This is a genomic window from Streptomyces sp. NPDC012827, assembly GCF_042900905.1.
Classification (GTDB): Bacteria; Actinomycetota; Actinomycetes; order Streptomycetales; family Streptomycetaceae; genus Streptomyces; species Streptomyces gulbargensis.
Window position 1 is genome coordinate 1 of record NZ_JBIBBY010000001.1, and the last position, 57671, is coordinate 57671.

The 57671-nt window shown below is 72.6% G+C and carries 47 protein-coding genes (1 of these 47 running past the window's edge); 17 read left to right on the forward strand and 30 right to left on the reverse strand.

Annotated features, from left to right (window positions below):
- Positions 1-522: 522 nt before the first annotated feature.
- The 3 genes from ACFY60_RS00005 to thyX all read right to left on the reverse strand — a co-directional run bounded on the left by ACFY60_RS00005 (position 523) and on the right by thyX (position 4177).
- Positions 523-2208, reverse strand: a complete 1686-nt coding sequence (locus tag ACFY60_RS00005; protein ID WP_388608141.1) for a ribonuclease J — start codon at positions 2206-2208, stop codon at positions 523-525.
- A 150-nt stretch (positions 2209-2358) separates the two neighbouring features.
- Positions 2359-3258 (reverse strand): 4-hydroxy-tetrahydrodipicolinate synthase, encoded by a 900-nt coding sequence (gene dapA / locus ACFY60_RS00010; protein ID WP_309054803.1) that lies wholly within the window; start codon positions 3256-3258, stop codon positions 2359-2361.
- Positions 3259-3436: 178 nt separating this feature from the next.
- Complete coding sequence (gene thyX, locus ACFY60_RS00015; RefSeq protein ID WP_388608139.1) at positions 3437-4177, reverse strand: FAD-dependent thymidylate synthase; 741 nt, start codon at positions 4175-4177, stop codon at positions 3437-3439.
- 154 nt (positions 4178-4331) lie between these two features.
- On the opposite strand from thyX, the gene ACFY60_RS00020 reads away from it, so the two are divergent.
- Both ACFY60_RS00020 and ACFY60_RS00025 read left to right on the forward strand, forming a co-directional pair.
- A complete protein-coding gene (locus ACFY60_RS00020; RefSeq protein WP_388608138.1) occupies positions 4332-4568 on the forward strand; it encodes a hypothetical protein in 237 nt (78 codons plus the stop codon).
- Positions 4569-4622: 54 nt separating this feature from the next.
- A complete protein-coding gene (locus tag ACFY60_RS00025; RefSeq protein ID WP_388608136.1) occupies positions 4623-5183 on the forward strand; it encodes a hypothetical protein in 561 nt (186 codons plus the stop codon).
- On the opposite strand, the gene ACFY60_RS00030 is transcribed toward ACFY60_RS00025, so the two are convergent.
- The 6 genes from ACFY60_RS00030 to eccD form a co-directional block, all read right to left on the reverse strand.
- Positions 5173-5625, reverse strand: coding sequence for a hypothetical protein (locus ACFY60_RS00030; protein WP_309055358.1), 453 nt, complete (start codon positions 5623-5625; stop codon positions 5173-5175). The genes ACFY60_RS00025 and ACFY60_RS00030 overlap by 11 nt on opposite strands.
- A gap of 5 nt (positions 5626-5630) precedes the next feature.
- Positions 5631-6383 carry a 4-hydroxy-tetrahydrodipicolinate reductase gene (dapB, locus tag ACFY60_RS00035; protein WP_388608135.1) on the reverse strand — a complete coding sequence of 251 codons (753 nt, stop codon included), beginning with the start codon at positions 6381-6383 and terminating at the stop codon, positions 5631-5633.
- A gap of 23 nt (positions 6384-6406) precedes the next feature.
- The gene (locus ACFY60_RS00040; protein ID WP_388608134.1) at positions 6407-7786 is read right to left on the reverse strand and encodes a M16 family metallopeptidase; all 1380 of its coding nucleotides are present in this window, start codon (positions 7784-7786) and stop codon (positions 6407-6409) included.
- Positions 7783-9993: a polyribonucleotide nucleotidyltransferase gene (locus tag ACFY60_RS00045; protein WP_309056187.1), complete on the reverse strand. Its 2211-nt coding sequence runs from the start codon at positions 9991-9993 to the stop codon at positions 7783-7785. The genes ACFY60_RS00040 and ACFY60_RS00045 overlap by 4 nt, the downstream gene beginning before the upstream one ends.
- Before the next feature lie 282 nt (positions 9994-10275).
- Positions 10276-10566 (reverse strand): 30S ribosomal protein S15, encoded by a 291-nt coding sequence (gene rpsO, locus ACFY60_RS00050; RefSeq protein ID WP_128976159.1) that lies wholly within the window; start codon positions 10564-10566, stop codon positions 10276-10278.
- A gap of 219 nt (positions 10567-10785) precedes the next feature.
- The gene (eccD, locus tag ACFY60_RS00055) at positions 10786-12261 is read right to left on the reverse strand and encodes a type VII secretion integral membrane protein EccD (RefSeq protein ID WP_309054258.1); all 1476 of its coding nucleotides are present in this window, start codon (positions 12259-12261) and stop codon (positions 10786-10788) included.
- Positions 12262-12444: 183 nt separating this feature from the next.
- On the opposite strand from eccD, the gene eccCa reads away from it, so the two are divergent.
- Together eccCa and ACFY60_RS00065 are read left to right on the forward strand one after the other, a co-directional pair.
- Positions 12445-16407 (forward strand): type VII secretion protein EccCa, encoded by a 3963-nt coding sequence (eccCa, locus tag ACFY60_RS00060; protein ID WP_388608132.1) that lies wholly within the window; start codon positions 12445-12447, stop codon positions 16405-16407.
- A 177-nt stretch (positions 16408-16584) separates the two neighbouring features.
- Complete coding sequence (locus ACFY60_RS00065; RefSeq protein WP_388608130.1) at positions 16585-16878, forward strand: DUF397 domain-containing protein; 294 nt, start codon at positions 16585-16587, stop codon at positions 16876-16878.
- Positions 16879-16951: 73 nt separating this feature from the next.
- On the opposite strand, the gene ACFY60_RS00070 is transcribed toward ACFY60_RS00065, so the two are convergent.
- The 4 genes from ACFY60_RS00070 to eccB form a co-directional block, all read right to left on the reverse strand.
- Entirely contained in the window at positions 16952-17242 is a 291-nt protein-coding gene (locus ACFY60_RS00070) for a WXG100 family type VII secretion target (protein ID WP_309032668.1), read from the reverse strand.
- 53 nt (positions 17243-17295) lie between these two features.
- Positions 17296-17646 carry a WXG100 family type VII secretion target gene (locus ACFY60_RS00075; protein WP_309032669.1) on the reverse strand — a complete coding sequence of 117 codons (351 nt, stop codon included), beginning with the start codon at positions 17644-17646 and terminating at the stop codon, positions 17296-17298.
- 192 nt (positions 17647-17838) lie between these two features.
- The gene (gene mycP, locus ACFY60_RS00080; protein WP_388608127.1) at positions 17839-19119 is read right to left on the reverse strand and encodes a type VII secretion-associated serine protease mycosin; all 1281 of its coding nucleotides are present in this window, start codon (positions 19117-19119) and stop codon (positions 17839-17841) included.
- Positions 19120-19132: 13 nt separating this feature from the next.
- The gene (eccB, locus tag ACFY60_RS00085) at positions 19133-20680 is read right to left on the reverse strand and encodes a type VII secretion protein EccB (protein ID WP_388608125.1); all 1548 of its coding nucleotides are present in this window, start codon (positions 20678-20680) and stop codon (positions 19133-19135) included.
- A 190-nt stretch (positions 20681-20870) separates the two neighbouring features.
- Between eccB and eccE the strand changes: the two genes are divergently transcribed.
- The 8 genes from eccE (at position 20871) to ACFY60_RS00125 (ending at position 31969) form a co-directional block, all read left to right on the forward strand.
- Positions 20871-22175, forward strand: coding sequence for a type VII secretion protein EccE (gene eccE / locus ACFY60_RS00090; protein ID WP_388608123.1), 1305 nt, complete (start codon positions 20871-20873; stop codon positions 22173-22175).
- Positions 22175-22987, forward strand: a complete 813-nt coding sequence (locus ACFY60_RS00095; protein ID WP_388608121.1) for a hypothetical protein — start codon at positions 22175-22177, stop codon at positions 22985-22987. Before eccE ends, ACFY60_RS00095 begins: the two co-directional genes overlap by 1 nt.
- 216 nt (positions 22988-23203) lie before the next feature.
- Positions 23204-26032 (forward strand): SCO5717 family growth-regulating ATPase, encoded by a 2829-nt coding sequence (locus ACFY60_RS00100; RefSeq protein WP_388608119.1) that lies wholly within the window; start codon positions 23204-23206, stop codon positions 26030-26032.
- 201 nt (positions 26033-26233) lie between these two features.
- Positions 26234-28075, forward strand: coding sequence for an ABC transporter substrate-binding protein (locus ACFY60_RS00105; protein ID WP_388608194.1), 1842 nt, complete (start codon positions 26234-26236; stop codon positions 28073-28075).
- A 3-nt stretch (positions 28076-28078) separates the two neighbouring features.
- Positions 28079-29140 carry an ABC transporter permease gene (locus tag ACFY60_RS00110; RefSeq protein WP_388608116.1) on the forward strand — a complete coding sequence of 354 codons (1062 nt, stop codon included), beginning with the start codon at positions 28079-28081 and terminating at the stop codon, positions 29138-29140.
- Positions 29137-30021 (forward strand): ABC transporter permease, encoded by an 885-nt coding sequence (locus tag ACFY60_RS00115; protein WP_388608114.1) that lies wholly within the window; start codon positions 29137-29139, stop codon positions 30019-30021. The genes ACFY60_RS00110 and ACFY60_RS00115 overlap by 4 nt, the downstream gene beginning before the upstream one ends.
- Positions 30018-30983 carry an ABC transporter ATP-binding protein gene (locus tag ACFY60_RS00120; protein WP_388608112.1) on the forward strand — a complete coding sequence of 322 codons (966 nt, stop codon included), beginning with the start codon at positions 30018-30020 and terminating at the stop codon, positions 30981-30983. Before ACFY60_RS00115 ends, ACFY60_RS00120 begins: the two co-directional genes overlap by 4 nt.
- Positions 30980-31969: an ABC transporter ATP-binding protein gene (locus ACFY60_RS00125; RefSeq protein ID WP_388608110.1), complete on the forward strand. Its 990-nt coding sequence runs from the start codon at positions 30980-30982 to the stop codon at positions 31967-31969. Before ACFY60_RS00120 ends, ACFY60_RS00125 begins: the two co-directional genes overlap by 4 nt.
- Before the next feature lie 26 nt (positions 31970-31995).
- Here the strand turns inward: ACFY60_RS00125 and ACFY60_RS00130 are convergent, their stop codons facing one another.
- Positions 31996-32925, reverse strand: a complete 930-nt coding sequence (locus tag ACFY60_RS00130; RefSeq protein ID WP_388608108.1) for a hypothetical protein — start codon at positions 32923-32925, stop codon at positions 31996-31998.
- A gap of 178 nt (positions 32926-33103) precedes the next feature.
- A complete protein-coding gene (locus ACFY60_RS00135) occupies positions 33104-34237 on the reverse strand; it encodes a type III polyketide synthase (RefSeq protein WP_388608107.1) in 1134 nt (377 codons plus the stop codon).
- A 188-nt stretch (positions 34238-34425) separates the two neighbouring features.
- Between ACFY60_RS00135 and ACFY60_RS00140 the strand changes: the two genes are divergently transcribed.
- Positions 34426-35643 (forward strand): cytochrome P450, encoded by a 1218-nt coding sequence (locus tag ACFY60_RS00140; RefSeq protein WP_388608106.1) that lies wholly within the window; start codon positions 34426-34428, stop codon positions 35641-35643.
- A 39-nt stretch (positions 35644-35682) separates the two neighbouring features.
- On the opposite strand, the gene ACFY60_RS00145 is transcribed toward ACFY60_RS00140, so the two are convergent.
- The 9 genes from ACFY60_RS00145 to rimP all read right to left on the reverse strand — a co-directional run bounded on the left by ACFY60_RS00145 (position 35683) and on the right by rimP (position 47224).
- Positions 35683-36645 (reverse strand): bifunctional riboflavin kinase/FAD synthetase, encoded by a 963-nt coding sequence (locus ACFY60_RS00145; protein ID WP_388608104.1) that lies wholly within the window; start codon positions 36643-36645, stop codon positions 35683-35685.
- Between the two features lie 40 nt (positions 36646-36685).
- Entirely contained in the window at positions 36686-40108 is a 3423-nt protein-coding gene (locus ACFY60_RS00150) for a trypsin-like peptidase domain-containing protein (RefSeq protein ID WP_388608102.1), read from the reverse strand.
- Between the two features lie 224 nt (positions 40109-40332).
- Positions 40333-41232 carry a tRNA pseudouridine(55) synthase TruB gene (truB, locus tag ACFY60_RS00155; protein WP_388608100.1) on the reverse strand — a complete coding sequence of 300 codons (900 nt, stop codon included), beginning with the start codon at positions 41230-41232 and terminating at the stop codon, positions 40333-40335.
- Positions 41229-41669: a 30S ribosome-binding factor RbfA gene (gene rbfA, locus ACFY60_RS00160; RefSeq protein WP_388608098.1), complete on the reverse strand. Its 441-nt coding sequence runs from the start codon at positions 41667-41669 to the stop codon at positions 41229-41231. Before rbfA ends, truB begins: the two co-directional genes overlap by 4 nt.
- A 29-nt stretch (positions 41670-41698) precedes the next feature.
- Entirely contained in the window at positions 41699-41992 is a 294-nt protein-coding gene (locus tag ACFY60_RS00165) for a DUF503 domain-containing protein (protein WP_309052113.1), read from the reverse strand.
- Between the two features lie 140 nt (positions 41993-42132).
- Positions 42133-45213 carry a translation initiation factor IF-2 gene (infB, locus tag ACFY60_RS00170; RefSeq protein ID WP_388608096.1) on the reverse strand — a complete coding sequence of 1027 codons (3081 nt, stop codon included), beginning with the start codon at positions 45211-45213 and terminating at the stop codon, positions 42133-42135.
- 148 nt (positions 45214-45361) lie between these two features.
- Complete coding sequence (locus ACFY60_RS00175; RefSeq protein ID WP_345286896.1) at positions 45362-45643, reverse strand: YlxR family protein; 282 nt, start codon at positions 45641-45643, stop codon at positions 45362-45364.
- An 85-nt stretch (positions 45644-45728) separates the two neighbouring features.
- Positions 45729-46724: a transcription termination factor NusA gene (gene nusA / locus ACFY60_RS00180; protein WP_388608094.1), complete on the reverse strand. Its 996-nt coding sequence runs from the start codon at positions 46722-46724 to the stop codon at positions 45729-45731.
- 2 nt (positions 46725-46726) lie between these two features.
- The gene (gene rimP / locus ACFY60_RS00185) at positions 46727-47224 is read right to left on the reverse strand and encodes a ribosome maturation factor RimP (protein ID WP_309052109.1); all 498 of its coding nucleotides are present in this window, start codon (positions 47222-47224) and stop codon (positions 46727-46729) included.
- A gap of 157 nt (positions 47225-47381) precedes the next feature.
- On the opposite strand from rimP, the gene ACFY60_RS00190 reads away from it, so the two are divergent.
- From ACFY60_RS00190 to ACFY60_RS00205, 4 genes are all read left to right on the forward strand, one after another.
- Positions 47382-47945 carry a hypothetical protein gene (locus ACFY60_RS00190; RefSeq protein ID WP_388608092.1) on the forward strand — a complete coding sequence of 188 codons (564 nt, stop codon included), beginning with the start codon at positions 47382-47384 and terminating at the stop codon, positions 47943-47945.
- Positions 47942-48358 carry a ferritin-like domain-containing protein gene (locus tag ACFY60_RS00195; RefSeq protein ID WP_388608090.1) on the forward strand — a complete coding sequence of 139 codons (417 nt, stop codon included), beginning with the start codon at positions 47942-47944 and terminating at the stop codon, positions 48356-48358. Before ACFY60_RS00190 ends, ACFY60_RS00195 begins: the two co-directional genes overlap by 4 nt.
- Positions 48359-48390: 32 nt before the next feature.
- Entirely contained in the window at positions 48391-49287 is an 897-nt protein-coding gene (locus tag ACFY60_RS00200; RefSeq protein ID WP_388608088.1) for an aminoglycoside phosphotransferase family protein, read from the forward strand.
- An 86-nt stretch (positions 49288-49373) separates the two neighbouring features.
- Positions 49374-50357 (forward strand): slipin family protein, encoded by a 984-nt coding sequence (locus tag ACFY60_RS00205; RefSeq protein ID WP_388608087.1) that lies wholly within the window; start codon positions 49374-49376, stop codon positions 50355-50357.
- A gap of 76 nt (positions 50358-50433) precedes the next feature.
- Here the strand turns inward: ACFY60_RS00205 and ACFY60_RS00210 are convergent, their stop codons facing one another.
- The 6 genes from ACFY60_RS00210 to dxr form a co-directional block, all read right to left on the reverse strand.
- Entirely contained in the window at positions 50434-52134 is a 1701-nt protein-coding gene (locus ACFY60_RS00210; RefSeq protein WP_388608085.1) for a proline--tRNA ligase, read from the reverse strand.
- Between the two features lie 70 nt (positions 52135-52204).
- Positions 52205-52768, reverse strand: a complete 564-nt coding sequence (locus tag ACFY60_RS00215) for a GNAT family N-acetyltransferase (protein ID WP_388608083.1) — start codon at positions 52766-52768, stop codon at positions 52205-52207.
- Positions 52769-52850: 82 nt separating this feature from the next.
- The gene (locus ACFY60_RS00220; protein ID WP_388608081.1) at positions 52851-53696 is read right to left on the reverse strand and encodes a GNAT family N-acetyltransferase; all 846 of its coding nucleotides are present in this window, start codon (positions 53694-53696) and stop codon (positions 52851-52853) included.
- A 180-nt stretch (positions 53697-53876) separates the two neighbouring features.
- Entirely contained in the window at positions 53877-55034 is a 1158-nt protein-coding gene (gene ispG / locus ACFY60_RS00225) for a flavodoxin-dependent (E)-4-hydroxy-3-methylbut-2-enyl-diphosphate synthase (RefSeq protein WP_309055970.1), read from the reverse strand.
- A 108-nt stretch (positions 55035-55142) separates the two neighbouring features.
- Positions 55143-56450 carry a M50 family metallopeptidase gene (locus tag ACFY60_RS00230; RefSeq protein WP_388608080.1) on the reverse strand — a complete coding sequence of 436 codons (1308 nt, stop codon included), beginning with the start codon at positions 56448-56450 and terminating at the stop codon, positions 55143-55145.
- A protein-coding gene (dxr, locus tag ACFY60_RS00235) for a 1-deoxy-D-xylulose-5-phosphate reductoisomerase (RefSeq protein ID WP_388608078.1) crosses the window boundary here: on the reverse strand, positions 56447-57671 show its 3' portion. 26 nt of this gene lie beyond the right edge of the window; the window shows 1225 of its 1251 coding nt (coding positions 27-1251); its start codon lies off the right edge, out of view; its stop codon occupies positions 56447-56449. The genes ACFY60_RS00230 and dxr overlap by 4 nt, the downstream gene beginning before the upstream one ends.

The following is a 57671-nucleotide window of genomic DNA, read 5'->3' on the forward strand; positions in this document are numbered from 1 at the left end:
TTCGTCCTGAGCCAGGATCAAACTCTCCGTGAATGTTTACCCGTGATCGGGTCGAACACCACGAGAGCGGAACGATCGAGTCGGAATAGGACCGATCGTTCTCAGCGTCCTCGCTGTGCGCCACCCCAAGGGGTGGACTTTTTCAAAGGAACCTCGACCATCCGAAGATGGACGGGGTATCAACTAATCTGGCGTTGATTTTTGGCACGCTGTTGAGTTCTCAAGGTGCGGACGCTTCCTTCGTTCCTGTTTCCAGGCCCTCCGGGCGCTTCCTTCGTTTCCGACTCTATCAGATCTTTCCGATCCGATTTCCTCGGTGCTTTCCGGTCCCGATTTCTTTCTTTCGGGGCCTTCCGGCGCGTTCCGACTTTATCAGAAGTTCTGAGTCGGATTTCCCGCCTCCTGGTCGGCCGGCCCGGCGCACAGCGGCGCGGGGGGCTTCCCGTTCTGGCGGAGCCGTAAACGTACTGGAGCGGGGCGCCCCGATGCAAATCGAGGCGCCCCGCTCCGGAACCGCGCTGGTCAGACCTCCACGACGACCGGAAGGATCATCGGGCGGCGGCGGTAGGTGTCGGACACCCACTTGCCGACGGTGCGGCGGATCAGCTGCTGGAGCTGGTGGGGTTCGACGACGCCGTCCTGGGCCGACTTGTTCAGGACCTGGTCGATCTTCGGGACCACCGCGTCGAAGGCGGAGTCCTCGATGCCGGAGCCGCGGGCGTGGATGTTCGGGCCGCCCACGATCTTGCCGGTGGAGGAGTCCACCACCAGGAAGACGGAGATGATGCCCTCCTCGCCGAGGATGCGGCGGTCCTTCAGGGAGGACTCGGTGACATCGCCGACCGAGAGGCCGTCGACGTACACGTACCCGGCCTGGACCTTGCCCGTGATGCGGGCACGGCCGTCGACCAGGTCGACGACGACACCGTCCTCGGCGATGACGATGTGGTCCTTCGGGATACCCGTCATCGCGCCGAGCTCGGCGTTGGCACGCAGGTGGCGCCATTCGCCGTGGACCGGCATGAGGTTCTTCGGCCGGCAGATGTTGTAGAAGTACAGCAGCTCGCCGGCCGAGGCGTGACCCGAGACGTGGACCTTGGCGTTGCCCTTGTGGACGACGTGGGCGCCCCAGCGGGTCAGGCCGTTGATCACGCGGTAGACCGCGTTCTCGTTGCCCGGGATGAGCGAGGACGCCAGGATCACGGTGTCGCCGGGGACGATCCGGATCTGGTGGTCGCGGTTGGCCATCCGGGAGAGGGCGGCCATCGGCTCGCCCTGCGAGCCCGTGCAGACGAGCACGACCTCGTCGTCCGGCAGGTCGTCCAGCGTCTTCACGTCGACGACGAGGCCGGCCGGGACACGGAGGTATCCGAGGTCCCGGGCGATGCCCATGTTGCGGACCATCGAGCGGCCGACGAAGGCGACCCGGCGGCCGTACTCGTGGGCGGCGTCGAGGATCTGCTGGATGCGGTGCACGTGGCTGGCGAAGCTGGCCACGATGATCCGCTTCTGGGCGTTCGCGAAGACGTTCCGCAGGACGTTCGAGATGTCCTTCTCCGGCGGGACGAAGCCGGGGACCTCGGCGTTCGTCGAGTCGGTCAGCAGGAGGTCGATGCCCTCCTCGCTGAGCCGCGCGAACGCGTGCAGGTCGGTCAGGCGCCCGTCCATCGGGAGCTGGTCCATCTTGAAGTCGCCGGTGTGGACCACCATGCCCGCGGGGGTGCGGATCGCGACGGCCAGAGCGTCGGGGATGGAGTGGTTGACGGCGATGAACTCGCAGTCGAAGGGGCCGAGCCGCTCACGGTGCCCCTCCGCCACCTCAAGGGTGTACGGACGGATGCGGTGCTCCTGGAGCTTGGCCTCGATCAGGGCGAGGGTCAGCTTGGAGCCGATGAGCGGGATGTCCTGCTTCATGCGGAGCAGGAACGGCACACCACCGATGTGGTCCTCGTGGCCGTGGGTCAGGACGATGCCCTCGATGTCGTCGAGGCGGTCCTGGAGGGTGGTGAAGTCCGGCAGGATCAGGTCGACGCCGGGCTGCTCCTCCTCGGGGAAGAGGACGCCGCAGTCGACGATCAGCAGACGGCCGTCGTACTCGAAGACCGTCATGTTCCGGCCGATCTCACCGAGACCGCCGAGCGGGGTGACGCGGAGGCCACCCTGGGGCAGCTTCGGCGGGGCGCCGAGTTCAGGATGCGGATGGCTCAAAAGACTCTCCTCACCACACGCGCCACGTACCGGTTCGGCACGTGGCGCGCATGACAATCGTGCACTTGCTGTTGTCGGTATTTCGCTTGTCCGTTTTCGGTTTTTCTTCAGTTATGTGTGCGGTTGTCTGTTCAGTTGTGAAGTCCGTTGTCAGAGTTCTACCCCGCCCGCGGCCAGATCGACCTTGAGCTGCTCGGTCTCCTGGGCGGAAAGTTCCACGAGCGGCAGGCGCAGCGGGCCGGCCGGGAGCCCCTGGAGGGCGAGGGCGGCCTTCGTGGTCATGACGCCCTGGGTGCGGAACATCCCGGTGTAGACGGGGAGCAGCTTCTGGTGGATCTCCGTGGCCTTCTGGACCTCGCCGCCCAGGTGGGCGTCGAGGAGGGCGCGGAGTTCCGGGGTCGCGACGTGGCCGACCACGGAGACGAAGCCGACGGCGCCCACGGAGAGCAGCGGCAGGTTCAGCATGTCGTCGCCGGAGTACCAGGCGAGACCGGAGCGGGCGATGGCCCAGCTGGCGCGGCCGAGGTCGCCCTTGGCGTCCTTGTTGGCCACGACCCGCGGGTGCTCGGCCAGGCGGACGATCGTCTCGGTGTCGATCGGGACGCCGCTGCGGCCGGGGATGTCGTAGAGCATCACCGGGAGCTCGGTGGCGTCGGCGATGGCCGAGAAGTGCCGATACAGGCCCTCCTGCGGGGGCTTGTTGTAGTACGGCGTGACGGCGAGGAGGCCGTGGGCGCCGTCGCGCTCGGCGGTGCGGGCCAGCTCGATCGAGTGGTGGGTGTCGTTGGTGCCGATGCCGGCCACGACGTGGGCTCGGTCTCCGACGGCCTCCAGGACCGCTCGTACCAGCTCCGATTTCTCCGCGTCGCTGGTGGTGGGGGACTCGCCGGTGGTGCCGTTGACGACGAGGCCGTCGTTGCCCGCGTCCACCAGGTGGGTGGCGAGTCGCTGGGCACCGTCGAGGTCGAGTGCGCCGTCCGCCGTGAAGGGCGTGACCATGGCGGTGAGGACCCGCCCGAAGGGGGTCTGCGGAGTGGAGATCGGAGCCATGGGTAACACGCTACTCGCTGCTCAGCGCCGGGGGTCCCCTCGGGGGGACGTGAGAAAGGAGCCCGGCACTGCCTGCTCGGGGGTTCAAGCAGTGCCGGGTCCGTTTGATCAGCCTAGATGAACTTCACGAAACGTCGCAATACGGACACTTCGCCCGGGTGATTCGGACGTACGTGCGTTACGGAGCGACACGGCCGTTCTTGTTGAAGGCGGCGTACGTGAGCGGCATGAGCCGGGCCCAGTGCGCTTCCATCTTCTCGCCGACCATCTCGATCTCCCGCTGCGGGAACGAGGGGACGGCCGCCAGCTCGTGCTGGGTGCGCAGGCCGAGGAAGTGCATGAGGGAGCGCGCATTGCACGTGGCGTACATGGAGGAGTACAGGCCGACGGGCAGGACCGCGCGGGCCACCTCGCGGGCGACGCCGGCGGCCAGCATCTCCTGGTACGTCTCGTACGCCCGGCGGTAGGAGTCCTCCATCGCGCGGCCCGTCAGCTCGTGCTGCTCCGGGGTGCCCTCGACGAAGACGTACTTGCCCGGGCGGCCCTCCTGGACCAGCTTGCGGGAGGTGTCGGGGACGTAGAAGACGGGCTGGAGCTCCCTGTAGCGGCCGGACTCCTCGTTGTACGACCAGCCCACCCGGTGGCGCATGAACTCGCGGAAGACGAAGATCGGCGCGCTGATGAAGAAGGTCATCGAGTTGTGCTCGAACGGGCTGCCGTGGCGGTCCCGCATGAGGTAGTTGATCAGGCCCTTCGAGCGCTCGGGGTCCTTCTGGAGCTCGTCGAGGGACTGCTCGCCCGCCGTCGAGACCCGGGCCGCCCAGAGGACGTCGGAGTCGGCGGCCGCGCTCTTGACCAGTTCGACGGTGACGTCGCTCCGGAAGTCGATCTTCACGGGCTCGGTGGGGGTGTCGGTCACCAGCGGTCCTTCCATGTCGTCTGTAGCCCGCCCACTGTAGCGACGTCATCCTCGAGGAGGAGATTCGGCCGCTTCGGTGAAATACGGCACCGAATGCGGGATTCGATCGTCTGTACCGGTGAGACGCACGACGACGATCGAGGAGAGTGACCTGATGTTCAGGCGGAAAGAGGCCGTACCGTTCGCGTTCGTCGCGGAGGCCGACCACTTCCGCAGTAACGTCACTCCGCCGCCGAGGGAACGGCCCAGCGCCTCACAGATCGTCGGCCGTACGCTGATCGGCCTCACCGTCGTGGCCGGGCTCGTCGGCTCGCTGGTCTTCGGGATGCCCTCCCTCCGGGCGGGGGACGCGGCCGTCCGGCAGCAGTCCGAGGCGTCCGTCAACCGCTGAGGTAGCCTCACCGGGCACTGCCCCTTCGAGCGTGCTTGTGAGTGAGGACCTGTCGTGCCCCTGCCCTTCCTGACGGCCGACCGTGCTTTTGACACGAACGACGACATCGCGCTGCCGTTCGACGACCACGACCAGTGGCGCCGTCCGTACCGGCCGGGGCCGTACCGGGTCGGCGCGGCGGCGCTCGCCCTGCTGCTGGCGTCCTTCGTGCTGCTCGCGTCGGTCATCATCGCCGCGGCCGGAGCCGTCGGCGGCGCGGTCGTGACCTTCTCCGTCGCCGCGCTGATCATCCTGGCGGCCCTGCGCATGCTGCGCGTGGGCACCTGGGTGAGCCGGGCGGGGGTGCGGAAGGTCGGTTTCCTCAGGACCACGACCACGCCGTGGGCCGGGGTGACCTCGCTGCGGACCGTGCAGCAGCCCGTGCGCTGGCTGGGGCTTCCGCGGACCGTGCAGGGACAGGCGCTGGTGCTCGGCCGGCAGGCCGGTGAGCAGCTGCTGCTGCTCACCGACCACAACGCCGACTTCCTCTCCCGGGTCGAGGCCTTCGACCGGGCGGCCGACACCGTCGAGGCGTGGAGCGCCGAGTACGGCCCCGTCCCGGCCGCTACGCGCTGACCGAACGGCCCTCGTGCAGGGCGATGGCCCGCTGCATGGCCTTGCGGGCCCGCGGGGTGTCGCGGGCGTCGTGATAGGCGACCGCCAGCCGGAACCAGCAGCGCCAGTCGTCCGGGGACTCCTCCGTCTCGGCTTTGCGCCGGGCGAAGACCTCGTCGGCCGAGTCCCGGTCGATCCGGCCGCCCGCCGTACGCCTCAGCTCGTCGGCGGGCAGGCCGCCCTCCGCCTCCAGCTCCGCGGCCAGGCGGTTGGCCCGGCGCGCGAAGCGGGTGTTCTTCCAGAGGAACCAGGCGCCGACGCAGGGCAGCAGGAACGCCACCGCGCCCATGCCCATGGCCGCCGGCTCGCCGGTCAGGAGGAGCAGGACGCCCTCCATCGCCACCACGCCGAAGACGAGCACCAGCACGGTGGAGAGGAAGACGTACGTGATCTTTCCGCCCATGACGCTCAGCCCAGGTCCAGGAAGTGCTCCAGGCCGAAGGTGAGGCCCGGGGCGGTCGTCACGCGGCGGGCGCCCAGGAGGATGCCCGGCATGAAGCTGGAGTGGTGCAGCGAGTCGTGGCGGACCGTGAGGGTCTCGCCCTCGCCGCCGAGCAGCACCTCCTGGTGGGCCAGCAGGCCCCGGAGGCGTACCGCGTGGACCGGCACGCCGTCCACGTCGGCGCCGCGCGCCCCGTCGACGGCGGTGGTCGTGGCGTCGGGCTGCGGGGCGCAGCCTGCCTTCGACCGGGCCTCGGCGATCAGCTGAGCGGTGCGGGTGGCGGTGCCCGAGGGGGCGTCCACCTTGTTCGGGTGGTGCAGTTCGACGACCTCGACCGACTCGAAGTACGGGGCCGCGATCTGCGCGAACTTCATGGTGAGCACGGCGCCGATGGAGAAGTTCGGCGCGATGAGCACGCCGGTCCCCGGGGAGGCGGCGAGCCAGGCCCTGAGCTGCGCGAGGCGCTCCTCGGTCCAGCCGGTGGTGCCGACGACGGCGTGGATGCCGTGGCCCACGCAGAAGTCGAGGTTGGCCATGACCGAGTCGGGGGTGGTCAGCTCGACGACGACCTGGGCGCCCGCCTCGGCGACGGTCTCCAGCTTGTCGCCGCGGCCGAGGGCCGCGACCAGTTCCATGTCCTCGGCGGCCTCGACGGCCTTGACGGCCTCGGAGCCGATGCGGCCCCGGGCACCGAGGACCGCCACGCGCAGCTTGCTCATTGGGCTTCTTCCTTAGGGATGGTTCAGGCGACCGCGTGGTGGAGCCGGTCCGCCTGCTTGTCCTTCAGCGGGCCTATCACGGCGAGCGAGGGCCGCTGGTTCAGTACGTCACGGGCGACGGCCCTGACGTCGTCCGGGGTGACGGCCGCGATGCGGGCGAGCATGTCGTCCACCGACATCTGGGAACCCCAGCACAGCTCGCTCTTGCCGATGCGGTTCATCAGGGCGCCGGTGTCCTCCAGGCCGAGGACGGTGGAGCCGGAGAGCTGGCCGATCGCCCGCCGGATCTCCTCGTCGCCGAGGCCGTCGGAGGCGACCTTGTCGAGCTCGTCCCGGCAGATCTTCAGCACGTCGTGGACCTGGCCGGGGCGGCAGCCCGCGTACACCCCGAAGAGGCCGCAGTCGGCGAAGCCGGAGGTGTACGAGTACACGCTGTAGGCGAGGCCGCGCTTCTCCCGGACCTCCTGGAAGAGGCGGGAGGACATGCCGCCGCCGAGGGCGGTGTTCAGGACGCCGAGGGCCCAGCGGCGCTCGTCGGTGCGGGCCAGGCCCGGCATGCCGAGGACCACGTGGGCCTGCTCGGTCCTGCGGTTCAGGTGCTCGACGCGGCCCGCCGTGCGCAGGGTGCGGGAGCCCTGGCGCGGGGCGACCGGGACCGCGTCGGTACGGGTCAGGGCGCCGGCCTTCTCGAAGGCGCGGCGGACCTGGCGTACCACCGTGGCGTGGTCGACGTTGCCGGCGGCTGCCACCACCAGGTGGGTCGGGTCGTAGTGCTTCTTGTAGAAGCGGGCGATCTGGCCGCGGGTGAGGGCGTTGACGGTGTCGACGGTGCCGAGGACCGGGCGGCCCAGCGGGGTGTCGCCGAACATGGTCTTCGCGAACAGGTCGTGCACGATGTCGCCGGGGTCGTCCTCGGTCATCGCGATCTCCTCGAGGATCGCGCCGCGTTCGACGTCGACGTCCTCCTCCAGGATCAGCGAGCCGGTCAGCATGTCGCACACCACGTCGATCGCCAGCGGCAGATCGGTGTCGAGGACCCGCGCGTAGTAGCAGGTGTACTCCTTCGCCGTGAAGGCGTTCATCTCGCCGCCGACCGCGTCGATCGCGGCGGAGATGTCGAGGGCGGACCGCTTGGCGGTGCCCTTGAAGAGGAGGTGCTCCAGGTAGTGGGTGGCGCCGTTGAGGGACGGGGTCTCGTCCCGGGAGCCGACGTGCGCCCAGATGCCGAAGGTGGCGGAGCGCACGGAGGGGAGCGTCTCGGTGACGATGCGGAGGCCGCCGGGGAGGGTGGTGCGGCGTACGGTGCCGATGCCGTTGCTGCCCGGGAGAAGCGTTTGGGTACGGGCGACGGCCCGCCCCTCCGTGGAGGGGCGGGCCGTCGTCGCGGAACTGCGGGACGTCACTGGTCGGCGTCGTCCTTCTCGGTCTCTTCGCCCTCGATCACGGGGATGAGGGAGAGCTTGCCGCGCTGGTCGATCTCGGCGATCTCGACCTGGACCTTGGAGCCGATCGCGAGCACGTCCTCGACGTTCTCCACACGCTTGCCGCCGGCGAGCTTGCGGATCTGCGAGATGTGCAGCAGGCCGTCCTTGCCCGGGAGCAGGGAGACGAAGGCACCGAAGGTCGTGGTCTTGACGACCGTGCCCAGGTAGCGCTCGCCGACCTCCGGCATGGTCGGGTTGGCGATGCTGTTGATCGTGGCGCGGGCGGCCTCGGCCTGCGAGCCGACCTGGGCGCCGATGTAGATGGTGCCGTCGTCCTCGATCGTGATCTCGGCGCCGGTGTCCTCCTGGATCTGGTTGATCATCTTGCCCTTGGGGCCGATGACCTCGCCGATCTTGTCCACGGGGATCTTGACGGTGATGATCCGCGGGGCGTTGGGGGACATCTCGTCCGGGGTGTCGATCGCTTCCATCATCACGTCGAGGATGTGGAGGCGGGCGTCACGGGCCTGCTTGAGGGCCGCGGCCAGGACGGAGGCCGGGATGCCGTCCAGCTTGGTGTCGAGCTGGAGGGCGGTGACGAACTCCTTGGTGCCGGCGACCTTGAAGTCCATGTCGCCGAAGGCGTCCTCCGCACCGAGGATGTCGGTGAGGGCGACGTAGTGCGTCTGGCCGTCGATCTCCTCGGAGATCAGACCCATGGCGATGCCGGCGACGGGGGCCTTCAGCGGCACACCGGCGTTCAGCAGCGACATGGTGGAGGCGCAGACCGAGCCCATGGACGTCGAACCGTTGGAGCCGAGGGCCTCGGACACCTGGCGGATCGCGTACGGGAACTCCTCGCGCGTCGGAAGGACCGGCACGATGGCGCGCTCGGCGAGCGCGCCGTGGCCGATCTCGCGGCGCTTGGGCGAACCCACGCGGCCGGTCTCACCGACGGAGTACGGCGGGAAGTTGTAGTTGTGCATGTAGCGCTTGCGGGTCACCGGGGAGAGGGTGTCCAGCTGCTGCTCCATGCGGAGCATGTTGAGGGTGGTGACGCCCAGGATCTGGGTCTCGCCACGCTCGAACAGGGCGGAGCCGTGCACGCGCGGGATGGCCTCGACCTCGGCGGCGAGCGTACGGATGTCCGTGATGCCGCGGCCGTCGATGCGGACCTTGTCCTTGATGATCCGCTCGCGGACCAGCTTCTTGGTCAGCGCGCGGTAGGCGCCCGAGATCTCCTTCTCGCGGCCCTCGAAGGCCGGGAGGAGCTTCTCGGCGGCGAGCTCCTTGATGCGGTCGAGCTCTGCCTCGCGCTCCTGCTTGCCGGCGATGGTGAGCGCCTGCGCGAGCTCGCTCCGGACCGCGGCGGTGAGCGCCTCCAGGACGTCGTCCTGGTAGTCGAGGAAGACCGGGAACTCGCCGGTGGGCTTGGCGGCCTTGGCGGCGAGGTCCGACTGGGCCTTGCAGAGGACCTTGATGAAGGGCTTCGCGGCCTCGAGACCGGCGGCGACGACCTCCTCGGTCGGCGCCTCGGCGCCGCCCTTGACGAGCTCGATGGTCTTCTCGGTGGCCTCGGCCTCGACCATCATGATCGCGACGTCGCCGTCCTCCAGGACGCGCCCGGCGACGACCATGTCGAAGACGGCGTCCTCGAGCTCGGTGTGCGTCGGGAAGGCGACCCACTGGCCCTTGATCAGGGCGACGCGGGTGCCGCCGATGGGGCCGGAGAAGGGCAGGCCGGCCAGCTGCGTGGAGCAGGAGGCGGCGTTGATGGCGACCACGTCGTAGAGGTGGTCGGGGTTGAGCGCCATGATCGTCTCGACGATCTGGATCTCGTTGCGCAGGCCCTTCTTGAAGGAGGGGCGCAGCGGGCGGTCGATCAGGCGGCAGGTGAGGACCGCGTCCTCGGAGGGCCGGCCCTCGCGGCGGAAGAAGGAGCCGGGGATCTTGCCGGCCGCGTACATCCGCTCCTCGACGTCGACCGTCAGGGGGAAGAAGTCCAGCTGGTCCTTCGGCTTCTTCGAAGCGGTGGTGGCCGAGAGGACCATCGTGTCGTCGTCCAGGTAGGCGACGGCGGAACCGGCGGCCTGCTTGGCGAGGCGGCCGGTCTCGAAGCGGATGGTGCGGGTGCCGAAGGCGCCGTTGTCGATGACGGCCTCGGCGTAGTGGGTCTCGTTCTCCACTATGGGTTTCTCCTACGTGTTCGTCTTTGCGCCCGCCGGCCCGTGTGGCCGGTGGACGGTGGCGACGAGGCCGGAGAGGCACGCCTCTGTTGCGGGCCGGTCTTCGATCGAAGCACCCGGGTACGTGTCCGGGGGCCACTACCGAGGACCGGCGGTGCGCGCAGGCGGCTCGGCGCTCGTCGTATGGGGTTGTGCGTCCAGCCTAAGCGCCGGTGCGCACTTTGCGCACGTACAGCAAAGGGAGCGGCCCCCTGAAAGTGGGAACCGCTCCCTTCACGCGACTTACTTGGCGCCGCCGGCCGCGCCGCGGCGGATGCCGAGGCGGTCGACCAGCGTACGGAAGCGCTGGATGTCCTTCTTGGCCAGGTACTGCAGCAGGCGGCGGCGCTGGCCGACCAGGATCAGCAGACCACGGCGGGAGTGGTGGTCGTGCTTGTGGGTCTTGAGGTGCTCGGTCAGGTCCGAGATGCGGCGGGACAGCATGGCGACCTGGACCTCGGGGGAGCCGGTGTCGCCCTCCTTGGTGCCGAACTCGGCCATGATCTGCTTCTTGACGGCGGCGTCGAGAGCCACGCGGATCTCCTCTTGGTTCGCGCGCCCGCGAGTGCCCCTGGTCTAGGTCTCAGGGGAAGCTTCCGTGACTCGACGGGCGAAGGTCCGATGGGCGCAGCTTCCAGGGCCTGGGAAGGCTTCCGGGAGCGCGTACACAAACGGCCGTCACACAGCGTACCAGTTCGGCGGAGCGGTCCGGGACGGGGCGGCGGCCGGGGCCCCCGCCCTCCTTCCCGCCGGCTACTTGCTGGTCAGGGAGCGGACCGCGCTGTAGACGTCCAGGACGGCGAGGCAGAGCGGGACCAGGGAGAGCAGGACGAAGCCCTCGGCGAGGTCGAGGAGGCGGCCCCAGAAGGGCGAGAGGCCCTTCTTCGGGATGATCAGGCCGATCGCGGTGATCAGGGCGGCGCCGGCGGCGACGGAGGCGGCGAGCCAGATCGTACGGATGTCGAGGCCGCCGCGGTCCCCGTACATAAGGAACTCCTTGACGAGGTCGGCCGGCGGGTTCAGGGAGAGGCCGAGGACGAGCAGCGCGATGGCGGCGATGCCGGCGACGAGGACGCAGGCGACCTGCGAGGTGTAGCGGAAGAGACGGGCGCGCAGCAGCATCGCGAGACCGGCGGCGAGGGCGAGGAGCTGGCCCCAGACGTTCCCGGCGAAGCCGAGGACGGCGGCGGAGCCGACGACGACGGCCGCGCAGCCGCCGACGAGGCCGAGGAGCATCTCGTGGCCGCGGCGGGCCTGGAGCGCGATGCGCTCGCCGTCCACGGCCCGGTCCTCCTCGTCGTTCGCCCGGGTCTCGCCGAGGAACTCCTCGTCGGCGGCGCTGCGCGGGGAGGCGTAGCCGATGGGGAGGCGGGCGAAGCGGGCGGAGAGACCGGGCAGGAAGGCGACGAGGCCGATGGCGACGGGGGCGCAGACGGCGGCGGTCTCGGTGGCGGTGGCCTCGGTGACGATCATGAGGAAGGTCGCGAGGGTGCCGACGGTGGCGAGGAAGGTCGCGGCGACGAAGGGGGCGTCACCGCTGGGGGTGAGCGCGACCAGGGCCACGGAGGCGACCAGGACGGTGACGCAGCCGAGGAGGAACTGGAGGCGGCCGGGGCCCTGGCCGGGGTCGGGGCCGATGATGCCCGAGCCGGCGATGAGCAGCAGGGGCAGGGCGCCGAGGCCGAGGGCGACGGCGGTGGTCCGGTCGCCGTAGACGCGGGCGCGGACCCCGGCGAAGGCGGTGAGCAGGAGGCCGGCGGCGCCCGCGATGACGCCGGGGAGGCTGTGCATGTCGTGGCGGACGGGGTCGGCGAACCAGAGGACGAAGCCCATGAGGACCAGCAGGAGCACGCCGCCGAGGAGTCCGGCGCCGCGCAGCAGGTCGTCGCTCCACAGGTGCCGGTCGCGGGTGACGGCGGAGGCGACGGCGTCGGAGACGTCGTCGAATACGGCGGGCGGCAGGGACTGGGCGAAGGGGCGCAGCGAGAGCACCTCGCCGTCGAGGACCTGCTGGGCGGCGAGGGTGCGGGCGCCGTCGAGGACCGAGCCGTCCCGGCGGACGAGGTGGTAGCCGGTGGGGTCGCCGGCGGCCTGCGTCTGCCCGGTGAGCCGGAGGATCTCGGGGTAGACGTCGGCGACGGCGATGTCCTCCGGGAGCGCGACGTCGATGCGGCTGTCCGGCGCCACGACGGTGACTCGGCAGAAGCCGGTCGCTGCGGTCGTACTCACGTGTGTGGACCCCCTGATTCGCGGTTGCGCACGATGCGCGCGCCACCCTACCGGGGACGGCCGGTGGGGGCTGCACGTAGGATCTCCGTCCCATGGGGGAAGTCCGCGCGCCCGGTCGCCGACGGGTCGACGGCGCGGCAGCTCCCGCCACGAGCCCGCCTCCAACGAGGGATTGATGCGCCGGTGAGCCAGATCGTCGTCAAACGCCCGCCGAGGTCCCTTCCTCCGGAAGTGCCCAGCGAGGAACTGGTCCTGGAGCCTCCGCCGGAACTCCCGCGGGGGCAGCAGGAGTCGGCGCTGATGCAGCTGCTGCCGATGCTCGGCATGGGCTCGTCGGTCGTCTTCTTCTTCATGACGCCGTCGCCGATCATGCGGATCATGGGCGTGCTGATGCTGGCGTCGACGGTCGCGATGGCCATCGCCCAGTTCGTCAGATTCCGTCGCGGTACGCAGGGGCAAATGGCCGATGTCCGCCGCGATTACCTCAAATACCTCGCGCAGACCCGGCGTACGGTGCGGCGGACGGCGCGCCGGCAGCGGGACGCGCAGCTGTATCTGCACCCGGCTCCGGAGCAGTTGTGGTCGGTGGTGGCCGAGGGGTCGCGGCTGTGGGAGCGCAGGGTCGGCGACCATGACTTCGGACAGGCGCGGATCGGGCTCGGGGCGCAGCAGCTCGCGACGCCGCTGGTGGCACCGGACACGGCTCCGGTGGACGAGCTGGAGCCGCTGTGCGCGGGTGCGATGCAGCAGTTCCTGGCGGTGCACGGGACGCTGGACGGGCTGCCGATGGCGGTGTCGATGCGCGCCTTCTACCACGTGACGGTGTCGGGTGAGCCGGAGTCGGCGCAGGCCGCCGCCCGGGCGCTGGTGGCCCAGCTGGTGACGCTGCACTCCCCCGAGGACCTGATGCTGATGGTGGTGGCCTCGCGGGCGGTGCAGGACCGGTGGGACTGGACGAAGTGGCTGCCGCACACGCAGGTGTCGGGGCACCCCGACGGCTACGACGGGGCGGGCACGAAGCGGTTGTTCGGTGACGACCTCGGGGAGCTGGAGCACCTGGTCCGGTCGAAGCTGGACGGGCGGCCGCGGTTCTCGCGGGAGAGCCAGCCGGTGCTCGACCAGCCGCACGTGGTGGTGGTCCTGGACGGGGGCATGGTGCCGCCGGACTCGCTGCTCGCGGCGGCGGAGGGCCTGCAGGGCGTGACGATCGTGGAGGTGGTCTCCGGCGACCTGGACGAGCCGCGCGGTGGTCTGTCCGTGGTGGTACGGCCGGGGCGGCTGCGCCTGGAGTCGGGCGGCGGCTTCGCGTACGAGGGGCTGCCGGACGGGATCTCGCTGCCGGCGGCCGAGGCGCTGGCCCGGCAGCTGGCGCCGCTGCGGGTGGGCGGCGGGGACGACGACGAACCGCTGCTCGCCAACCTGGACTTCACGGATCTGCTGAACCTGGGGGACGCGGCGTCGGTGGACGTGGCGCGGACCTGGCGGCCGCGGTCGGTCGCGGAGCGGCTGCGCGTGCCGATCGGTGTCGGCGAGGACGGGCAGCCGGTCATGCTGGACCTGAAGGAGGCCGCGCAGGAGGGCATGGGCCCGCACGGGCTGTGCGTGGGCGCCACCGGTTCCGGCAAGTCGGAGCTGCTGCGGACGCTGGTGCTCGGTCTGGCGGTGACGCACTCCTCGGAGACGCTGAACTTCGTCCTGGCGGACTTCAAGGGCGGCGCCACCTTCGCGGGCATGTCGCAGATGCCGCACGTGGCGGCCGTCATCACCAACCTGGCGGACGACCTGACGCTGGTCGACCGCATGGGCGACGCGATCCGCGGTGAGCTCCAGCGGCGGCAGGAGCTGCTGCGTTCGGCGGGCAACTACGCCAACATCCACGACTACGAGAAGGCGCGGGCGGCGGGTGCCCCGCTGGAGCCGCTGGCCTCGCTGGTGCTCGTCATCGACGAGTTCTCCGAGCTGCTGACCGCCAAGCCGGACTTCATCGACATGTTCATCCAGATCGGCCGCATCGGCCGTTCGCTGGGTGTGCACCTGCTGCTCGCCTCGCAGCGCTTGGAGGAGGGCAAGCTGCGCGGCCTGGACACGTACCTGTCGTACCGGATCGGTCTGCGGACGTTCTCGGCGGCGGAGTCGCGGACCGCGATCGGCGTGCCGGACGCGTACCACCTGCCGTCGGTGCCGGGTTCGGGCTACCTGAAGTTCGGTACGGACGAGATGACCCGCTTCAAGGCGGCGTACGTGTCGGGGACGTACCGGACGGGCGGGCCGCGTCTGGAGGCGGGGCAGCTGCCGGTGGAGCGGCGGCCCGCGCTGTTCACGGCGGCGCCGGTGCCGGTGGTGTACGCGGCGCCGGACCCGGCGTACCTGTCGGCGCAGCGCGCCGAGGAGGACGACGCGCTCGCGGACACGGTGCTCGACGTGATCGTGCGCCGGCTGGAGGGCCAGGGTGTGCCGGCCCACCAGGTGTGGCTGCCGCCGCTGGACCAGGCGCCCTCGCTGGACCAGTTGCTGCCGGGGCTCGCGCAGACGCCGGACCGGGGGCTGACGGCGACGGAGTACACGCGGCAGGGCGCGCTGACGGTGCCGCTGGGTCTCATCGACAAGCCGTTCGAGCAGCGGCGGGAGGTGCTGTACCGGGACTTCTCGGGTGCGGCGGGCCACATGATGGTGGTCGGCGGCCCGCAGTCGGGCAAGTCGACGCTGATGCGGACGCTGATCTCCTCGTTCGCGCTCACCCACACCCCGGCCGAGGTGCAGTTCTACTGCCTGGACTTCGGTGGTGGCGGTATGGCCTCGCTGGCCGATCTGCCGCACGTCGGCGGGGTGGCCTCCCGGCTCGACCCGGAGCGGGTGCGGCGGACGGTGGCCGAGGTGATGGGCGTGCTGAACCGGCGGGAGGAGTTCTTCCGCTCGAACGGCATCGACTCCATCGCCACGTACCGGCGCAGGCGTGCGGCGGGCGATCTGCCCGGCGAGGCCTGGGGCGACGTCTTCCTCGTCGTGGACGGCTGGGGCGGTTTCCGCAACGACTACGACATGCTGGAGCCGATCGTCTCGGACATCGCGGCGCGCGGTCTGGGCTACGGCATCCACGTGGTGATCACCGCCTCCCGGTACATGGAGGTGCGGGCGGCCCTGAAGGACCAGATGCTGGGGCGTCTGGAGCTGCGGCTCGGTGACGTCATGGACTCCGAGTTCGACCGGAAGGTCGCGGCCAACGTGCCGACGGGCGTGCCGGGGCGCGGCCAGGTGCCGGAGAAGCTGCACTTCATGGGCGCGCTGCCGCGGATCGACGGATCGAGTTCGGCGGGCGACCTGTCGGAGGGCACGGCGGCGTTCGTGCAGGCGGTGAAGGCGAGCTGGACCGGGGCCCCGGCGCCGGCGGTACGGCTGCTGCCGCGCCGGCTTCCGGCGGAGCAGCTGCCGAAGGGCTTCGAGTACCCGCAGCACGGCATCGCGATCGGCATCGACGAGGTGAACCTGGAGCCGGTCTTCGTCGACTTCGAGTCCGACCCGTTCTTCCTGGTGTTCGGCGAGAGCGAGTCGGGCAAGACGGCGCTGCTGCGGCTGATCGCCAAGCAGCTGTGCGAGCGGTACACGCCGGAGCAGGCGCGGATCGTGGTGGGTGACTACCGGCGCACGATGCTGGAGGCGGTGGCGCCCTCGCATCTGCTGGAGTACGCGCCGATGGCCTCGGCGATGCAGATGCACATGGACGCGATCAACACGGTGATGACGAAGCGGGCGCCGAAGCCCGACATCACGCCGCAGCAGCTGCGGGACCGCAGCTGGTGGACGGGCCCGCAGCTGTTCGTGCTCATCGACGACTACGAGCTGGTGGCGACGAACTCGGGCAATCCGCTGGCGGTGCTCGTGGAGAACCTGCCGTTCGCGCGGGATGTGGGCATCCGGTTCATCGTGGCGCGCAGCGCGGCGGGTGCCTCGCGGGCCATGTACGAGCCGTTCATGCAGCGGATGAAGGAGCTGGGGGCGCAGGGCGTGCTGCTGTCGGGCGATCCGCAGGAGGGCGACATCCTGGGCAATGTGCGGGCGCGGCCGATGCCGCCCGGCCGGGGCACGTTCGTGTCGCGGAAGCGGGGGACGCCGCTGGTGCAGCTGGGCTGGCTGCCCGAGCAGCACTGAACCGTGGCGAGGGGCCCGTCCCATGGGGCGGGCCCCTCGGCGTTTTCAAAGGCCGGTGCGAGGGCTTCCCGCCGGCGGTTTCCCCCGCGGGGCCGCTGAGCGGATTCCGGCCGTCCGGGTGGCTCGGTCCCACTACTGTGGCAGGGACCGCCGTACGACCGTGAAGGGACCGCGCCGATGACCGACGCCCACACCGGCACCACCTCCGGGCTCAGCGAGGACGAGCTCGCCCGCGCCGCCGAGAAGCAGCGCCAGAAGGAGGAGCTGTACGCGCTCGACATCTCCGGTGTCGAGTGGCACGGCGCTCCGGGGACGAGCCCGGACGAGGAGCGGGTGGAGATCGCCCATCTGCCCGACGGGGCGGTGGCGATGCGTTCGTCGCTCGACAAGGAGACGGTGCTGCGTTACACGAAGGCGGAGTGGGACGCGTTCGTCCTGGGCGCCCGGGACGGGGAGTTCGACCTGCGCTGACGCGGGGCGCGCCGCATGCGTGAGGGGGTGGCCCGCCGGAGCGGGCCACCCCCTCACACGTGTCCGCGGGGACTCACATCATGCGGAAGCGGGCGGCGTTGCCGCGGTCCGTGTCCTGGTAGCCGGCGACCGACTCGTCGAGGAGCATGGCGATGCGCGCCAGGTCCTGGTTCATGCCGGACATGTCGCGGGTCAGGCGGTCCTGGCTCTCGCGGTACGCGATCTTCGCCTCACCTTCCCAGTTGGAGGCGACGCGGTTGACCTCGGCCATGAGGTCGTCGAGCTTCTGCGTGAGGGTGCTGGAGGTCAGCCGGGTGTCGGCCGCCGCCTGCGTCACGGTGTCGTAATTGACCGCAGTGGTCATGGTGATGACTCCTGAAGTGAGAGTGGCGCGGTGGACTGGTCGGGCCGGTGGCCTCAGATGCCGAGGATGGCGCTCTGGTTGCCGGAGGCGCCGCCGCCGGAGCCCTCGTCCATGGTGCGGAAGGACCGGATGCGGTCCTCCTCCTCGCGCGTGAAGCCGTCGGCGCTCATGCGCATGATCTCCTCGAGCTTGGTGAGCTCGTTGCGCATGTTGCGCAGCCGCTGGTTCAGGTCGTTCTGAACCCGGTCGTACTCCTTGCTCGCCGCGCCCTGCCAGCCCGCCTGGATGCGGTCCACCACGCCGTTGAGGGAGGTGATGCGGGCCTGGAGCTCGTCGGAGAAGTCCTGGATGCGGCCGGCCAGCCGGATTTGTTCGGCACTGGTTACGTTCAGGTCTTTCGACATCTTGCCCCTTCTTCCTGCGGTGGCGTCGACGGCCCGGCCGTCGGGCCCACCGGTCGTGATGCGGACGGGAATCTTCTGATGCCGCCCCCGTGCTGGGTTCGCACTGCCGTGCCACCCGCGGTCACTTTATCCATTGGAGGCGGCAGTTCCAACTGCAAAGCGAGCACCGAACAGTTGGCCCCGGTGCCCTGCTCAGCGCACCCCCTCGCGGCGGCGGCTGTCGCGGATCACGACGGCTGTTCCGGCGACCACGGCCACCAGGACGACGCCGATCCCCAACGCGTAGGTGGCGAGCCGTTCGGAGCGCTCCTGGGGCGTCTCCGACAGCGCCAGGCGGGCCGGTTCGGGAGCCGGCGGGCGGGCCGGGCCCGGGTCCGGCGTCGGCGAGGAGGGCGGGGCGGCACCCGCGTCGGGCAGGTCGGCGAGCGCGCGCACCGGGTCGACGACGCCCCAACCGACGTGGTTGTCACGTCCGTTGATGGAGCGGACGGCGGTCTGCTCGATACGGGCGACGATCTGGGCCGCCGTCCACCCCGGGTACTTGGCGCGCAGCAGGGCGGCCACGCCGGCGACGTACGGGGCGGAGAAGCTGGTGCCGTTGTCGACGCACTGGCCGCCGCCGGGGACGGTCGAGACGATGTCGACGCCGGGGGCGGCGACGCCCACGAAGGTGCCGGACTGGGAGAACGCGGCGCGCTCGTTGTTGCGGTCGGAGGAGGCGACGGCGAGGACGCCGGGGAAGGCGGCCGGGTAGGTGTTCTTCAGCTTGCCGTCCATGCCGTCGTTGCCCGCGGAGGCGACGACCACGATCTGCCGGGCGAGGGCGCGGGCCACCGCTTTGGCCATGGGCGAGTCGGCGTCGAGGGACTGCGTGGTGTCCTGCGAGATGTTGATGACGTGGGCGCCCTTGGCGACGGCCCAGTCGATCGCCTGGGCCATCGTGTCGGACTTGCCGCTGTTCTTCTCGTCGTTCTGCCGGATCGGGATGATGGTGGCCTCGGGCGCGAGGCCGACGAAACCGGTGCCCTTGCGGGGGCGGGCGGCGATGATGCCGGCGACCTTGGTGCCGTGACCGACCTCGTCGACGGTGCCGTCGGTCTTGCCGCGCATCTCGTCGCCGAAGCCCGGGTTCTCCTTGTCGGGCTTGAGGTAGTCCTTGCCGGACTTGGCGTCGACGGCGGTCCGCAGCTGCGGGTTGACGTCGTCGACGCCGGTGTCGATGACGGCCACCCGGACGCCCTTGCCCTTGGTGTCCTGCCACAGCTCGTCCAGGAGGACCCGCTGGAGCGGCCACGGGGTGCCCTCGATCTGCTTCTTCATGGGGAAGGTGCACTCGCCGCTGCCGTCGAGCGCCCACGGCCGGTCCGGCGTTCCGGCGGCCCGGGCGGCGGAGGGGGCGGGGGCGGGGACCGCGAGCAGCGCGGTGAGGGTGGCCGCGGCGAGCAGGGCGGCCCTGCGGTACGGAGTCGTCACCGGTGCCTCCCCCTCAGGAACCCTGCGGCTGGCGCGCGCTGTTGGTGTCGAGTCGCGGGCCCTTGGACAGGAACTCCGACCAGGCGATCGGGACGAGGACCGGCGTGACCTTCTCGTACCCGAGACGCTTCTGCGCGTCGCTGGGTTCCGGGCGTCCGTCGGTCTGCTGCTCCTGGTCGCCGGTGCCGATCTCCGAGCGGGCGGCGTCGCTGTCGCCATTGGCCTGGACCGCGTAGCGCAGGCCGGTGTCGGTGACGAGGAAGAGGGAGCCGTCGGGGGCCTTCTGGTTGCCCTGGATCTGGGTGTAGAGCAGACCGCTGCCGGGGGTGACGTACGTGCTGGTGCCGCCGGCCGTGATGTCGGCCGGGTACTGGGTGCCGGCCCAGGTGGTGAGGGTCGTGCCGCCCTTCTCGTCCACGGCGGTCAGGACGCTGCACACGGTGTCCCGGGCGCCCGCGCCGGTGACGGCGTTGACCTGGGTGGACTTCTTCTGCGGCCAGCGGGCCCCGGCGTGGAAGACGGTGGGGTCCGGGACGAAGGAGGAGGCGTCGACCGTGGTGGCCCTGCCGTCCATGTCGAGGACGCCGGTCTGCGGGGAGTTGATGAGCAGCCAGGCGGTGAAGTCGGAGACCGGCTGCACCTTGCCGGGCAGGACGACGTAGTGCTGGGGGCCGGAGCCGGTCTGGGCGAGGAGGACCATGCCGACGCGGTTCTCGGTGGCGGTCAGTTCGTTGCCGGGGACGCCGGCGGGGCTGCCGACCTCGGCGTCGATGCGCGGGAAGTCGATCTCGTCGCCGGTCTTGAGGGTGGCGAGCCAGTCGTCGGTGACGGGCTGCGGCTCCTTGTTGAGGCCGACGAGGGCGGTGAGGAGTCCCGCGGAGTCGGCCTTGACCGGGTACTTGGTGCCGGCGTGGTCGACGAGGAAGCGGGCGGCCCCCTTCTGCCCCTGGACGTACAGGACCTGGCCGTCCTTGAGGCGGCCGGCGCCCTCGGTGCGGTGGTGGTCCCGCTGGGCGAGGAGGAAGGTGGCCTTCTGGACGCTGGCGCCCTTGCCGCCGCCGGGCTGCTCGCAGACGGCCCAGCGCTTGGCGGTGCCCGCGTCGTCGGCGGCGGGCAGCCGGTCGGGGGCGTAGGGGATGCCGAGGATGGGGCCGCGCGGCGGCTTGCCCTCGTCGAGCTTCTTGTCGTCGACCTGGATGACCTTGAACTCGTCGGGGTTGAGCAGCAGGCGCGCGGAGGCCAGGTTGAGGACCGGGTGCAGCAGGGTCTTCTTGTCCTTGCCCTTGCCGGTGGTGAGGACGACGTAGCGGGTGGTCGACTGCTTGCCGACGATGACGCGGGTGCCGGGGGTGTCCCAGCCCTTGGGGGCCTGGGGGCTGAACATGCCCCAGGCGCCGAAGCCGGCGACGACGAGAGCGGCGACGATCAGACCGGGGACGACCGCGCGCAGAGGCCTCGGAGCCCCTTCCTCCGTACCGGAGGGAGAGGGTTGGAGGAATGCCGCCACCGTGCGCTTCTTCGCAAAGGTGTACGCGTTGAGCTCGTCCCGCCGCGATGCCATGAGTCCCCATTCTCGTCAGGCCCGGTCGTCGCGCGGGTTGCCGGGGAGCCGACACCCGGGCCCCGCCTTTCGGACCGGCCCCCTACTATGCCTGCTGTCCGGCGGGGCGTGTGGGGCGGGTAGGGTGATCCGGCCGCCAAAGCCCTGGCGGGCCAGGGTGATCGGGACGAATTGAGGGGGATTCTCCATCATGGCTTCCGCGACGCGGACGCGGCCCGCCGCGGCCACGGGTTCCGCGGCCCCTGCGACGGGGCCCGTCTCCTCGGTCTCACCACGACTCCAGGCACGCCCCGGACACTTCGGTTCGTTCCGATTGCAACAGCTCGTACTGGTCGAGGTGGCGGCGGCGGTGCTCGCCGTCGCCTGGGTGATCGACCCGGTCCTCCTGGTGCCGGCGGGTGTGCTCGCCGTCGTCCTGGTCCTCCTCGCGGTGGTGCGGCGGCACAAGCGGTCGATGCCCGAGTGGCTCGGCACCTTCCTCGCGCTGCGCGCCCGGACGCGCCGGGCGGCCTCGCTCGCGGTGCCCGAGGGCACCGAGCCGGGGCTCGCGCCGGTGGTCGAGTGCGACCCGGCGCTGCGCACGTACACGTACAGCGACCGCGACCGGCGCCCGGTCGGGATGATCGGGGACGGCACCTTCCTGACGGCCGTCCTGCGGGTCGACGCGGACGGGACAGCGCTGCGCCCGGACCGGGCGGCGCGCCCGCTGCCGGTCGCGCTCGTCCGGGACGTGCTGAGCGTGGACGGCATCCGGCTGGAGTCGGCGCAGATCGTCCAGCACACCCAGCCGGCGCCGGCCCCGCACCTGCCCGCGCAGTCGATGGCGGCGCGCAACTACGGGCCGCTCCAGGCGCAGACGGGCTCTCCCGCCGTACGCATCACGTGGATCGCGCTCAAGCTCGACCCCGAGCTGTGCCCGGAGGCGGTCGCCGCGCGCGGCGGGGGTCTGACGGGGGCGCAGAAGTGCGTGGTGCGGGCCGCGGACCAGCTGGCGAGCCGGCTGGCCGGCGCGGGCTTCCGGGCGAGCGTGCTCACCGAGCAGGAGCTGACGGCGGCGCTCGCCACCTCGACCTGTGCCAGCCCGATGGCGATCGCGCAGGCGGGCCGGGGGCAGGCGCCGGGGCGGCGGACACAGGAGACGGCGCGGACCTGGCGGGTCGACGACCGGCGGCACACGACGTACTGGGTGGGGCGCTGGCCCCAGTTGGGCGGCCCGGGAGGCGGGCCGGGGGCCTCGATGCCGCAGCTGGTGGCCCTGCTGACCTCGCTGCCCGCGCTCGCGACGACGTTCAGCCTGACGCTGAGCGGCGGGGACCGGCAGGAGGTGACGGTGACCGGACACGTACGGATCACCGGGCGCAGCGACGAGGAACTGGTGGCCGCCCGGCACGAGCTGGAGCGGGCCGCGCGCGGGGTGCGGACGGGGCTCGTCCGTCTCGACAGGGAACAGGTGCCGGGCATGCTCGCGACGCTGCCGCTGGGAGGTGCGCGCTGATGTCCTCCTACTCCACGGGGCCCGTGAGGCCCTCGGGACCGTCCGGCCGCGGGACCGGGCGCGGGGCCGGGGGCTCCCGTGCCGCCGCCCGGCGTACGGGCCGGGGCACGCGACCCCGCTTCGGTTTCGGGCTCGTCGGCCCGCGCCGCGACCGGCACTCCGTACCGCTCGAACACCTGGAGGCGCTGGCCCTGCCGGTGGGCGACGACGGCATGGTGATCGGCGTCGACGCGGAGGGGCGGCCCGCCGTGCTCGGCATCAACCGGCCGGTGCCGTACGACGTGACGCTCATCGGCGGACTGTGGACCGCGCAGGTGCTGGCGCTGCGGGCGGCGGCGACCGGCGCCCGGGTGGCGGTGGAGACCGGGCGCGCGCAGGCGTGGACGGCGCTCGCGCAGGCCGCGGGCGGCGGACAGCCCTGCATCACGCTGCACGACGTGGGGCGGGTGCCGCCGCAGGGCGCCTCCGCGGGCAGCCCGGTGGTCGTCGTCCGCGACTGCGGCATGCGTCCGCCGCGCGGCCGGGTGGTCTCGGCGCCCTGGCAGTCGGTGGTGACGCTGCTCCCCTATCTGAGCCCGGTCGCGCCCCGGCTCCTGGAGAAGTCCTCCCTGGTCGGGGTGCAGCGGGTCTCCCCCGACGAGGCGGTGCAGATCGGCCGGATCATGGGCCTGCCGCGCCAGGAGTACGAGACGCTCTCGACGCTCGCCGACGGGGTGACGCTCTGGTGCACGCAGGGCGACCGGCAGTTCGTCATGACGCAGGGCACGGACGCCGAGACCGGATTGTTGGGCGGCGCCCGCCGGATGGACTGAGCGACACCCGTCGCTCACGTACGTCCGTTTTTGCATCGTTTTGGACGGGCGGGGTTCTCACTCTGCGGCGTGACCGGATCGCCTGGGGGCGGAACCGGTGCGCGGAGGTGCTCGGGGAGGGCCGGTCGGGCCTGCCCGAGCGGTACGCGCGGCGTTTAGGGTGGAAGGGCCCCGCCCACAACGGCACACGGGTGCTCGACCACACCAGGAGGCAAAGTGAACGGCGATCGGGACGAGATCCACGGGGGCTGGAACGCGCCCGCCGACGATCAGTCCGACGCGGATCCCGCCGAGATGACGGGTGAGTTCACCATCGACTACACCCCGCCCGCCTGGTACACGCAGAACGCGTCGGGCGGTGCGGGGACGGGCGGGGTCACTCCCCCGCCGCCCACCGGGGCCCCGCTCGCGGTGCCGGACCCCAACCCTCCGGCGCGGCAGGGCTTCGAGCCGAGTTGGAGTCCCGCCCCGTCGGTGCCGGAGCCGGCGGCGTCCGGCCCGGTCCCCGTCCCGGCACCGGCGGCCCCCGCCCCGGCGCCGCTTCCCGTACCCGCCCAGCAGACGCCCGCGCCCGCCACCGGCGGTGGTGAGGTGGAGAGCGGCGCGACCGTGCGCTTCTCCCCCGCCGCGATGAGGCGCGAGATGGAGGAACGGGCGTCCGGGGCCCAGGCGTCCACGTCCGGGCCCGCCGAGGCGGCACCGGAGGAAGCCGCGCCGACGGCCACGGCCGGCGCCGAGGCCGGTGGCACCACCGGCGCGCAGGACGCGGCCGGGACGAACGCCGGCGGTGAAGGCCCCGACGCGGACACCGCCGGCGCCGACACCTCCGTGAGCGCCGAGGGCGAGTCCTCCGCCGACGCGGAAGCCGGGGCGGGAGCCGGGGAGCCGGCCGCGCCCGAGGCCGGTGCGGCCGAGCCCGCTCAGGACTCCACGCCCGACGACGCGGGAGGCGCTCCCGCCGAGGACCCGGCGGAAAGCGCTCCCGCGCCCGCCGATGCCCCGGCCGAGGGCGCCGCGCCCGCCGCCGCCCCGCTGCCGGCTGCCGCCGGGCCGCTCCCCGCCGCCGAGGCGCCCGCCCCGCCGGAGGGGGCCTTCCCCGCCGCGCCCTACCCGGGCGTTCCCAATGCCCCGCAGGGCACCGCCGGGCTGCCGCCGCTGCCGCCCGCCTTCCAGCCCGCCGCGCCGCCGGCCGCCCAGCCGTGGCCCGCGCCGCCCGCCGGCCCGCAGCCCCCGGCGCCGCAGCCGATGCCCCCGGCCGCGCCGGTGGCGCCGGGCCCCGTGCCCCCGCAGGCCCAGCCCCAACCGCAGCCGCAGCCGCAGCCCGGCGGTTACGGCTATCCGCAGCAGCAGCCCGGCTACGGCTACCCGCCCGCCCCGCAGGGCGGGGGGTACGGCTACCCGCAGGCGCAGCCCCAGCCGCAGCCGCCGGTGCCGCCGCAGCCCCAGCCGCAGCCCGGTGGGTACGGGTACCCGCAGGGGGCGCAGGGTCCGGTGGACCCGCGCACGGGCGCGGCCTGGCCCTCGGCGGTCACGCACGACCAGCGCGAACGGTCCGTACCGGGCGCCCCGCTCGGGTACACGGCGGCGGTCGAGCTCTCCTCCGACCGGCTGCTGCGCAACAACAAGCAGAAGCCCAAGTCGAGCCGGAACCCGGGCGGCGCCGCCCGGTTCAAGCTCGGCGGCAAGAAGGAGGAGGCGGAGCGGCAGCGGAAGCTGGAGCTGATCCGGACGCCGGTGCTCTCCTGCTACCGGATCGCGGTCATCTCGCTCAAGGGCGGTGTCGGCAAGACCACGACGACCACCGCGCTCGGCGCGACGCTCGCCACCGAGCGGCAGGACAAGATCCTGGCGATCGACGCGAACCCGGACGCCGGTACGCTCGGCCGCCGGGTGCGCCGCGAGACCGGGGCGACCATCCGCGACCTGGTGCAGGCGATCCCGTACCTCCACTCGTACATGGACATCCGGCGGTTCACTTCGCAGGCGCCGTCCGGTCTGGAGATCCTCGCCAACGACGTGGACCCGGCCGTCTCGACGACCTTCAACGACGAGGACTACCGGCGGGCGATCGACGTCCTGGGCAAGCAGTACCCGATCATCCTGACCGACTCGGGCACGGGTCTGCTCTACAGCGCCATGCGCGGCGTGCTCGACCTCGCCGATCAGCTGATCATCATCTCGACGCCGTCCGTGGACGGCGCCTCCAGCGCCTCCACGACGCTGGACTGGCTCTCCGCGCACGGCTACGCGGATCTGGTGCAGCGCTCGATCACGGTCATCTCCGGGGTCCGCGAGACCGGCAAGATGATCAAGGTCGAGGACATCGTGCAGCACTTCCAGACCCGCTGCCGCGGTGTCGTGGTGGTGCCCTTCGACGAGCACCTGGCGGCCGGCGCCGAGGTCGACCTCGACATGATGCGCCCGAAGACCCGGGAGGCGTACTTCCACCTCTCGGCGATGGTGGCCGAGGACTTCTCGCGGGCCCAGCAGGCGCAGGGTCTGTGGACCGGCGACGGCCAGGGCGGAATGCCGCCGCACATGGCCCCGCCGATGCCGGGCGGACCGATGCCGCCGGCCCAGCCGGTGCCCGGTGGACCCGTCCCCGGCCCGCCGATGCCCGGTCAGCCCGTGGCGGGGCAGCCGTACGGAGCCGCGCCCGCGCCGGGACAGCCGTACGGGGCTCCGCCGGCCCCCGCCCCGCCGTACGGCGCGCAGCAGCCGGCGCCGGGGCAGCCGTACCCGCCGCAGCAGCCCTACGGACAGCCGCCGGTGCCGGGACAGCCGTACGGAGCCGCGCCCGGCGCCCCGCACGCCCCGGCGCCGGGGCAGCCCGCCCCGGGTCAGCCGTACGGCGCGCCGCAGGGCGGCGGGCAGCCGTACGGTCCGCCGCAGAGCTGGCAGCAGCCGCAACCGCAGCCGGGTCAGCCGCTTCCTCCGCAGGCCGAGCCGCAGGACCAGGAGGCGGCCGGCGGCCAGGGCGGTTTCCCGCCGCCGAACTGGCCGCAGCAGCAGCCCCCGCAGGCGCCGCCAGCCCCTCAGCAGTAAGGCGTCACAGGAGTAGACCAATGAGGCCCCGTACCGGTGAACCGGTACGGGGCCTCATGGCGTTCCCGCAGCCCACACGGGGTTTGAGCGATCGTTGACGACGGCAGACCACCGCTGATACACCTTCGCTTCACCCGTCGTCCGTCCAAGATCCACGACTCCACGCCAGATTCCCTCGACGCGAGGTCACGTCCCATGGTCATGGTCACGAAGGTTCCACCCCGCCCCGCCGAGCCCGCCCGCCGGGCCCTGCGCCTGCTGCTCGCCACCGGTGTCACCGCCGCCTCGCTCGTGGCCGTCCCCAGCACCGCCCGGGCCGAGGGGGGCGCGTCCGGCCCCACCACCCTGACGGTCGCGGTCTCGCAGAGCATCGACTCGCTGAGCCCGTTCCTCGCCCAGAAGCTCACGTCGACGAGCATCCACCGCCTGGCGTACGAGTACCTCACCAACTACGACCCGAAGGACGCCCGCACCGTCCCGGGGTTCGCCACGTCCTGGAAGCCGTCGGCGGACAAGCTCACGTGGACGTACACGATCCGGGAGAATTCCACCTGGTCCGACGGGAAGCCGGCCACCGCCGAGGACGCGGCCTGGACGTTCAACAAGATGATGACCGATCCGGACGCCGCCACCGCCAACGGCAGCTTCACGGCCAACTTCCGCAGGGTCACCGCGCCCGACCCGCGCACGCTCGTCATCGAACTGAAGAAGCCGCAGGCCACGATGACCGCGCTCGACGTCCCGATCGTGCCCAAGCACGTGTGGGAGAAGGTCGGGGACTTCTCGAAGTTCAACAACGACCAGCGGTTCCCGATCGTCGGCAACGGCCCCTTCGTCATCACCGACTTCAAGGTCGACCAGTACCTGAAACTGAAGCCCAACAAGTCCTTCTGGCGGGGCGCGCCCAAGTTCGACGAGCTGGTCTTCAAGTACTACAAGGACGGTGACGCCGCCGTCGCGGCCCTCCAGAAGGGCGAGGTGTCCTTCGTACCGAACCTGACGCCCGCTCAGGCCGCCGCGCTCGGGACGCAGAAGAACATCAAGGTCAACGACGCTCCCGGCCGTCGCTTCTACGCGCTCGCCACCAACCCCGGCGCCCGCGCCAAGGACGGCACCGCCTTCGGCAACGGCCACAAGGCGCTCCTCGACCCGGCCGTGCGCAAGGCCCTCTTCCTCGCGGTCGACCGCGCCACCCTCGTGGAGAAGGTCTTCCAGGGGCACGCCGTCGAGGGCGAGGGCTACCTCCCGCCCCGCTTCGGCGCGTACTTCTGGAAGCCGTCCGCCACGCAGAAACGGGCGTACGACCCCGCCGCGGCCGAGCGGCTCCTGGACTCCGCCGGCTACCGCAGGAACGCCGACGGCAAGCGGGCCGGCAAGGACGGCAGACCTCTGGACTTCCGGATCCTGTGCCATGCCACCGACCCCAACGACAAGGCGGTCGGCAAGTACCTCCAGGAGTGGTGGGGCAAGCTCGGCATCGGCCTGAAGGTCGAGTGCCTGGACAGCGTCTCGGACCCGTGGCTCAAGGGCGACTACGACCTCGCCTTCGACGGCTGGTCCGTCAACCCGGACCCCGACTACGTCCTCTCCATCCACACCTGCGGCACCCTGCCCGCCACCCCGAAGGACACCGGCGCCACCGACAACTTCATCTGCGACAAGGAGTTCGACGCGCTCTACGCCCAGCAGGCGGAGGAGTACGACCCGGCCAGGCGGGCGGAGCTGGTGAAGCGGATGCAGTCCCGGCTCTACGACACGGGATACATGAACGTCATGGCCTACCCCAACGCCCTGGAGGCGTACCGCACGGACCACATCAGGTCCATCACCACCATGCCGGAGGCGGCCGGCAACCTCTGGGGGCAGGACGGTTACTGGAGCTGGTGGTCGGCCGTGCCGGCCGGCGCCGCCTCCGGCGGGGGCTCCGGCGGCGGCTCCTCCACCGGCCTGGTCGTGGGCATCGGGGCGGCCGTCGTCGTGGTGGCCGGTGCCGCCGTCGTCCTCGGTCTGCGCCGCCGCGCCTCCGCCGACGACCGCGAGTAGCCCGTGACCACCGCGAGCACCCCCGCCGCCGTGGTGCGGACCCCCGGGGCCCGCACCACGGGCGGCGCGCCCCGCACCCGCCCCGGGACCGGTTATCTCCGCCACGCGGCGGGGAAGCTGGCCGGCGCGGCCGTCTCCCTGTTCGCCGTCCTCGTGACGAGCTTCTTCCTCTTCCGGATCATCCCCGGCGACCCGGTGAAGGCGATGACCCACGGGGTCCCCACCTCGGCGGAGCAACTGGCGACACTGCGACGCCAGTTCGGCCTGGACCAACCGCTGTGGCAGCAGTTCACCGACTACTGCGCCAAGGCGCTCGGCGGCGACCTCGGCACCTCCTTCCAGTTCCGCGCCCCGGTCGGGGAGCTCATCGCGGCGAAGCTGCCGGCGACCCTGCTGCTCACCGGGGTGGCCGTCGTGCTCTACTCGGCGCTGGGGCTCTGGCTCGGCACCCGTTCCGCCTGGCGGCACGGCGGGCTCGGCGACCGGCTGCACACCGGCCTCGCGCTGACGCTGTGGTCGGTGCCCTCGTTCTGGCTGGGGCTCCTCCTCATCATCGTGTTCTCCGTCGGCACGGGCCCCGTCCCCGGCCTCTTCCCGACCGGCGGCATGGAGTCGGGGACGGGCGAGACCGGTTTCGCGTACGTCCTCGACGTCGCCCACCACCTCGTCCTGCCGGTGGTCACGCTCGTCGCGGTCGGCTACGCGCAGACGCTCCTGGTGATGCGGTCCTCGCTGCTCGACGAGATGGGCGGCGACTACCTCACCACCGCGCGGGCGAAGGGGCTGCGCGACGACGCGGTGCGGCGCCGGCACGCCGTGCCCAACGCGCTGCTGCCCACCGTCACCATGATCTTCATCAACCTCGGCCACGTCGCGGCCGGTTCGATCCTGGTGGAGACGGTGTTCTCCTGGCCGGGGCTCGGCGGGCTGTTCTACCAGGCGCTGAGCGTGCCCGATCTGCCTCTGGTGCAGGGCCTGTTCGTGGTCTTCGCCGGGGCGATGATCCTGATGAACCTGATCGCCGACCTGCTCTATCCGCTGCTCGATCCCCGGGTGGGCCGATGACCTCTCTCACATGGGAACGGCGCAAGGGCTCGGCCGTCCGCTTCTGGCGGGCGTACCGCACCCACCGCGCCGGTCTGTACGGCCTCGCGGGCCTGGCCGTGATCGGCCTGCTCGCGCTCGCCGCGCCGCTCCTCGTCGGCTCCGACGTGCAGTCGGTGACGAACGCGCCCGGCACCGCGCTCGAAGCGCCGAGCGCCGCCTTCCCGCTCGGCACCGACCAGTTCGGGCGCTCCCTGCTGGGGCTGCTGGTGCAGGGCGCCCGTGTCTCCCTGCTGGTGGGGCTGCTCGCGGCGGCCCTCTCGGTCGCCATCGGCACCCTGGTGGGCATCGTGGCCGGGCACTACGGCGGCTGGTTCGCCACCGCCGTCATGCGGATCACCGACTGGTTCCTCGTGATGCCGACGCTGGTGCTGGCGATCGTGCTGGCCACCGTCATGTCCCGGTCGGTGTGGACGGTGGTCCTGGCGATCGGGGTGACGTCCTGGCCGACCACCGCCCGGCTGGTGCGGGCGCAGACGATCGCCGTCGAGTCCCGCCCGTACATCGAGCGGGCGAGAGCCCTCGGTGGCGGCCACCGGCACGTCATGACCCGGCACGTGCTGCCGAACGTGATGCCGCTGGTCCTCGCGCAGACCACCCTCGGCATCTCGACCGCGATCCTCACCGAGGCGACCCTCGCCTTCCTCGGACTCGGTGACCCGGCGGTGGTCTCCTGGGGCGGCATGCTCCAGGACGCCCGCGAGGCGGGCGCGGTCTCCTCCGGGCACTGGTGGTACCTGGCCCCGCCCGGGATCGCGATCGCCCTGGTCGCGCTCGCGTTCACGCTGTGCGGCCGGGCGGTCGAGTCGGTGCTCAACCCGAAGCTGGGGGTGGGACGGTGAGTCTCCTGGAGGTGCGGGACCTGCGGGTCACCTACGGGACGGGGGTGGCGGCCGTACCGGCCGTGCGGGGCGTGGACCTGAGCCTGGCCGCCGGGCAGAAGCTCGGCGTGGCGGGCGAGTCCGGCTGCGGCAAGTCCACCCTCGCGCTGGCGCTGCTGCGGCTCCTGCCGGCGTCGGCGCGGCTGAGCGGCGAGATCCTGTTCGACGGCGAGGACGTCCTCACCATGACGTGGGGCCGGCTGCGGGCCGTGCGCTGGGCGGGCGCCTCGATCGTCTTCCAGGGCGCGATGCACTCGCTGAACGCGGTCCGCAGGATCGGGGACCAGATCGCGGAGCCGCTGCTGGTGCACGGCCGGGCGACCCCTGCGGCGGCCCGCCGCAGGGCCGGAGAGCTGCTCGAACACGTGGGGCTGCCGGCGGCGCGGGCGGCCGCCTATCCGCACGAGCTGTCGGGCGGCCAGCGGCAGCGGGTGATGATCGCGATGGCCCTGGCCTGCGACCCACGGCTGATCGTCGCGGACGAGCCGACCACCGCGCTCGACGTGATGATCCAGGCGCAGATCCTGCGCCTCGTCGAGGGGCTGGTCGCCGAGCAGTCCATCAGCCTGCTGATGATCAGCCACGACCTGGCCGTCCTCGCCGACACCTGCGACCGGCTCGCCGTGATGTACGCGGGCCGGGTGGTGGAGGAGGGTCCGGCGCGGCAGGTGTTCGAGGCGGCCGCGCACCCGTACGGGCGGGCGCTGTCCTCGGCGTTCCCCCGCGTCGGGGACCCGGCGTCCCGGCGGGCGCCGCGCGGCCTTCCGGGTGATCCGCCGGACCCGGCCGGTCTGCCGGCGGGCTGCGCCTTCCATCCACGGTGCCCGGTGGTGGTGGAGTCCTGCGCCGAACGGGACCAGGAACTGCGGGAGGCGGGGCCGGGTCACCGGGCCGCCTGCGTCCATGTGGGGAGCGTGTCATGAGTGCGGTCACCGGTCCCCTGCTGTCCGCGCGCGGGCTGCGCGTCACCTTTCCCGGGCGGCGGGGGGCGCCGCCCGCGCGGGCCGTGGACGGGGTCGACCTGGACATCGGGGCGGGCGAGATCGTGGCCCTGGTCGGCGAGTCCGGCTGCGGGAAGACGACCCTCGCCCGGTCGCTCCTGGGTCTGGTCCGGCCGACCTCCGGCTCGGTCTCCTTCGCCGGGAGTCCGCTGGTGTACGCGTCGGGGGCGCTGAAGGCGTACCGGCGGCGGGCGCAGCTGGTGCTGCAGGACCCGAGCGGTTCGCTGAACCCCCGGCACACCGTGTACGACGCGGTGGCGGAGGGCTTGCGGATCCACGGCCACCGGGGGGACGAGCGGGCAGCGGTGGCGGAGGCGCTCGCTCGGGCCGGGCTGCGGCCGCCGGAGCGGTTCTTCCTGCGCTATCCGCACGAGCTGTCCGGCGGCCAGCGGCAGCGGGTGGTCATCGCGGGGGCGCTCGTCCTGGAACCGGAGCTCATCGTCGCCGACGAGCCGGTCGCCTCCCTGGACGCGTCCGTACGGGGCGAGGTGCTGGCCCTGCTGCTGCGGCTCCGCGACGAACTGGGGGTGTCCGCCCTGGTGGTGACGCACGATCTGGGCCTGGCCTGGAACATCGCGGACCGGGTGGCGGTGATGTACCTGGGCCGGGTGGTGGAGACGGGCCCCGTGGAGTCCGTCCTGACGGCCCCTCGCCACCCGTACACCCGGGCCCTGCTGTCGGTCCTCCCGGAGTCCGGGGGCACCCCGGTGGTGCTGACCGGAGAACCCCCGGACCCTTCCCGCGTCCCGCCGGGCTGCCGTTTCCACGTCCGCTGCCAGGTCCTGGCCTCCGGTGCGGCGGACGCGGTCGCGGACCGCTGCCGTACGGCCGACCTGCCGGTCCTGGGGGGCGGCGGGGAGCGAGCGGTGGCGTGCCACTGGGTGGCACGCCAGGGGGCGGGGGGTTAGGCCGTGTCTTTCGGATCTTGCCGGGCTCAGTGGGCGGACTCGGGCTCCGCCTCCGTCTCCGGCTGGGACTGGGGCTCGGTCTCCGGGCCGCCGTTCTCCTTCGGCGGGGCCTTCGGCATCGTCTCGCAGGAGGCGATGGCCGTGCGGGTGGAGACGGAGACGATCGCGCAGGTGTCCTTGCCGACACCGGCGTCGACCGTGCCCCAGTGCGGGCCGACCGTCAGGACGGCGCCGTCGTGGCCGCTGACCGTGTCGTCGCCGGGGCCGGCCTGGATGAGGCCGCCGGACTCCGGGCCGAGGGCGGCGGCCTCGATGCGGTCGCCCTCGCTGCCGCCGAGGACCCGGCCGGAGAAGTCGATGGTGCCGACCCTGATGAAGTCGACGCCGTCGTTGCCGGTGACGATGCCGCCGCCGCGGTTGAACTTGCCGGGCGCCCCGCTCACCGAACCGGTGAAGATCTTGTCGTTGCCGTCGTCGCCGTGCACCACGGCACCGCGTTCCGCGCCGTCACCGGAGACGGTGGCGACCTTGATGACGTCGTTGCCGCGGTTGCCCCGCACCATGCTGGAGGCCTTCTGCGGCACCAGGTGCTTGGCGCGGATGACGTCGTCGCCCTCGCCGCCCATGATGGCCGAGTCGATGACCAGACCCCGGACCTCGATCATGTCGTTGCCGCCGGCGCCCGAGACGGTGACGTTCTCCAGGTCGCTGTCGCAGAAGATGTGGTCGTCACCGTTGGTACCGCTGACGGTGTCACCGGGCGGTGCCGCCACGTCGTTCACCCAGCACTGGTGCATGGGGACGCGGGCCCGGTCGGGGGCGCCGGCCGCCTGGGCGGGGGCCCCGGCGAGCGAGGCGGTGGCCGCGCCGGCGAGGAGCGCGGTCAGGGCGGCGGCGGCCCGGCGGACACGGAGGCGCGGGCGGGTACCGCGGCGGCGAGGTGGCGTGCTGGTCATACGGCTCTCCTGTGCTGGGGGTGGTTCCGTGACGGTGACTCGGACGGGGAGAAAGGTCTGGGCCCGGGACGGGTGCGCCGGGTCGGGACGGCCGGCTGCGCCGGTTCGTACGGGAGGTGCGCCGGGTCCCAAAGGGAGCGGGCCGGTCACGCCTCCGTACGGGCGTGCGCCGTGCCGGTCAGGCGGTGGTGCTGCGGGCCGGCCGCATCGCGGGCGCGTAGCCGACGATCCGCCGTGCGTCGAGCCGCGGCTCGGGCTCAGGGGCGGAGTCGGTCCACCGGCCGAGGCACATCTCGGCGGTGATGCCGGGCCCGAAGCCGGCGAGGATGCCGCGCGCGCCCTCCGGCTGCCCGCCCTCGTCGAAGAGGCGCCGCACCGCGTCCAGGACGACGGCGCTCGCGATGTTGCCGTACTCCGTCAGCGTGGCACGGCTGAACCGGAAGGACTCCGGCGGCACTTCGAGGAAGAGGCTGAGGTCGTCGAGGATGCGGGGGCCGCCCGCGTGGATGATGTAGAAGTCCAGGTTCCCCGCGTCCCAGCCGTGCGCACCGGCGATCTCGCGCAGTGCGGGGGCCAGCGGCTCCATCGTGGTGGGGACGCGCTTGTCCAGGAGGAAGTGGAAGCCGGTGGCGCGGACGCTGTAGGCGATCCAGTCCTCGGTGTCGGGCACGAGGTGGGAGTTGTTGCGCTCCAGGGCGATGCCGGTGCCGCCCTGGCCGCGGACCACCGCCGCGGCGACGGCGTCGCCGAAGAGGCCGTTGGAGAGCAGCGAGCCGACGCCGAGGTCGGTGGGCTGGTAGCACAGCGAGCAGAACTCGCAGGCCACGATGAGGACGTTGGCCTCCGGGTAGGCGGTGCAGAAGTCGTGCGCCCGGTTGATGGCGGCTCCGCCGGCGGCGCAGCCGAGCTGGGCGATGGGCAGCTGGCGGGTGTGGCTGGGGAAGCCCATGGTGTTGATCAGCCAGGCCGTGAGCGAGGGCATCATGAAGCCCGTGCACGACACGTAGACGATCATGTCGATGTCCGCCGGACGCAGCCCCGCGTGGCCGAGGGCCTCCTCCACGACGGCCGGCACCCGGGCCTTCGCCTCCGCCTCGTACAGGGTGTTGCGTTCCTCGAAGCCGGGATGCTTCAGCGTCTCCTCGATGGGCTGCACGATGTGCCGCTTGGCGACCCCGGTGTTCCCGATCAGCCGTAGGGCCAGTCCCAGCTGGGGGTGGTCCGCATGACGTGAGCGGGCGAGTTCGAGCGTCTCCTCCATCGTGATCACGTGCTCGGGCACGGACACCGCGGGCTTGCACAGGGTCACCACGACACTCGCTCCTTCGTCTGGTTCGCGTGAACTGCGCCCACCGTCACCCGGTGATCGCCACCCCGCAACCGCGACTGCGACAGACCGGTCACGGAGGGTGAAGGGCGCCGGGACGGCGGAATGCTCCGTTCAGGGGGCTGTCGGACGCCCGCGTGTCACGGCTCCCGGCGGCCGGGAACACGGTCCTCATGACCTCCGAACCGACGGCCGCCCCGCGGCCCGCCCGCGTCTGGGCCGTAGAGGACCTGCCGGCCCTCGACTTCGACCCGCTGCTCACCGAACTCCTCGCCGAGGAGCCCGTCGCCCGCATCCGGCTGCCGTTCGCCGCGGAGAACGAGGCCTGGCTCGTCACCCGGTACGAGGACGTCCGGTCGGTGACCTCCGACCCCCGGTTCAGCCGGACGGTCCTGCTCGACCGCCAGGTGACGAAGATGACCGGCCACATGGTGGCCTCGAAGGCGGCCCTGAACTACGCCGATCCGCCGCACCACACCCGCCTGCGCAAGGCGGTGACCAAGGCGTTCACCGGGCAGGGCACCAAGCGGCTGCGCCCGCTGGCGCAGGCGAGCTGCGACCGGCTCCTCGACGCGATGGAGGAGGCGGGCCGCCCGGCCGATCTGATGAAGCACCTGCACGGGCCGCTGCCCCTGTCGGTCGTGTGCGACCTCCTCGGCATTCCGGAGGAGGACCGGGCGGAGCTGGCCTCCTGGCCCGACCTGATCCTGTCCTCCGGCCCCGGTCCGGAGAGCAGCCGGGCGGCCAAGGCGCAGATCCACGGCTACATCACGCGGCTGCTCGAACGGCGGCGCGCGGAGCCCTCGGACGACCTCGCCGGGGAGCTCGCCGAGTCCCTGGCCGAGGGCCGGATCAACACCGACGAGGCCGTCTCGCTCGCCATGGCGATCCTGATCAGCGGCGCGCACGCGGTCCGCAACAACAGCGCCAACATGGTGTACGTCCTGCTCACCCGTCCGGATCTGGAGGCCCGGCTGCGCGCCGAGCCGGAGCTGCTGCCGCAGGCCGTGGACGAGCTGCTGCGCTGGATCCCGCACCGCAACGGGGTCGGGCTGCCGCGGATCGCGACGGAGGACGTCGAGGTCGGCGGGGTGCTGATCCGGGCGGGTGAGGCGGTGTACGCCTCGTACGTGGCGGCCAACCGGGACCCGGCGGTCTTCGAGGACCCGGACGAGATCGACTTCGACCGGACGGGCATCGGCCACGTGTCGTTCGGGCACGGCCCGCACCACTGCATGGGCGCGATGCTCACGCGGATGGAGTCCGAGGTGATGCTGGGGACGCTGCTGCGCCGCTATCCGGAGCTGCGGCTCGCGGACGGCCCCGAGGGCGTGGTGTGGCAGTCCAAGGGGCTGATCCGCGGTCCGAAGGAGCTGCTGGTCACCTGGTGACGGGTCCCGTCACCCGAGCCGTCCCCCTCGGGGGGCGGCTCAGTGCGCGTGCTCGCGGTCGTACGTCCGCGTCAGCGCGCGGCAGGTCTCCACGTCGGCGGCCATCGCCCGCAGCAGGTCGTCGAGGGTGTCGAACCTGAGCATCCCGCGCACGTAGGCGAGGAAGTCCACGGCCACGTGGAGGCCGTACAGGTCCAGGCCCTCGCGGTCGATCGCGTACGCCTCGACCGTCCGCTCCTTGCCGTCGAACTGCGGGTTGGTGCCGACCGAGATCGCCGCCGGCATCCGCTCCCCCGCCGCCGTCAGCCAGCCCGCGTAGACGCCGTCGGCCGGGATCGCCGTGTGCGGCAGGGTCTCCACGTTGGCCGTGGGGAAGCCGAGTTCGCGGCCCCGCTGGGCGCCGCGGACGACGACGCCCTCGACGCGGTGCGGGCGGCCGAGGACCTCGGCGGCTCCCGCCATGTCGCCCTCGGCGACGAGCCGGCGGGTGAGCGTCGAGGAGAAGGGCTCCCCGTCTCCCGCCTCGCCGCAGACGAACAGGTCGATGACCTCGACCTCGTAGTCGTAGGTGGTGCCGAGCTCGGCGAGGAGGTCGACGTTCCCGGCGGCCCGGTGGCCGAAGCGGAAGTTCGGGCCCTCGATGACGGCCTTGGCGTGCAGCTTGTCGACGAGCACCTTGACGACGAAGTCCGCCGGGGACAGCTGCGAGAACTCGGCGGTGAACGGCAGTACGAGCACCGCGTCCACGCCGAGTTCGGCGATCAGTTCGGCCCGCCGGTGGTGCGGGGCGAGCAGCGGCGGGTGGCTGCCGGGGCGCACGACCTCGGAGGGGTGCGGGTCGAAGGTGACCACGACGGAGGGGATGCCGAGTGCACGGGCGCGCTCGACGGCCCGCCCGATGATCAACTGGTGCCCGCGGTGCACCCCGTCGTAGGAGCCGATGGTGACGACGCTGCGCCCCCAGTCCTGGGGGATGTCCTCCAAGCCACGCCAGCGCTGCACTGTGACCGCTCCTCGTCCGCCTGTTCGCCCTGTGCGCCCATTACGCAGGTCTAAGACTGCCATGCCCGCGGTCCTCGCTCGGCATCGGCATGGAACTGCCGCCGCTCCGGGGGGCCGGAAGGGCCTGCGCGAGGAGCGCGGCGAAGGCGGGGCGGGCCTCGGCGAGGGCCGCGAGGAGGCTCTCGCATCGGGCGGGTCCACCGGGCAGGCGCCCGTACAGGGCGGCGGTGCGCTCCAGGAGGGCGCGGGTGCGGGTGGCGGGCCGGCGGGCCGCGCCGAGGGCCGCCGCGACGATCAGGGCGTCCAGGACGGCGGGCTCCCCCGTCTCCGCCTCGTACGCCTCATGTTCCAGAAGTACGTCGAGCAGTTCGGCCCTCAGATGGCGTGAGGCGCCGGAGCCGGGGGCGGCGAGCACGGGGGCGAGGGCGCGCCGGACGACGGCCGGGCGGCCGCGGATGAGCCCGGTGACGAGGGGGTGGAGGACGGCCCGGGCGGTGGGGCCCTCCTCCAGGCGCCGGTCGACGTAGGCGGCGACGTGGGGGGCGCCCTCGGGGTGGCGGCCCGCGTAGTCGCGGACGAGGGCGGCGATGCGCCGGGTGAGGGCGGGGGTGTCGACGGCGGCGAGGGCGCGCAGGGCGGCGGCCGGGGTCTCCCCGGCGCCGGTGAGCCGTTCCCGGAAGGCGACGAGAACGAGTTCGGGGTGGGTGTCGAGGGCCCCGGTGAGGTCCTCGGCCGGGACGCGGGTGTCCGCGAGAGCGCGCGGCAGGTGACGGGGGCGGGTCTCGGGGTCGCGGACGAGCAGGCCGAGGGCGAGGGGGTGGAGGGTCTCGTCGCCGGGGCGGGCGAGCAGGGCGAGGGCGGCGTAGCGGAGGAGTTCGCGGTCGGCGGGGGCGGTGACGCGGGGGGCGAGCCGCCGGGCGTACGTGGCGGCGGCGGCGCGCCGTTCGGGTCGGCCGTCGTCGTGGGCCCAGCGGTCGACGGCGCGGCACAGCGCGGCGGGCTCGTCCTCGGCGAGGGCGTCGAGGAGGTCCTCGGCGAGCGGGTGGGCGGTGGCGACGAGGGCCTCGCACAGGTCGTCGACGGCGAGTGCCCGGTGGGTGTGGAGGAGGGCCTGGGCGGCGGTGGCGACCGTGGCGTCCGGGGTGGCGGGCAGGGGGCGGTCGTCGGTGAACCAGCGGCACAGGAGCGGCTGGACGCCCCGGGGGTCGGTGGCGAGGAGGGCGGCGACGGTGTCGAGGCAGCGTTCCCCGGTGGGCCCGCCGGGTGGCGGGTCGGCGGGCACGAGCCGCCGCAGCAGGTCGATCCGCTCGTCCTCGCCCAGCGCCAGGCCCTGCCAGAACTCCGCGCCGAACTCCTCGTACACCGGGTGGCGTCCCTGTCCGGTGCCGATCCGGTCGGCGAGCCGCCGCAGCACGGGCAGGTGCCCCCGCGGATCGCTCACGCCGCGCAGGGCCTCCCGCAGGAGCCTGGCCCCCCACCAGGCCCCGTCGGCGACGGGACCGGCGGGCGAGGGAGCCGGGGCGGAGTCCGGTGACGCGGTCGCGAAGCGGTCCAGGGAGTCGGCGAGGGCCAGGAGGTGCGGGAGCAGGGCCACCGGGCCCTGGGCGCGGTCGAGGCGCAGGAGGGCCTGGAGGACGGGGCCGATCCGGTGCCGGGGGACGGGGAGGGGCGCGGCGGCCGGTTCCCCGGGGGCGGCGGGCTCGCCGGAGCGGGCGGGGAGCCGGAGCGGGGTCTCCTCGTGCCAGCGGTGGACCAGGGCGTGCAGGGCGCCGCCGATGTCCAGATGGGCGGCCTGCAGCCAGTCGGCCAGCTCCTCGTGGGCGAAGCGGTAGCCGGAGCCGGCCGGGACGAGGAGGCCCTCGGTGAGGACGGCCGAGGCCCAGCCGTCCCGCCACGGGAACAGTTCCTCGAAGGAGGCCCGGTCGAGGACGCCGTGCCCGGGGCCGAGGCAGCGGCGGGCCGCCTCGTGGACGCGGCCGGTGACCCGGGCGGCGAGGCGGCGGACGGCGGTGCCGCGCGGCAGGGGCCGGGTGCCGGCGGCGACGCGGACGGCGACCCGCAGGCACATGAGGTCCAGGTAGGCGGTGAAGATCTCCTCGCGCCCCGGCCTGCCGGGGACGCCGCCCGGAAGCGCGGCCCGTACCTCGGCCAGCAGCCGCAGGGCCAGCGGGTGCCGGGCGTCCGCCTCCGCGAGGTCGCCGTCGCCGATCCCGTACGCCTGCCGGGCGGCCCTGGCCTCCGGCTCGGAGAGGTCGCCGACGGTGAGGACGGCCGGCGGGGAGCCGTACAGGCCGGCGGCCTGCTCCCAGTGCTCGGGGCGGCAGGCGAGGACGAGCCGGACGTCGTGGGCACGGAGCCACTGTTCGCCCGCGGCGGTCCACTCGGGGAGCCGGTGGGCGAGGGCCGGGGGCATCTCCTCGGGGCCGTCGAGGAGGACGAGCAGGGGGCGGCCGGCCGCGCGGGCGAGGGCGGCGCACCGCTCGGGGCCGGCGGTGGCCGGGTCGCCGGCCGTGCCGGAGGCGGCGACGATCCGCCCGGCCTGGTGCAGGGCGCGGCCGACGGCGTCGGCGAGGGACCGGTCCTCCGCGCGCAGGTCGGCCCCGCGCAGCCGCAGCGTGGGGGCGGGGGCGGCGCCCTCCGCGCGGCGGGCGCAGAGGGCGGCGAGCGCGGTGGTCCGTCCGCTGCCGGGCGGGCCGACGACGGCCAGGACCCGGGTGTCCTGCCCGGTCTCGAACCGGGTGAAGGCGCGGGTGCAGGCGGGCCGTTCGACGGGGTCGGGCCAGGGGCCGGGTTCCCGTGCGGGGCCGGTGGCGGTGGCGGTGAGTTCCAGGACGGCGGCGAGGTTGAGGTCGGGGCCGTAGGCGGGGACGGTGGCCGCGTTGCGGCGCAGGAGCGCGGCGAGCGGGCCGTGGGGGCGCAGCGGCACGGCGTGGCCCGCGGCCCGCGGGTCGCCGTGCAGGGCGGTGCCGAGGACGCCGAGGACGGTGCCGGTGGCCGCGTCGAGGACGGGGCCGCCGGTGGCGTACCCGCCGAGGCGGAGGATTTCCGTGCCCTCGGTGCCGATGGCGAGTTCGAGGGCGTCGGTGAGGGCGTGGCACCGGCCACCGGCGGGGTACGTGACGGCGGCAGGGCCGAGGACGCGGGCCTCGCGCCAGCCCTGCGCGGCGATCCGCACGTACGTGCCGGGTTCGGTCCCGGGGCGGGTCGCGAGCGGCAGGGGGCGGACGCCGAGTCCGTGGGTCCTCACCAGGGCGAGCCCGTGCTCGGGGAGGGGGGTGACGGCGTCGGCGCCGGTGGGGCAGGTCCGGTCGCCGGGGGCGCGCAGCAGGAGGCGGGTGAGCCCGTCGACGGCCTCGTGGGAGGTGACGAGAGTGCCCTCGTGGTCGGCGAGGAAGCCGGTGCCGCGCGGCGAGCCCGCCGGATCACAGATCCGTACCAGCGTCGCCAGGTCCTCGCGTCCCATGGCGTCGACGGTAGGTCGGCGGTGATCACGAAGGAAACTCACCAGGGGAACGCGCCCCCCGGCGCTCCCCCCGTTCACTCCGAGCGCCTCCCCGTCCGGGTGAATCCGCGGCCGTCCGCCGGCGGAACGGCGGCGGGACGTGGCGGGAGAACGGCCGGTGGGGCGGGCACGCGTGCGTGCCCGCCCCACCGTGAGCGCCGTGTCCGGGCCCCGGGCCCGCCGGCTCAGCCGAAGACGGCGAGGCTCTTGGCCTTGCCCCGCTGGTCCTCGACGAGGGCGAGCAGCGTCCCGCCCGGCCCGAAGACCGCGACCGGCCCCTTCGGGTAGGCGGGCATCTCCAGGCGGACCCCGTTCAGGAGCAGCCGGGCCCGCTTCTCGTCCACGTCCCAGCGCGGGAAGGCCGCCTCGGCGGCCTCGGCGACCGGCATGACCGTGAGCTCCTCCTGGAGCTGGTCGAGCGTCCGGGCCGCGTCCAGCTTGTACGGGCCGACCCGGGTGCGGCGCAGGGCGGTGAGGTGGCCGCCCACGCCGAGTCCGGCGCCGAGGTCCCGGGCCAGCGCCCGGATGTACGTACCGGAGGAGCAGACCACCGAGACGACCAGGTCGACGACGGGGGTGCCGTCCTCGGCGGTCTCCTCCCGCACGTCGTACACCCGGAAGGAGGAGACGGTGACCGGACGGGCCGGGATGTCGAACTCCTCGCCGCCGCGCACGCGCGCGTAGGACCGCTTGCCGTCGATCTTGATCGCGGAGACCTTCGACGGCACCTGCATGATGGCGCCGGTGAGCTCGGCCACGCCCGCGTCGATCTGCTCGCGGGTGACCTTCGACGCGTCGACCGACGCCGTGATCTCGCCCTCGGCGTCGTCGGTGACGGTGGTCTGGCCCAAGCGGATGGTGCCCAGGTACTCCTTCTCGGTCAGCGCGAGGTGACCGAGCAGCTTGGTCGCCCGCTCCACGCCGAGGACGAGGACGCCCGTGGCCATGGGGTCGAGCGTGCCGGCGTGGCCGACGCGGCGGGTCCTGGCGATCCCGCGCATCTTGGCCACGACGTCGTGCGAGGTGAAGCCCGACGGCTTGTCGACGATGACAAGGCCGTCGGGCGTCCTGTCTGCGGTGCTCATTCGGCGGCTTCGTCCTCGCCCTGCTTCTTGTACGGGTCGGCTTCACCGGCGAAGGTGGCGCCCGAGGAGGCCTGGCGCACCTGGGCGTCCGAGGCCCGTGCCTTGTCGAGGAGGTCCTCGATGGTCCGGGCGTTCTCCGGGAGGGCGTCGGCCACGAAGGTGAGGGTCGGGGTGAACTTGGTCCCGGCCGCCCGGCCCACCGCCGAACGGAGGACGCCCTTGGCGCTCTCCAGACCGGCCGCGGCGCTGGCCCGGTCCTCCTCGTCGCCGTAGACCGTGTAGAAGACCGTGGCCTCCCGCAGGTCACCGGTGACACGGGTGTCCGTGATCGTCACGTGCGTGCCCAGGCGCGGGTCCTTGACACCGCGCTGGAGCTTCTCCGCGACCACCTCCCGGATGAGGTCCGCCAGTTTCTTCGCCCGCGCGTTGTCGGCCACTGGTCCGTCTCCTTCTTTGCCTTGCTCAATCAGTCTTCATCAGTGTGGAACCTGCGTCGCACCGACAGCAGCTCCACCTCCGGCCGGGCGGCCACGAGCCGCTCACAGCGGTCGAGCACGTCCGACACGAACCCCGGGTCCCCGGACACCAGCGCGACGCCCAGCCGGGCCCTGCGATGGAGGTCCTGGTCGCCCACCTCTGCCGCGCTCACGGAGAACTTGCGCTGGAGCTCGGCGACGATGGGCCGGACGACGGAGCGTTTCTCCTTCAGCGAGTGGACGTCGCCGAGGAGCAGGTCGAAGGACAGGGTCCCCACATACATGTGTGTCCGGATGTCCCGCCGGTTCGGGGTCAGTGGCCCCGCCGACCGCTCGGCGAGGACACCTGAAACCGTACACGCAACGGCCGGGGCCGATCGACGGAAATAATCTCCGCCGACCGGCCCCGGCTCACCGCTGTGCGTCAGGCGCGCGGCTTCTCGCGCATCTCGTACGTCGCGATGACGTCGTCCACCTTGATGTCGTTGAAGTTTCCGAGGTTGATACCACCCTCGAAGCCCTCGCGGATCTCGGTGACGTCGTCCTTGAAGCGACGCAGGCCCTCGATGTTGAGGTTCTCCGCCACGACCTTTCCGTCGCGGATGAGGCGCGCCTTGGTGTTGCGCTTGACCTCGCCCGAGCGGATGAGGACACCGGCGATGTTGCCCAGCTTGGACGAGCGGAAGACCTCGCGGATCTCCGCCGTACCGAGCTCGACCTCTTCGTACTCCGGCTTGAGGAGGCCCTTGAGCGCCGCCTCGATCTCCTCGATCGCCTGGTAGATGACCGAGTAGTACCGGACGTCGACGCCCTCGCGCTCCGCCATCTGCGCGGCACGGCCGGCCGCGCGGACGTTGTAGCCGATGACGATGGCGTCGGAGCCCATGGCCAGGTCGATGTCGGACTCGGTGACCGCACCCACACCGCGGTGCAGGACGCGGATGTCGACCTCTTCACCGACGTCGAGCTGGAGCAGCGAGGACTCGAGAGCCTCGACCGCACCGGACGCGTCGCCCTTGATGATGAGGTTGAGTTCCTGGATCTGACCGGCCTTGAGCACCTTGTCGAGGTCCTCGAGGGACACCCGGCGGACGCGCTTGGCGAAGGCGGCGTTGCGCTCACGCGCGGCGCGCTTCTCGGCGATCTGGCGGGCCGTGCGGTCCTCGTCGACGACGAGGAAGTTGTCGCCGGCACCCGGGACGTTGGTGAGACCCAGGACCAGGACCGGAGTCGACGGGGTCGCCTCCTCGACGTTGTTGCCCTTGTCGTCGAGCATGGCCCGGACGCGGCCGTACGCGTCGCCGACGACCATGGTGTCGCCGATGCGCAGCGTTCCGCGCTGGACCAGGACCGTCGAGACGGCACCGCGGCCGCGGTCGAGGTGGGACTCGATCGCGATGCCCTGCGCGTCCTGGTTCGGGTTGGCCCGCAGGTCGAGCGAGGCGTCCGCGGTGAGGACCACGGCCTCCAGGAGGGCGTCGATGTTGAGGCCCTGCTTGGCGGAGATGTCGACGAACATGGTGTCGCCGCCGTACTCCTCGGCCACCAGACCGAACTCGGTCAGCTGACCGCGGACCTTGGTCGGGTCCGCGCCCTCGACGTCGATCTTGTTCACCGCGACCACGATCGGCACGTCGGCCGCCTTGGCGTGGTTGAGCGCCTCGATCGTCTGGGGCATCACACCGTCGTTGGCCGCCACCACGAGGATCGCGATGTCGGTCGACTTCGCACCACGGGCACGCATGGCGGTGAACGCCTCGTGACCCGGGGTGTCGATGAAGGTGATGGCCCGGTCCTCGTCGTTGACCTGGGTCGTGACCTGGTAGGCACCGATGTGCTGGGTGATGCCGCCGGCCTCGCCCGCGACGACGTTCGTCTTGCGGATGGCGTCGAGGAGCCGGGTCTTACCGTGGTCGACGTGACCCATGACGGTCACGACCGGCGGACGGGAGACCAGGGACTCCTCGCCGCCCTCGTCCTCGCCGAACTCGATGTCGAAGGACTCGAGCAGCTCACGGTCCTCCTCCTCCGGCGAGACGATCTGAACCTGGTAGTTCATCTCGTCGCCGAGGAGCTGCAGCGTCTCGTCGGAGACGGACTGCGTGGCCGTGACCATCTCGCCGAGGTTCATCATGACCGCGACGAGCGACGCCGGGTTGGCGTTGATCTTCTCCGCGAAGTCGGTGAGGGACGCACCGCGCGACAGGCGAATGGTCTCGCCGCCGCCGCGAGGGAGCATCACGCCGCCCACGGAGGGGGCCTGCATGGCCTCGTACTCCTGGCGCCTCTGCCGCTTCGACTTGCGACCGCGGCGCGCGGGACCGCCGGGACGGCCGAAGGCGCCCTGCGTGCCACCACGGCCACCGGGACCACCGGGACGGCCACCGAAGCCGGGACGACCGCCGAAGCCGCCGCCACCGCCGCCGGGACCACCCGGACGGCCACCGCCGCCACCGGGACCACCGGGACGGCCGGCGAAGCCGCCGCCGCCACCGCCGGGACCGGCCGGACGGCCGGCGAAGCCGGGACGACCGCCGCCACCGCCGCCGGGACCACCGGGACGACCGCCGGGGCCACCCGGGCCACGGCCGCCGGGGCCCGGACGCGGGCCGGCCGCGGGACGCTGCGGCATCATGCCCGGGTTCGGACGGTTACCGCCGGGCGCGCCGCCCGGACGGGGAGCCTGCGGGCGCGGCATGCCGCCCGGAGTGGGCCGGCCGCCGGGAGCACCGCCCTGCGGACGCGGGGCGCCGCCGGGGCCGCCCTGCGGACGCGGAGCACCCGGAACGGCACCGGGGCCGCCGGGACGCGGGGCGCCGCCACCGGGACGGGGCGTCTGCGGACGCGCCATGCCGGTGGAGCCACCCGAGGTGAAGGGGTTGTTGCCCGGACGCGGACCGGCCGGACGGGCACCGCCCGGACGGGGGGTCTGCTGGCCGGGGCGCGGCGCCTGCTGGCCCGGACGCGCCGACGACTGGCCCGGACGGGCACCGGTCGGACGCGGGCCGGGGGCGGCACCGCCGGGGCGCTGGCCGGAGGCCGGGGCCGCCGGAGGCGCGGTGAACTCCGGGTTGGTCGGAGCCGGGGCGGCGGGCGCCGGCTTGGGCGCCGCCGCGGGCTTCGGGCCCGGGGTGGGACGCGGGCCCGGTGCGGGCGCCGCGGAGGGCTTCTCGGCCGCCGCGGGCTTGGGCGCCGGGGTGGGCGCGCCAGGCTTCGGGGCGGCGGGACGAGCCGCCTGCGCCGGGGACGGCGCGGGGTTCGCCTGCGCCGGCTTCGGCGCGGCAGGGGTGGGCGCCGCCTTGCGGGGCGCGCCGGGCTTGGCAGCGGTCTTGCCGGCGTTGCCGCCGGGACCCTGCAAAGCGTCAGTCAGCTTGCGCACGACCGGCGCCTCGATCGTCGAGGACGCCGAACGGACGAATTCACCGAGTTCTTGGAGCTTGGCCATGACGACCTTGCTCTCGACTCCGAACTCCTTGGCGAGTTCGTATACCCGGACCTTAGCCACATCGCTCCTTTGAGGTCCGGTTACCGCCGGACCGTCGCTACTTCATGGGCGTACTCATCGCGTACTCATCGAGTGCTCATCGCAATCTCGACCTACTTCCAACTCGCGAGGTACCTGACCGCACGGTGTTCCGTGCCGTACTTCTTGTTCACTGCTGTGCCGCCTGCTCGACGTGGTGGCGGAGGGCCGCGGTGTCGAGCGGTCCCTGGACCCGGAAGGCCCGTGGGAACGCCCGGCGGCGGACCGCCAGGTCGAGACAGACCGAGGCGGGGTGCAGGTACGCACCCCGGCCGGGCAGCGTACCGCGATGATCGGGAACGCACTCGTCCTTATTCATCACGATCCGCAGCAGTTCGCTCTTGGCCGCTCGCTCCCGGCATCCCACACAGGTTCGCTCAGGGCATACGCGGGCATGCGTCCGGCCAGACACTAGTAAGTCTACCTCCCCGTAGCGACCTCACCCGTGCGGGGCAAAAATCGAACAGCTGTTGGCCAAAAACCTTCTCGGCGCGGGCTCAGTCCCGCGGCTCGGCGGGCTCGGTGTCGGGCCGGATGTCGATGCGCCAGCCCGTGAGGCGGGCGGCGAGGCGGGCGTTCTGCCCCTCCTTGCCGATCGCCAGGGAGAGCTGGTAGTCCGGCACGGTCACCCGGGCGGAGCGGGCGGCCATGTCGACGACCTCGACCCGGGAGACCCGGGCCGGGGAGAGCGCGTTCGCCACCATCTCGGCCGGGTCGTCCGACCAGTCGACGATGTCGATCTTCTCGCCGAGCAGCTCCGCCATCACGTTGCGGACGCGGCTGCCCATGGGGCCGATGCAGGCGCCCTTGGCGTTCAGGCCCGAACGGGTGGACCGGACGGCGATCTTGGTGCGGTGGCCGGCCTCACGGGCGATGGCGGAGATCTCGACGGACCCGTCGGCGATCTCCGGCACCTCCAGGGCGAACAGCTTCTTCACCAGATTGGGGTGGGTGCGCGAGAGGGTGACGGACGGACCGCGCACACCCTTCGCCACCCGGACGACGTACGTCCGCAGCCGCAGACCGTGCGTGTACTCCTCGCCCGGCACCTGCTCCTGCACCGGAAGGATGGCCTCCAGCTTGTCGTCCAGCTTGACGAGGACGTTCTTCGGGTCCTTGCCCTGCTGCACGACACCGGCGACGACATCGCCCTCGCGGCGCGCGTACTCGCCGAAGGTCACGTCGTTCTCGGCGTCCCTCAGCCGCTGCTGGATCACCTGGCGGGCGGTGCTCGCCGCGATCCGGCCGAAGTCCGACGGGGTGTCGTCGAACTCCTTCGGCTCCTGCCCCTCCTCCAGGTCGGCGGGGTCTTCCTTCGCCCACACCGTCACGTGGCCCGTGTGGCGGTCCAGCTCCACGCGCGCGTGACGGCGGGCGGACGGAGTGCGGTGGTAGGCGATGAGGAGGGCCGACTCGATCGCCTCGACCAGCAGATCGAAGGAGATCTCCTTCTCGGTCGCCAAGCCCTTCAGGAGCTTCACGTCGATGTCCACGGCTACGCCTCCTCTTCCTTCTTGTCCTTGCGGTTGAACTCGATCTCGACACGCGCCTTGGTGATCTCGGGGAAGCCGATCCGGCGGGCGGTGGCCTTGCGGCCCTTCACACCCGGCACCTCCAGGTCGAGACCGTCCTCGTCCACGCCGAGGATCCTGGCCACCAGGTCCCCGCCCTCGGAGAGCTGCAGACGCACCAGCCGTCCGGTGGCCCGGACGTAGTGGCGGTGCTCGGTGAGGGGGCGGTCGGCGCCGGGGGAGCTGACTTCGAGGACGTACTCGCCCTCGCCCATCGCGTCGGTCTCGTCGAGCTTCTCGGAGATCGCGCGGCTCAGCTCGGCACAGGCGTCCAGTTCGACGCCCTCGTCGGAGTCGACGACGACCCTCAGCAGTCCGCGGCGGCCGGCCCGGGACACCTCGATCTCCTCCAGATCCAGGTCCTTCGCGTGGACGAGCGGCTCAATGAGTCCGCGCAGCCTGTCGCTCTGGGTGGTGCTCATCCGGGTGACTCCTCGGCCGCGTGTGCTGTTGTGGGTTCGTCGCGTGTCAGATCAAAGGGTATCCGGTCCGCGAGGGTGTTGCCGCCCACCGGCCCGGGGGCCGCGGGTACGCTCGCCTGCGGTGATCTGACGATCTTTCGAACTGAACGGAGAGAGCGTGACGACGACGGGCAGGCGCGCGCTCCTGGCGGCGGGCGCGGCGACCGGGGCCGCGGCGGTCCTCACGGGCTGCACCTCCGGGGACGGCGGGGCGCGGCGGCCGGGCGCCGAGCGGGCGCGGGCCGAACGGGTGGCGCGCGCCGAGGCGGCGCTGCGGAAGCGGTCGGTGGCCACCGCGCGGACCCTGGTGGAACGTTACGACGCCACCCTCGCCGCCCATCCCCCGCTCGCCGCCCGGCTCGGCCCGCTGCGCGCGTCCGCCGCCGCGCACGTGAAGGCGCTCGGCGAGGGCGGCACCGACGTCCGGCCCGCCACCGCCGCACCCACGGCCGCCGCCTCCTCCCCCACCTCGCCGGCGGTGGCCGCGACGGCCGCGCCCGCTCCGGTGCCGGCCGACCCGGCGGTGGCGCTGGGGGAGCTGGCGTCCGCCGCCCGCAGGGCCGCGGACGCCCACACCGCGGCCCTGCTCACCGCCCCGCCGGAGTACGCCCGGCTGCTCGCCTCCGTGGCCGCCGCCGGCGCCGCCCACGCCTTCCTGCTGACCGAAGGAGCCCGCCCGTGAGCGCCCTCGACGCGGTCCAGGCCGCCCTGGCCGCCGAGCACGCGGCGGTGTACGGGTACGGCGTCGTCGGTGGCCGGATCGGTACGGACCGCAAGGCGGAGGCCACCGCCGCCTTCGAGGCCCACCGGGCCCGGCGGGACGCCCTGCGGCGGACCGTGCGGGACCTCGGCGGCGCGCCGGTCGCCGCCGCTGCCGCGTACCGGCTGCCGTTCGCGGTGGACGGTCCGGCGGGCGCGGTGCGGCTGGCAGCCGACCTGGAGGACCGGGTGGCCGGCGTCTACTCCGATCTCGTCCGGGCGGCCGAGGGCCCGTTGCGGGCCGAGGCCGCCGCCTCGCTGCGGGAGGCGGCGGTACGCGCCGTCCGCTGGCGCGGCACCGGCGTAACCTTTCCTGGGCTCGCCGAGCGCGTGTGAGTCCGGCCCGGGCCCCGACCAGAAGGACACGCATGGCTTTCGAACCGCCGCAGCGACTTGTCAGGGGGGTCGGTGAGACCTACGGGGACGTGGCGTCCGACTGGCTGGAGGCGCTCCCCGGCCTGGTCGAGCGGGCGGTCGGCCGGGCGTCGCTCGCCCCCGGCCGGGTGGTCGCCCCCGGCGGGCGGAGCAGTCTGGTCCTCCTCGTGCGCCGGTCGGACGACTCCCCCGCCGCCCTGAAGGTCGCGCCGCCGTTCGCCCGTCCGGACCTGGAGGGCGCGGCCCTCGCGCACTGGAACGGCTGGGGCGCGGTCCGGCTGCTCGACGGGGCCGGAGAGGACGCGCTCGTCCTCGAACGGCTCCAGCCGGAGGTGTCGCTGCGGTCCCTGCCCGAGGCGAAGGCGCTCCTGGAGGCGGCGGGCACGGTCCGCAGGCTGTGGGTGGAGCCCCCGGCCGGGCACGGCTTCGAGACGGTGGCCGAGCGGTCGGCCCGGCAGGCCGCGGCCATGGAGCCGTACCGCGCCGACCCGGGGGCGGGCGCGCTGACGGCGGCGGCTCTCGCGGCGCGCGAGGAGCTGACCGCCACGGAGACCGAGACCGTGCTGCTGCACGGCGCCTTCCGGCAGGGCAAGGTGCTCGCCGGGGACCGGGCGCCCTGGCTGGCCGTGGGGCCCGAGCCGCTGGTCGGTGAGCGGGCGTACGACCTGGCGCGGCTGGTGCGGGACCGGGTGGAGGACCTGGTGGCCGCCTCGGCGGGCGCCTCGGTCGCCCGGCGCCGGGTGAACAAGCTGGCGGACTCCCTGGAGGTGGACCGGGAGCGGCTGCGGGGCTGGACGCTTTTCCGGGCGGTCGAGTCGGGTACGCGGGCCCTGACGGCGGGGCGGCGGCAGGACGCGGAGCTGCTGCTGGAGTTCGCGAGCTGGCTCTGACGTTCGCGCGGCGCCCGAGCGGGAATACCCTTTCTGTACCGTTTCCAGACGGTCGGTACGGTTCTGCTCGACCTCAGGGGGCCGCGATGATCCAGGAGCTGCTGATAACGGCGGCCGGTACCGGAGCGGCCGCCGTCGCCTACGTGGGCGCGGCGGCCCGGGTGGTGAAGCAGTACGAGCGGGGGGTCGTCTTCCGCTTCGGGCGGTTGCGGGGCGAGGTGCGCCGGCCCGGCTTCACGATGATCGTCCCGGGGATGGACCGGCTCCACAAGGTGAACATGCAGATCGTCACGATGCCGGTGCCCGCGCAGGAGGGCATCACCCGGGACAACGTGACGGTACGGGTCGACGCGGTCGTCTACTTCAGGGTCGTGGACGCCGCCGAGGCGCTGGTCCGGGTCGAGGACTACAAGTTCGCCGTCTCCCAGATGGCCCAGACCTCGCTGCGGTCCATCATCGGCAAGAGCGATCTCGACGACCTGCTGTCGAACCGGGAGAAGCTCAATCAGGGTCTGGAGCTCATGCTCGACTCGCCCGCCATCGGCTGGGGCGTCCAGATCGACCGGGTGGAGATCAAGGACGTGTCCCTGCCGGAGACGATGAAGCGGTCGATGGCCCGGCAGGCGGAGGCCGACCGCGAACGGCGGGCCCGGCTGATCAACGCGGACGCGGAGCTCCAGGCGTCGAAGAAGCTGGCGGAGGCGGCCCACCAGATGGCGGACGCGCCGTCCGCGCTCCAGCTGCGGCTGCTCCAGACCGTGATGGCGGTCGCCGCCGAGAAGAACTCGACGCTGGTGCTGCCCATCCCGGTGGAACTGCTGCGGTTCCTCGAGCGCGCCGCGCCCCCGCCGGGACAGCCGGAACGGGCCGGGGCGGGTCAGGAGGGCCAGGCCGCCCGGGCGGCCGAGGAGGCCCGGGCGGCGGCGTGGGCGCCCGTCCCGCCCACCGGCGCGGAGGCGGGTGTGCCACCCGGCGACGCCTACCTGACGGGACGCGCGGACGCCTCGGGTGCCATCGAGGACCTCACGGGCACCTCGGTCGAACCGGCCCCGAAGGAGGAGCCGGCCTGACGGACCGAGCGGCCGGGGACGGCGAAAGGGCCGGGCCCCGGGCGGAGAGGCCCGGGGCCCGGCCCCGTACGGCGGATCAGGCGGAGAGGCGGGCGATCGCCTCGGCGACCGGCAGTTCCTCGCGCTCGCCCGTGCGGCGGTCCTTGAGCTCGACGACGCCCTCGCCGGCCCGGCGGCCCGCGACCAGGATCTTGGGGACACCGATCAGCTCCGCGTCGGTGAACTTCACGCCCGGGGAGACCCCGGCCCGGTCGTCCACCAGGACGCGCAGACCGGCCGCGGCCAGCTGGTCGGAGACCTCCAGGGCAAGCTCGGTCTGCAGCGCCTTGCCGGCGGCGACCACGTGCACGTCGGCCGGGGCGACCTCGGCCGGCCAGCACAGGCCCTTGTCGTCGGCGGTCTGCTCGGCCAGCGCGGCGACGGCGCGCGAGACGCCGATGCCGTACGAGCCCATGGTGACGCGGACCGGCTTGCCGTTCTGGCCGAGGACGTCGAGCTTGAGGGCGTCGGCGTACTTGCGGCCCAGCTGGAAGATGTGGCCGATCTCGATCGCGCGGTCCAGCTTCAGGCCGGTGCCGCACTTCGGGCAGGGGTCGCCCTCCTCGACGACCACGACGTCCACGTACGCGTCGACCTCGAAGTCACGGCCCGCGACCACGTTCTTCGCGTGCGTGCCCTCCTTGTTGGCCCCCGTGATCCAGGCGGTGCCGGGCGCCACGCGCGGGTCGGCGAGGTACGTGACCTTCTCCAGACCCTGCGGACCGACGTAGCCGCGGACCAGGTCGGCGCGCTCGGCGAAGTCGGTCTCCGTCACCATCTCGACGGTGGCGGGGGCGAAGTGCGCCTCCACCTTGCCGAGGTCGACCTCGCGGTCGCCGGGCACGCCCACGGCGACGATCTCGCCGTCCACCTTCACCAGCAGGTTCTTCAGCGTGGCCGAGGCCGGGACGCCGAGGGAGGCGGCGAGGGTCTCGATGGTCGGGGTGTCGGGGGTGGGGATCTCCTCGGCGGCGGGCACGGCGGCGGCGTCCACCGGCTTCAGCTCGAAGGAGACCGCCTCGGTGTTGGCGGCGAAGTCGCAGTTCGGGCAGTCGGCGAAGGTGTCCTCGCCGGCCTCGGCCGGGGCCAGGAACTCCTCCGACTTCGAGCCGCCCATGGCGCCCGCCGTCGCCGCGCAGATGCGGTAGTCGAGGCCGAGGCGCTCGAAGACCCGCTGGTAGGCCTCGCGGTGCAGGGCGTAGGACCGGGCCAGGCCCTCGTCCTCCAGGTCGAAGGAGTACGAGTCCTTCATCAGGAACTCGCGGCCGCGCAGGATGCCGGCGCGGGGGCGGGCCTCGTCACGGAACTTGGTCTGGATCTGGTAGAGGATCACCGGCAGGTCCTTGTAGGACGAGCACTGGTCCTTGACCAGCAGGGTGAAGATCTCCTCGTGGGTCGGGCCCAGGAGGTAGTCGCCGCCCTTGCGGTCCTGGAGACGGAACAGCTCGGCACCGTACTCGTCCCAGCGGCCGGTCGCCTCGTAGGGCTCGCGGGGCAGCAGCGCCGGCAGGGAGACCTCCTGGGCGCCGATGGCGTCCATCTCCTCGCGGACGATCCGCTCCACGTTGGAGAGGACCTTCTTGCCGAGGGGCAGCCAGCTCCAGATGCCGGCGGCCGTGCGGCGGACGTAACCGGCGCGGACGAGGAGCTTGTGGCTGAGGACCTCGGCGTCCGCCGGGTCGTCGCGCAGCGTCTTCGCCATCAACTGGGACATGCGCTGGACCGGTGCCTTGGCCATGGTTCTCGTACTCCTGCCGGGGGAAGGGTGATGGCCCCGAGGTTATCCGGGCCGCCCCTGCTCGGAGAAATCAGTTCCCCGGCGTGCCCGCGCCCCCGCGCCTGAGGGGCAGCGGAGCGCCCATGACCGCGTACGGGCGGTCCGCGCTCGGGAAGTGGACCTGGCGGGCCAGGTCCGTGTAGCCGAGCGACCGGTAGAGGGCGCGCGCGGGGCTGTCCGTGTCGATCGCGGAGAGGATCGACCGTTCCTCCTCCGCCGTGTCCGTGATGGTGGTGATCAGGGCCCGGCCGACGCCCCGGCCCTGGAAGTCGGGGTGCACGTGCAGTTCCGTGATCACGAACGACCCGACCAGCCAGTCGGCGGTGCCCGTGGCCCGCAGGTACGGCTCCACCACCGTCGACCACCAGTGCGTCCGGTCGTTGGGCATCCCGTACACGAACCCGGCCAGCCGCCCGCCCGGCGTCAGCGCCCCGTACGCGCGGGCCCCCGGGCTCAGCAGATGGCGCAGCACGATGTGCCGGCGCACCGCCACCTCGTCGTCGTCGAGCCCGAACGCGACCGCCTGCACGGCGAGCGCCTCGTCCACCCGGGCGGCGAGGTTGACCGGAGCGATCTCGACCTGTGCGTCATCCATGCGGCGCACCCTACAAGCGCCCGCCGCCCCGGAACAGCAGCTCAGGGGTGCGGGGCCGGTCGCGCCCGGCCGGAACGGGCCGTCAGAACAGCACGCTCATGAAGGCGCCCGTCTCCCGGAAGCCGACACGGCGGTACGCGGCCCGGGCCGGGGCGTTGTAGTCGTTGACGTACAGGCTCACCACCGGCGCCACGTCGGCCAGCGCGTAACGCAGCACCGCCGCCATGCCCGTCTCCGACAGGCCCCTCCCCCGGTGGTCGGGATCGACCCAGACGCCCTGGATCTGGCAGGCCTGCCGGGTCGCCGCGCCGATCTCGGCCTTGAAGACGACCTTGCCGTCCTCGATCCGGGCGAAGGACCGGCCCGAACCGACCAGTTCCGCCACCCGCGCCTGGTAGAGCAGTCCGCCGTCCCCCGCCATCGGGGAGACCCCGACCTCCTCGGTGAACATCGCGACGCACGCCGGCAGGATCACGTCCATCTCGTCCTTGCGGACCCGGCGCACGTACGGATCCGGTACGACCTCCGCGGACGGCTCGTCCGTCACCATCAGCGGCTGGCACGGCCGGACGTCCCGCGCCGGGCCCCAGCTCGGTTCGAGGAGCCGCCACAGTTCACCGGTCGGACCCGCGGGGCCCACGATCGACGAGCACCGGCGGCCGACCCGGCGCGCCCGGTCGGCGAACGCCCGGACCGCCTCCGGAGTCGCGCAGATCGGCACCAGATTCGCGCCCGAGTAGCAGAGCGACCGCAGCCGGCCGTCCTGGTACCAGCCCCACATCTCCCCGCCCAGCCGCCACGGATCGAGACCCGCCACCTGGACGCGGGCGGCGACGAAGGCGTTCTCGACGGGGGCGCTCTCCAGAACGGCGAGCGCGGCGCCGATGTCGGCGGGCTCGAGGACCCGGGTGTGGGTTTGCGTCAGCACGTGGGGGCCTCACGGGACGGTTCTGCTGGTGCTCGCACTGTACCCCTTCCCCTTTTCCGGCGGGCTCGGTTCACCTCCGGGCACCGGGGGCCGTATGCCCGGGCCGCCCGGCCCCCATGCGCGGAACCCCTCCGGCCGGCGGGGCGGAGGGGTTCCGGGGGACGGGGTGCCACAGGGGCGTCAGCCGGCGACGGCCACCGTCGGCTCGCCGCTCTCGATGCCGTCCTTCTCCATCTGCTCGGCGATCTTCAGCGCCTCCTCGATGAGGGTCTCCACGATCTTCGACTCGGGGACGGTCTTGATGACCTCGCCCTTCACGAAGATCTGGCCCTTGCCGTTGCCGGAGGCGACGCCGAGGTCGGCCTCGCGGGCCTCGCCCGGGCCGTTCACGACGCAGCCCATGACGGCGACGCGCAGCGGGACGGTCATGCCGTCGAGGCCGGCGGTGACCTCCTCGGCCAGCTTGTAGACGTCGACCTGGGCCCGGCCGCAGGACGGGCAGGAGACGATCTCCAGGCGGCGCTGGCGCAGGTTGAGCGACTCCAGGATCTGGATGCCGACCTTGATCTCCTCGGCCGGCGGCGCGGAGAGGGAGACCCGGATGGTGTCGCCGATGCCCTCCGCGAGCAGCGCGCCGAAGGCCACGGCCGACTTGATGGTGCCCTGGAAGGCGGGGCCCGCCTCGGTGACGCCGAGGTGCAGCGGGTAGTCGCACTGGGCGGCGAGCTGGCGGTAGGCGTTGACCATCACGACCGGGTCGTTGTGCTTGACCGAGATCTTGATGTCGCGGAAGCCGTGCTCCTCGAAGAGGGACGCCTCCCAGAGGGCGGACTCGACGAGCGCCTCGGGGGTGGCCTTGCCGTACTTCTGGAGCAGCCGGCGGTCGAGGGAGCCCGCGTTGACGCCGATGCGGATGGGGACGCCCGCGTCCCCGGCCGCCTTGGCGATCTCCTTGACCTTGTCGTCGAACTGCTTGATGTTGCCCGGGTTGACCCGGACGGCCGCGCAGCCGGCGTCGATGGCCGCGAAGACGTACTTCGGCTGGAAGTGGATGTCCGCGATGACCGGGATCTGCGACTTCTTCGCGATCGTCGCGAGGGCGTCGGCGTCGTCCTGCGTCGGACAGGCCACCCGGACGATCTGGCAGCCGGAGGCGGTCAGCTCGGCGATCTGCTGGAGCGTCGCGCCGATGTCGGAGGTGCGGGTCGTGGTCATCGACTGCACCGAGACGGGTGCGTCGCCGCCGACGGCCACGCTGCCGACCTGGATCTGACGGCTCTTGCGCCGCTCGGCGAGCCGGGTCGGGACGGTAGGGATACCGAGAGAAATCGCGGTCATCTGTAGTGCAACCTCAAGGTTGTGCGTCGGCGGGCTCAGGTCTCCGAGGTTACCGCCCCGGGCGCGGGGGGCCTGACAGCGCCGGGCGCGGCCGGCCCCCCGGAAGTGCTACGTGATCTTCACCGGGTTGACGATGTCGGCGGCGAGGACGAGCAGGGTGAAGCAGACGAAGACACCGGCCACCACGTAGGCGGCGGGCATCAGCTTGGCCACGTCGAACGGGCCGGGGTCGGGCCGCCGGAAGATCCGGGCCGTGTGGCGGCGTACGGACTCCCAGAGGGCGCCCGCGATGTGACCGCCGTCGAGCGGCAGCAGCGGGAGCATGTTGAACAGGAACAGCGACACGTTGAACATGACCAGCAGGTTCATGAACATCACGAGGATCGTCGTGGGCGGTGCCTCGACGGTCATGAGCTCGCCGGTGATGCGGGCGGCGCCGACGACGCCGACGGGCGAGTCCTCGGCGCGTTCGCCGTCGCCGAAGGTGGCGTCCCACAGGCCGGGGATCTTGCCGGGCAGGGCGATGACGGAGTGGACGCCGTTCTCCAGGAGGCCGGTCATGCGCTCGGTGGTCTCGCCGAAGGTGAGGGGCGCGACCTCGGACTTCGGCTGGAAGCCGAGGTAGCCGGCGTCGACGTACTCGACCGGCCGGACGACGTTGCCGTCCTCGTCCTTCTTCTCGACCTTGTTGGTGACGAGGCTCGGGTGGAGGTCCATCCGCTGCCCGTCCCGCTCGATGGTGAGGGTGGCGGGGCCGAAGGTGCCGCGGATGCGCTCGGAGAGGGTGTCCCAGTCGGGGACGGCGTGCCCGTTGAGGGCGAGGATCTTGTCGCCCTCCTTCAGGCCTGCGGCGTGGGCCGGGGAGACGGGGTCGTCGCTGCGGCAGGCCTCCCGGTTCTCGTTCTGCTTCAGGACGCACTTCTGGACGCCGGCGACGGTGGTCGTCGGCCCTTCGATGCCCAGGGTCATCATCGAGCCGAAGAACAGCGCGACCGCGAGGACCAGGTTCATGAACGGTCCGGCGAACATGACGATGACGCGCTTCCACGGCTTGCGCGTGTAGAACAGCCGCTTCTCGTCACCGGGCTGGAGCTCCTCGAAGGAGGCCTCGCGGGCGTCCTCGATCATGGAGCGCCAGGGCGAGGTGGACCGCGCCTCGATCTTGCCGTCGTCGCCGGGCGGGAACATGCCGATCATGCGGATGTACCCGCCGGCGGGGATGGCCTTGATGCCGTACTCGGTCTCGCCGCGCTTCCTCGACCAGATCGTGGGGCCGAAGCCGACCATGTACTGCGGCACGCGGATGCCGAACAGCTTGGCCGTGGAGAGGTGGCCGAGCTCATGCCAGGCGATCGAGACGAGCAGGCCGAGCGCGAACAGCACGAGGCCGAGGACGTACAGGAGCACTTCGGTCATGCGCGCGCCTCCGCGGTTGCCTTCGCTGCGAGTTCACGGGCCCGGGCCCGTGCCCAGGTCTCCGCTTCCAGGACGTCCGACACCGTGAGCGAGGTTCCCCGCGCGGGGGCGCCGTGCTCGGTGACGACAGCGGTGACCGTATCCATGATTCCGTTGAACGGCAGCCGGCCGCCGAGAAACGCCTCCACGCACTCCTCGTTGGCCGCGTTGAAGACGGCGGGGGCGGTGCCGCCCAGCTCGCCCACGTGGCGGGCGAGGCCGACGGACGGGAAGGCCTCGGTGTCGAGGGGGAAGAACTCCCAGGTGGAGGCCTTGCTCCAGTCGAAGGCGGGGGCCGCGTCGGGGACCCGCTCGGGCCAGCCGATGCCGATGGCGATGGGGCCGCGCATGTCCGGCGGGGTGGCCTGGGCGAGCGTGGAGCCGTCCGTGAACTCGACCATCGAGTGGACGTACGACTGGGGGTGGACGACGACCTCGATGCGGTCGAAGGGGATGTCGTAGAGCAGGTGGGCCTCGATGACCTCAAGGCCCTTGTTCACCAGGGTGGCGCTGTTGACCGTGATGACCGGCCCCATGGCCCAGGTGGGGTGGGCCAGCGCGTCCTCGCGGGTGACGTGGGCCAGTTCCGCGCGGGTACGGCCGCGGAAGGGGCCGCCGGAGGCGGTGACGACCAGCTTGCGGACGTCCGCGCGGGTGCCGGCGGCGAGGGCCTGGAAGAGGGCCGCGTGCTCGGAGTCGACCGGGATGATCTGGCCCGGCTTGGCGAGCGCCTTCACCAGCGGGCCGCCGACGATCAGCGACTCCTTGTTGGCGAGGGCGAGGGTGCGGCCGGCCTCCAGGGCGGCGAGGGTCGGCGCGAGGCCGATGGAACCGGTGATGCCGTTGAGGACCGTGTGGCACGGGGAGGCGGCCACCTGGGTGGCGGCGTCCGGCCCGGCGAGGAGCTCGGGCAGCGGCTCGGAGCCGTACAGCGCCGTGAGGGCCTCGCGCAGGGCGGGCAGCGTCTCCTCGCGGGCCACGGCGACCGTCCCGGCCCTCAGCCGGTGCGCCTGCTCGGCCAGCAGGCCGATCCGGCCGCCGGAGGCGGCCAGGGCGGTGACCCGGAAGCGGTCGGGGTGACGCAGCACCAGGTCGATGGCCTGGGTGCCGATGGACCCGGTCGAGCCGAGGACGACGATGTCCCGGCGTCCTTCGGACAGGTCGAAGGCCGTGTGCGGGTCG

What these genes read in the sequence shown, in the direction of transcription:
- ACFY60_RS00070 (WP_309032668.1), bottom strand. Translation starts at nt 17,242, where the DNA reads ATGACCACTGCGGTCAATTACGACACCGTGACGCAGGCGGCGGCCGAC.
- dapA (WP_309054803.1), bottom strand. Translation starts at nt 3,258, where the DNA reads ATGGCTCCGATCTCCACTCCGCAGACCCCCTTCGGGCGGGTCCTCACC.
- ACFY60_RS00150 (WP_388608102.1), bottom strand. Translation starts at nt 40,108, where the DNA reads ATGGGACGCGAGGACCTGGCGACGCTGGTACGGATCTGTGATCCGGCG.
- ACFY60_RS00140 (WP_388608106.1), top strand. Translation starts at nt 34,426, where the DNA reads ATGACCTCCGAACCGACGGCCGCCCCGCGGCCCGCCCGCGTCTGGGCC.
- ACFY60_RS00200 (WP_388608088.1), top strand. Translation starts at nt 48,391, where the DNA reads ATGGCTTTCGAACCGCCGCAGCGACTTGTCAGGGGGGTCGGTGAGACC.
- ACFY60_RS00130 (WP_388608108.1), bottom strand. Translation starts at nt 32,925, where the DNA reads ATGACCAGCACGCCACCTCGCCGCCGCGGTACCCGCCCGCGCCTCCGT.
- ACFY60_RS00065 (WP_388608130.1), top strand. Translation starts at nt 16,585, where the DNA reads ATGACCGACGCCCACACCGGCACCACCTCCGGGCTCAGCGAGGACGAG.
- eccE (WP_388608123.1), top strand. Translation starts at nt 20,871, where the DNA reads ATGGCTTCCGCGACGCGGACGCGGCCCGCCGCGGCCACGGGTTCCGCG.
- ispG (WP_309055970.1), bottom strand. Translation starts at nt 55,034, where the DNA reads ATGACCGCGATTTCTCTCGGTATCCCTACCGTCCCGACCCGGCTCGCC.
- ACFY60_RS00030 (WP_309055358.1), bottom strand. Translation starts at nt 5,625, where the DNA reads ATGGGCGGAAAGATCACGTACGTCTTCCTCTCCACCGTGCTGGTGCTC.
- ACFY60_RS00105 (WP_388608194.1), top strand. Translation starts at nt 26,234, where the DNA reads ATGGTCACGAAGGTTCCACCCCGCCCCGCCGAGCCCGCCCGCCGGGCC.
- ACFY60_RS00020 (WP_388608138.1), top strand. Translation starts at nt 4,332, where the DNA reads ATGTTCAGGCGGAAAGAGGCCGTACCGTTCGCGTTCGTCGCGGAGGCC.
- ACFY60_RS00095 (WP_388608121.1), top strand. Translation starts at nt 22,175, where the DNA reads ATGTCCTCCTACTCCACGGGGCCCGTGAGGCCCTCGGGACCGTCCGGC.
- eccB (WP_388608125.1), bottom strand. Translation starts at nt 20,680, where the DNA reads ATGGCATCGCGGCGGGACGAGCTCAACGCGTACACCTTTGCGAAGAAG.
- ACFY60_RS00210 (WP_388608085.1), bottom strand. Translation starts at nt 52,134, where the DNA reads ATGGCCAAGGCACCGGTCCAGCGCATGTCCCAGTTGATGGCGAAGACG.
- ACFY60_RS00075 (WP_309032669.1), bottom strand. Translation starts at nt 17,646, where the DNA reads ATGTCGAAAGACCTGAACGTAACCAGTGCCGAACAAATCCGGCTGGCC.
- ACFY60_RS00165 (WP_309052113.1), bottom strand. Translation starts at nt 41,992, where the DNA reads ATGTATGTGGGGACCCTGTCCTTCGACCTGCTCCTCGGCGACGTCCAC.
- truB (WP_388608100.1), bottom strand. Translation starts at nt 41,232, where the DNA reads ATGAGCACCGCAGACAGGACGCCCGACGGCCTTGTCATCGTCGACAAG.
- dapB (WP_388608135.1), bottom strand. Translation starts at nt 6,383, where the DNA reads ATGAGCAAGCTGCGCGTGGCGGTCCTCGGTGCCCGGGGCCGCATCGGC.
- rimP (WP_309052109.1), bottom strand. Translation starts at nt 47,224, where the DNA reads ATGAGCACCACCCAGAGCGACAGGCTGCGCGGACTCATTGAGCCGCTC.
- ACFY60_RS00115 (WP_388608114.1), top strand. Translation starts at nt 29,137, where the DNA reads ATGACCTCTCTCACATGGGAACGGCGCAAGGGCTCGGCCGTCCGCTTC.
- ACFY60_RS00215 (WP_388608083.1), bottom strand. Translation starts at nt 52,768, where the DNA reads ATGGATGACGCACAGGTCGAGATCGCTCCGGTCAACCTCGCCGCCCGG.
- ACFY60_RS00125 (WP_388608110.1), top strand. Translation starts at nt 30,980, where the DNA reads ATGAGTGCGGTCACCGGTCCCCTGCTGTCCGCGCGCGGGCTGCGCGTC.
- ACFY60_RS00205 (WP_388608087.1), top strand. Translation starts at nt 49,374, where the DNA reads ATGATCCAGGAGCTGCTGATAACGGCGGCCGGTACCGGAGCGGCCGCC.
- ACFY60_RS00230 (WP_388608080.1), bottom strand. Translation starts at nt 56,450, where the DNA reads ATGACCGAAGTGCTCCTGTACGTCCTCGGCCTCGTGCTGTTCGCGCTC.